At 35.7% G+C, this 57,671-nt stretch carries 53 protein-coding genes (2 of these 53 cut by a window edge); 5 read left to right on the top strand and 48 right to left on the bottom strand.

Features of this window, described 5'->3' with window-relative positions:
- Both JNUCC80_RS02020 and murB read right to left on the bottom strand, forming a co-directional pair.
- Positions 1-953, bottom strand: the 5' portion of a protein-coding gene (locus JNUCC80_RS02020; RefSeq protein ID WP_454143062.1) for an ABC transporter ATP-binding protein. 133 nt of this gene lie to the left of the window's left edge; the window shows 953 of its 1,086 coding nt (coding positions 1-953); the start codon lies at positions 951-953; its stop codon lies beyond the left edge, outside the window.
- A 10-nt stretch (positions 954-963) separates the two neighbouring features.
- Complete coding sequence (gene murB / locus JNUCC80_RS02015) at positions 964-1,863, bottom strand: UDP-N-acetylmuramate dehydrogenase (RefSeq protein WP_454153165.1); 900 nt, start codon at positions 1,861-1,863, stop codon at positions 964-966.
- A gap of 98 nt (positions 1,864-1,961) precedes the next feature.
- Between murB and JNUCC80_RS02010 the strand changes: the two genes are divergently transcribed.
- The gene (locus JNUCC80_RS02010; RefSeq protein ID WP_454153164.1) at positions 1,962-2,495 is read left to right on the top strand and encodes a 3'-5' exonuclease; all 534 of its coding nucleotides are present in this window, start codon (positions 1,962-1,964) and stop codon (positions 2,493-2,495) included.
- Here the strand turns inward: JNUCC80_RS02010 and tsaE are convergent.
- Genes tsaE through JNUCC80_RS01995 form a run of 3 tightly spaced genes read right to left on the bottom strand, consistent with a single transcriptional unit; the run spans position 2,492 to position 4,652 of the window.
- A complete protein-coding gene (gene tsaE, locus JNUCC80_RS02005) occupies positions 2,492-2,971 on the bottom strand; it encodes a tRNA (adenosine(37)-N6)-threonylcarbamoyltransferase complex ATPase subunit type 1 TsaE (protein WP_454153163.1) in 480 nt (159 codons plus the stop codon). The two genes, JNUCC80_RS02010 and tsaE, sit on opposite strands and share 4 nt — an antisense overlap.
- Before the next feature lie 13 nt (positions 2,972-2,984).
- Positions 2,985-3,953, bottom strand: a complete 969-nt coding sequence (gene pta, locus JNUCC80_RS02000; RefSeq protein ID WP_454153162.1) for a phosphate acetyltransferase — start codon at positions 3,951-3,953, stop codon at positions 2,985-2,987.
- Positions 3,954-3,974: 21 nt separating this feature from the next.
- Positions 3,975-4,652 carry a uracil-DNA glycosylase gene (locus JNUCC80_RS01995; protein WP_454153161.1) on the bottom strand — a complete coding sequence of 226 codons (678 nt, stop codon included), beginning with the start codon at positions 4,650-4,652 and terminating at the stop codon, positions 3,975-3,977.
- Between the two features lie 71 nt (positions 4,653-4,723).
- Between JNUCC80_RS01995 and JNUCC80_RS01990 the strand changes: the two genes are divergently transcribed.
- Positions 4,724-5,590 carry a Cof-type HAD-IIB family hydrolase gene (locus JNUCC80_RS01990; protein ID WP_454143074.1) on the top strand — a complete coding sequence of 289 codons (867 nt, stop codon included), beginning with the start codon at positions 4,724-4,726 and terminating at the stop codon, positions 5,588-5,590.
- 45 nt (positions 5,591-5,635) lie between these two features.
- Here the strand turns inward: JNUCC80_RS01990 and JNUCC80_RS01985 are convergent, their stop codons facing one another.
- The 9 genes from JNUCC80_RS01985 to JNUCC80_RS01945 all read right to left on the bottom strand — a co-directional run bounded on the left by JNUCC80_RS01985 (position 5,636) and on the right by JNUCC80_RS01945 (position 15,115).
- A complete protein-coding gene (locus JNUCC80_RS01985) occupies positions 5,636-6,139 on the bottom strand; it encodes a hypothetical protein (RefSeq protein WP_454153160.1) in 504 nt (167 codons plus the stop codon).
- 125 nt (positions 6,140-6,264) lie between these two features.
- Positions 6,265-6,729, bottom strand: coding sequence for an SsrA-binding protein SmpB (smpB, locus tag JNUCC80_RS01980; protein WP_454143078.1), 465 nt, complete (start codon positions 6,727-6,729; stop codon positions 6,265-6,267).
- A gap of 17 nt (positions 6,730-6,746) precedes the next feature.
- Positions 6,747-9,128 carry a ribonuclease R gene (gene rnr / locus JNUCC80_RS01975; RefSeq protein ID WP_454153159.1) on the bottom strand — a complete coding sequence of 794 codons (2,382 nt, stop codon included), beginning with the start codon at positions 9,126-9,128 and terminating at the stop codon, positions 6,747-6,749.
- Positions 9,129-9,200: 72 nt separating this feature from the next.
- Entirely contained in the window at positions 9,201-9,437 is a 237-nt protein-coding gene (gene secG / locus JNUCC80_RS01970) for a preprotein translocase subunit SecG (RefSeq protein ID WP_454143082.1), read from the bottom strand.
- 129 nt (positions 9,438-9,566) lie between these two features.
- Complete coding sequence (gene eno / locus JNUCC80_RS01965; protein ID WP_454143084.1) at positions 9,567-10,859, bottom strand: phosphopyruvate hydratase; 1,293 nt, start codon at positions 10,857-10,859, stop codon at positions 9,567-9,569.
- Positions 10,860-10,935: 76 nt separating this feature from the next.
- Complete coding sequence (gene tpiA, locus JNUCC80_RS01960; RefSeq protein ID WP_056974825.1) at positions 10,936-11,691, bottom strand: triose-phosphate isomerase; 756 nt, start codon at positions 11,689-11,691, stop codon at positions 10,936-10,938.
- A 24-nt stretch (positions 11,692-11,715) separates the two neighbouring features.
- Positions 11,716-12,927: a phosphoglycerate kinase gene (locus tag JNUCC80_RS01955; protein ID WP_454143088.1), complete on the bottom strand. Its 1,212-nt coding sequence runs from the start codon at positions 12,925-12,927 to the stop codon at positions 11,716-11,718.
- Positions 12,928-13,021: 94 nt separating this feature from the next.
- The gene (gene gap, locus JNUCC80_RS01950) at positions 13,022-14,038 is read right to left on the bottom strand and encodes a type I glyceraldehyde-3-phosphate dehydrogenase (RefSeq protein ID WP_454143091.1); all 1,017 of its coding nucleotides are present in this window, start codon (positions 14,036-14,038) and stop codon (positions 13,022-13,024) included.
- A gap of 45 nt (positions 14,039-14,083) precedes the next feature.
- Positions 14,084-15,115, bottom strand: a complete 1,032-nt coding sequence (locus tag JNUCC80_RS01945; RefSeq protein ID WP_454153158.1) for a sugar-binding transcriptional regulator — start codon at positions 15,113-15,115, stop codon at positions 14,084-14,086.
- Positions 15,116-15,505: 390 nt separating this feature from the next.
- Between JNUCC80_RS01945 and JNUCC80_RS01940 the strand changes: the two genes are divergently transcribed.
- A complete protein-coding gene (locus JNUCC80_RS01940) occupies positions 15,506-17,320 on the top strand; it encodes an FAD/NAD(P)-binding protein (RefSeq protein WP_454153157.1) in 1,815 nt (604 codons plus the stop codon).
- 34 nt (positions 17,321-17,354) lie between these two features.
- On the opposite strand, the gene JNUCC80_RS01935 is transcribed toward JNUCC80_RS01940, so the two are convergent.
- Both JNUCC80_RS01935 and JNUCC80_RS01930 read right to left on the bottom strand, forming a co-directional pair.
- On the bottom strand, positions 17,355-18,098 hold the full coding sequence (locus JNUCC80_RS01935) for an amino acid ABC transporter ATP-binding protein (RefSeq protein ID WP_454153028.1): 744 nt from the start codon (positions 18,096-18,098) through the stop codon (positions 17,355-17,357).
- Positions 18,098-19,558 (bottom strand): ABC transporter substrate-binding protein/permease, encoded by a 1,461-nt coding sequence (locus JNUCC80_RS01930; protein WP_454153156.1) that lies wholly within the window; start codon positions 19,556-19,558, stop codon positions 18,098-18,100. The genes JNUCC80_RS01935 and JNUCC80_RS01930 overlap by 1 nt, the downstream gene beginning before the upstream one ends.
- A gap of 213 nt (positions 19,559-19,771) precedes the next feature.
- On the opposite strand from JNUCC80_RS01930, the gene clpP reads away from it, so the two are divergent.
- The gene (clpP, locus tag JNUCC80_RS01925; RefSeq protein WP_454143101.1) at positions 19,772-20,353 is read left to right on the top strand and encodes an ATP-dependent Clp endopeptidase proteolytic subunit ClpP; all 582 of its coding nucleotides are present in this window, start codon (positions 19,772-19,774) and stop codon (positions 20,351-20,353) included.
- A 51-nt stretch (positions 20,354-20,404) separates the two neighbouring features.
- Here clpP and JNUCC80_RS01920 read toward each other — a convergent pair whose 3' ends face one another.
- The 24 genes from JNUCC80_RS01920 to JNUCC80_RS01805 form a co-directional block, all read right to left on the bottom strand.
- Positions 20,405-20,848 carry a MarR family winged helix-turn-helix transcriptional regulator gene (locus JNUCC80_RS01920; protein WP_454153155.1) on the bottom strand — a complete coding sequence of 148 codons (444 nt, stop codon included), beginning with the start codon at positions 20,846-20,848 and terminating at the stop codon, positions 20,405-20,407.
- Positions 20,849-20,867: 19 nt separating this feature from the next.
- On the bottom strand, positions 20,868-21,809 hold the full coding sequence (gene whiA, locus JNUCC80_RS01915) for a DNA-binding protein WhiA (RefSeq protein ID WP_454143105.1): 942 nt from the start codon (positions 21,807-21,809) through the stop codon (positions 20,868-20,870).
- Positions 21,810-21,821: 12 nt separating this feature from the next.
- Entirely contained in the window at positions 21,822-22,787 is a 966-nt protein-coding gene (locus JNUCC80_RS01910; RefSeq protein ID WP_454153154.1) for a gluconeogenesis factor YvcK family protein, read from the bottom strand.
- Positions 22,784-23,668 (bottom strand): RNase adapter RapZ, encoded by an 885-nt coding sequence (gene rapZ, locus JNUCC80_RS01905; RefSeq protein ID WP_454153153.1) that lies wholly within the window; start codon positions 23,666-23,668, stop codon positions 22,784-22,786. The genes JNUCC80_RS01910 and rapZ overlap by 4 nt, the downstream gene beginning before the upstream one ends.
- Positions 23,669-23,740: 72 nt before the next feature.
- Positions 23,741-26,569, bottom strand: a complete 2,829-nt coding sequence (uvrA, locus tag JNUCC80_RS01900; protein ID WP_454153152.1) for an excinuclease ABC subunit UvrA — start codon at positions 26,567-26,569, stop codon at positions 23,741-23,743.
- Positions 26,570-26,575: 6 nt separating this feature from the next.
- Positions 26,576-28,573, bottom strand: a complete 1,998-nt coding sequence (gene uvrB, locus JNUCC80_RS01895; RefSeq protein ID WP_454153151.1) for an excinuclease ABC subunit UvrB — start codon at positions 28,571-28,573, stop codon at positions 26,576-26,578.
- A 110-nt stretch (positions 28,574-28,683) separates the two neighbouring features.
- On the bottom strand, positions 28,684-30,414 hold the full coding sequence (locus tag JNUCC80_RS01890) for a phospho-sugar mutase (RefSeq protein ID WP_454153150.1): 1,731 nt from the start codon (positions 30,412-30,414) through the stop codon (positions 28,684-28,686).
- Between the two features lie 76 nt (positions 30,415-30,490).
- Positions 30,491-31,417: a thioredoxin-disulfide reductase gene (trxB, locus tag JNUCC80_RS01885; protein ID WP_454153149.1), complete on the bottom strand. Its 927-nt coding sequence runs from the start codon at positions 31,415-31,417 to the stop codon at positions 30,491-30,493.
- Positions 31,418-31,488: 71 nt separating this feature from the next.
- Complete coding sequence (locus JNUCC80_RS01880) at positions 31,489-32,499, bottom strand: NAD(P)H-dependent glycerol-3-phosphate dehydrogenase (protein ID WP_454153148.1); 1,011 nt, start codon at positions 32,497-32,499, stop codon at positions 31,489-31,491.
- A 21-nt stretch (positions 32,500-32,520) separates the two neighbouring features.
- Entirely contained in the window at positions 32,521-33,357 is an 837-nt protein-coding gene (gene lgt, locus JNUCC80_RS01875) for a prolipoprotein diacylglyceryl transferase (RefSeq protein ID WP_454153147.1), read from the bottom strand.
- Positions 33,357-34,310: an HPr(Ser) kinase/phosphatase gene (hprK, locus tag JNUCC80_RS01870; protein ID WP_454143123.1), complete on the bottom strand. Its 954-nt coding sequence runs from the start codon at positions 34,308-34,310 to the stop codon at positions 33,357-33,359. Before hprK ends, lgt begins: the two co-directional genes overlap by 1 nt.
- Before the next feature lie 75 nt (positions 34,311-34,385).
- Complete coding sequence (locus JNUCC80_RS01865) at positions 34,386-34,742, bottom strand: phage holin family protein (protein ID WP_454153146.1); 357 nt, start codon at positions 34,740-34,742, stop codon at positions 34,386-34,388.
- Positions 34,735-35,028, bottom strand: a complete 294-nt coding sequence (locus tag JNUCC80_RS01860) for a hypothetical protein (protein WP_454153145.1) — start codon at positions 35,026-35,028, stop codon at positions 34,735-34,737. The genes JNUCC80_RS01865 and JNUCC80_RS01860 overlap by 8 nt, the downstream gene beginning before the upstream one ends.
- Before the next feature lie 11 nt (positions 35,029-35,039).
- Positions 35,040-36,860 carry a glycerophosphoryl diester phosphodiesterase membrane domain-containing protein gene (locus tag JNUCC80_RS01855; protein WP_454153144.1) on the bottom strand — a complete coding sequence of 607 codons (1,821 nt, stop codon included), beginning with the start codon at positions 36,858-36,860 and terminating at the stop codon, positions 35,040-35,042.
- A gap of 45 nt (positions 36,861-36,905) precedes the next feature.
- On the bottom strand, positions 36,906-37,589 hold the full coding sequence (gene phoU, locus JNUCC80_RS01850; protein WP_454143131.1) for a phosphate signaling complex protein PhoU: 684 nt from the start codon (positions 37,587-37,589) through the stop codon (positions 36,906-36,908).
- Between the two features lie 23 nt (positions 37,590-37,612).
- On the bottom strand, positions 37,613-38,371 hold the full coding sequence (gene pstB, locus JNUCC80_RS01845) for a phosphate ABC transporter ATP-binding protein PstB (RefSeq protein ID WP_454143133.1): 759 nt from the start codon (positions 38,369-38,371) through the stop codon (positions 37,613-37,615).
- Between the two features lie 13 nt (positions 38,372-38,384).
- Complete coding sequence (gene pstB / locus JNUCC80_RS01840) at positions 38,385-39,188, bottom strand: phosphate ABC transporter ATP-binding protein PstB (RefSeq protein WP_454153143.1); 804 nt, start codon at positions 39,186-39,188, stop codon at positions 38,385-38,387.
- A 10-nt stretch (positions 39,189-39,198) separates the two neighbouring features.
- Positions 39,199-40,086: a phosphate ABC transporter permease PstA gene (pstA, locus tag JNUCC80_RS01835; RefSeq protein WP_454153142.1), complete on the bottom strand. Its 888-nt coding sequence runs from the start codon at positions 40,084-40,086 to the stop codon at positions 39,199-39,201.
- On the bottom strand, positions 40,086-41,012 hold the full coding sequence (gene pstC, locus JNUCC80_RS01830) for a phosphate ABC transporter permease subunit PstC (RefSeq protein WP_454153141.1): 927 nt from the start codon (positions 41,010-41,012) through the stop codon (positions 40,086-40,088). The genes pstA and pstC overlap by 1 nt, the downstream gene beginning before the upstream one ends.
- Before the next feature lie 12 nt (positions 41,013-41,024).
- A complete protein-coding gene (locus JNUCC80_RS01825) occupies positions 41,025-41,885 on the bottom strand; it encodes a phosphate ABC transporter substrate-binding protein PstS family protein (RefSeq protein ID WP_454153140.1) in 861 nt (286 codons plus the stop codon).
- A gap of 19 nt (positions 41,886-41,904) precedes the next feature.
- A protein-coding gene (gene prfB, locus JNUCC80_RS01820) for a peptide chain release factor 2 (protein ID WP_454153139.1) occupies positions 41,905-43,021 on the bottom strand; the annotation gives its coding sequence in 2 pieces (ribosomal slippage) (positions 41,905-42,948 and positions 42,950-43,021; 1,116 coding nt in all).
- Between the two features lie 56 nt (positions 43,022-43,077).
- Complete coding sequence (gene secA / locus JNUCC80_RS01815) at positions 43,078-45,444, bottom strand: preprotein translocase subunit SecA (RefSeq protein WP_454153138.1); 2,367 nt, start codon at positions 45,442-45,444, stop codon at positions 43,078-43,080.
- Positions 45,445-45,569: 125 nt separating this feature from the next.
- Positions 45,570-46,262 carry a ComF family protein gene (locus JNUCC80_RS01810; protein ID WP_454153137.1) on the bottom strand — a complete coding sequence of 231 codons (693 nt, stop codon included), beginning with the start codon at positions 46,260-46,262 and terminating at the stop codon, positions 45,570-45,572.
- 4 nt (positions 46,263-46,266) lie between these two features.
- Positions 46,267-47,538 (bottom strand): helicase-related protein, encoded by a 1,272-nt coding sequence (locus JNUCC80_RS01805; protein WP_454153136.1) that lies wholly within the window; start codon positions 47,536-47,538, stop codon positions 46,267-46,269.
- 31 nt (positions 47,539-47,569) lie between these two features.
- Here JNUCC80_RS01805 and JNUCC80_RS01800 point away from each other — a divergent pair, with 31 nt between their 5' ends.
- Positions 47,570-48,196: a YigZ family protein gene (locus tag JNUCC80_RS01800; protein ID WP_454153135.1), complete on the top strand. Its 627-nt coding sequence runs from the start codon at positions 47,570-47,572 to the stop codon at positions 48,194-48,196.
- A 17-nt stretch (positions 48,197-48,213) separates the two neighbouring features.
- Here JNUCC80_RS01800 and JNUCC80_RS01795 read toward each other — a convergent pair whose 3' ends face one another.
- The 8 genes from JNUCC80_RS01795 to JNUCC80_RS01760 form a co-directional block, all read right to left on the bottom strand.
- Positions 48,214-49,347, bottom strand: a complete 1,134-nt coding sequence (locus JNUCC80_RS01795; RefSeq protein WP_454153134.1) for a glycosyltransferase family 4 protein — start codon at positions 49,345-49,347, stop codon at positions 48,214-48,216.
- Positions 49,348-49,443: 96 nt separating this feature from the next.
- The gene (gene rny / locus JNUCC80_RS01790; protein WP_454143155.1) at positions 49,444-51,006 is read right to left on the bottom strand and encodes a ribonuclease Y; all 1,563 of its coding nucleotides are present in this window, start codon (positions 51,004-51,006) and stop codon (positions 49,444-49,446) included.
- Positions 51,007-51,117: 111 nt separating this feature from the next.
- Positions 51,118-52,176, bottom strand: a complete 1,059-nt coding sequence (gene recA, locus JNUCC80_RS01785) for a recombinase RecA (protein ID WP_454153133.1) — start codon at positions 52,174-52,176, stop codon at positions 51,118-51,120.
- Between the two features lie 159 nt (positions 52,177-52,335).
- Positions 52,336-52,923 (bottom strand): CDP-diacylglycerol--glycerol-3-phosphate 3-phosphatidyltransferase, encoded by a 588-nt coding sequence (gene pgsA / locus JNUCC80_RS01780; RefSeq protein WP_454143159.1) that lies wholly within the window; start codon positions 52,921-52,923, stop codon positions 52,336-52,338.
- Positions 52,924-52,925: 2 nt separating this feature from the next.
- Complete coding sequence (locus JNUCC80_RS01775; RefSeq protein WP_454143161.1) at positions 52,926-53,801, bottom strand: RodZ domain-containing protein; 876 nt, start codon at positions 53,799-53,801, stop codon at positions 52,926-52,928.
- A gap of 66 nt (positions 53,802-53,867) precedes the next feature.
- On the bottom strand, positions 53,868-55,118 hold the full coding sequence (gene yfmH / locus JNUCC80_RS01770; protein ID WP_454153132.1) for an EF-P 5-aminopentanol modification-associated protein YfmH: 1,251 nt from the start codon (positions 55,116-55,118) through the stop codon (positions 53,868-53,870).
- Positions 55,119-55,133: 15 nt separating this feature from the next.
- On the bottom strand, positions 55,134-56,342 hold the full coding sequence (locus JNUCC80_RS01765; RefSeq protein WP_454153131.1) for a M16 family metallopeptidase: 1,209 nt from the start codon (positions 56,340-56,342) through the stop codon (positions 55,134-55,136).
- A gap of 6 nt (positions 56,343-56,348) precedes the next feature.
- Positions 56,349-57,671, bottom strand: the 3' portion of a protein-coding gene (locus tag JNUCC80_RS01760; RefSeq protein WP_454153130.1) for a DNA translocase FtsK 4TM domain-containing protein. It continues 1,188 nt past the right edge of the window; the window shows 1,323 of its 2,511 coding nt (coding positions 1,189-2,511); its start codon lies beyond the right edge, outside the window — the gene reads right to left on this strand; its stop codon occupies positions 56,349-56,351.

The raw sequence follows: 57,671 nt of genomic DNA, 5'->3' as shown, positions 1-57,671 counted from the left end.
ACCCACTGATTATTATCTTCATCAATAGCATTAACCTCAAAATGATTCCCTAAAAACATCTGTGAACTGATTGTTACGGTTAGCTTACCTTCATCAACAGAAGTAATATCAAGATCTTCTGGTCTCAATACAACATGCACAGGTTCATTTTGTTGCATCCCTGCATCAACACAGTCAAATGTCTTCCCAACAAATTCAACAGAATAATCCGCCTTCATGACACCATCAACAATATTAGATTCTCCAATAAATTCAGCAACAAAGCGATTGATTGGTTCGTCATAAATGTCAGTAGCTGTTCCATTTTGGACTAACTTACCTTCATTCATAATAAAAATTTCATCACTTAAAGCTAACGCCTCCTCCTGATCATGCGTCACAAAAATAAACGTAATGCCCAAATCTTTTTGGAGACGGCGCAACTGATATTGCATATCTTTTCGTAGTTTTTTATCTAAGGCAGATAGTGATTCATCAAGCAATAGCACCTTAGGTTCATTAACAATAGCGCGTGCAATTGCAATACGTTGCTTTTGCCCACCACTTAATTCAGAAATTTCTCGATCAGCATGATTAGGCAGTCTCACTTTTTCTAGCGCATTCGCTACCTTTTGCTTAATTTCGTCTTTGGGACGTTTTTTAAGCTTCAATCCAAAAGCAATATTGTCAAAAACATTTAAATGTGGAAAAAGTGCATAATCTTGAAATACTGTGTTAACTTTACGCTGATTAGCAGGCAAATGTGTAATATCTTGATTATCAAAATATAACGCGCCACTCGTAATATCACTAAATCCTGCAATAATTCGTAAAACTGTTGTTTTACCTGAACCTGAAGGTCCTAAAATCGAATAGAATTTGCCACTTTCAATTTTTAAATTAAGATTGGTTAAAGCTTCAAAACCATCATCATATCGTTTTGAAACATTTTTCATTTCTATAATAGTTGCCATCGCAATCTCCTTACTTGGCTCTTTCACCAATAATTCTAACTTCTGGCACTAACTTAATTTGGTTCTTTTCCCAAATTGTTTTTTGAACTAATTCAATTAAATCAAGATAATCTGTTGCTGTTGCGTGGTTAATATTCACAATAAAACCCGCATGTTTTGTTGAAATCTGTGCGCCTCCAATAATTTTACCCTGAAGTCCCGCTTCAATGATTAATGGCCCTGTAAAATGACCAGCTGGTCTTTTGAAAACACTTCCGCAAGAAGGATACTCCAGGGGTTGTTTACTTGAACGGCGTTCATTGAAATCATCCATCATTGCTCTAATTTTTGATGCTTCATCTTTTTGGAGTTCAAAAGTTGCTTCTAGCACGATATCTTCATTGTCTTGTAGTAGACTATGGCGATATGAAAAATGCAAGTCTGCATTTTGATAAGTCTTGAGTTCACCTTGACGTGTCAAAACAGTTACTGTTTTTAATACATCTTTGATTTCACCACCATAAGCACCTGCGTTCATAAAGACCGCACCTCCAACACTACCTGGAATGCCTGCTGCAAACTCCAGTCCGCTCAGACTATGCTGGTAAGCTGTTTCAGAAGTTTCAATGATTTTTGCACCTGCTTGTGCAGTAACCTGATAATTGTCTACCGTAATTTTATCCATCTTCGTCAAAATAAGGACTAGACCTTTGATGCCACCTTCACGAATGATAAGGTTACTTGCATTACCTATGATTGTGATTGGTAAATTTTCAGTCTTGGCAGCCTGTAATAACTGCTCGATTTGTGTTATATTTTTTGGAAATGCTAAAAATTCAGCTGGACCACCTGTTTTAGTAAATGTAAACTGATCCAGTGAAATGTTTTGATCAATTAAAAAACCTTGTTCTTTTAATTCTTTGATAGTCATACTTCTCACACCTCTTTGCTATTCTTATTCATTTTACCAAAAAAACGACTAGACTAAAATTAAACGTTATTCATATTTATAAAATAAAGGAGTTTTCTATGAACTTTATTGCTTTTGATTTTGAAACCGCTAACCAAAAACGCAACAGCGCCTGCTCGCTTGCGATTGTCATGGTTCGAAATAACCAAATTGTCGATTCTTTCTATTCACTAATTAATCCGCAAGATAAGTTTCACTATCGTAACGTCCAAATCCACAATATTACGGAAGATCAGGTACAAGATGCTCCTACATTTGCTGAAATTTGGCCTTACATCAAACCCCTTTTTGCAGAAAATTTGTTGACTGTAGCACACAATGCCCCTTTTGATAATAGTGTCTTGAAAGCTTGCCTTAAAAAATACAATCTTGAAGTTCCTAATTTTTTATCTTTAGACACGGTCAAAACCAGCCGTACCTTTTTTCCAGAATTACCGAATCATAAACTGAACACTGTTTCAGATTATCTTGAAATTGAACTCAAAGATCATCACAATGCTTTAGCTGACAGCCTGGCATGTGCCAATATTTTAATCAACCAACATCACCAATTTGGCACTCCCCCATTAAAAAAACTAGTTAAACAGGTTTAACCTGCAAAACTAGTTTTTTTTAGTTCTTCAATTAACTGATTATTCTTTTTACCAACTGCTTCTAGTGTAAATTGACGTTTAGTTGACTCAATCTCGTTATCTAATCGTTCAATTTTGATACGTAAATAGTCTTCAGGTAATTGATCTAAAACATTGACTGACCATTCCATTACAATGACTGAGCCTTGATCAAAATAAGATTGTAAATCAATGCTACTCATATCGCCATCTTCCAGACGATACATATCCATATGAAATAACGGTAGTCTACCCTTCAAATATTCGCGCACAATGGTAAACGTTGGGCTTTTGATTGGACGCTTGATTCCTAGTGCACTAGCAATCCCCTTAGTTAAGGTGGTTTTGCCAGCACCTAAGTCGCCATCTAGTAAAATTAGCGTCTTGGGTGTCAAAAGTTCACCCAACTGCTGTCCAAACTTCAATGTTTGTGCTTCATCTTGTGTGACAACTTGCATTATGTTCACCTCTTTAAAGTGATTGTGCAGCAGTTAAAATCGCTGTTTTGTAAACATCTTCTTCATTAGCACCACGGGATAAATCAGAAATTGGTTGGTTAAGGCCTTGCAAGATAGGACCTACTGCTTCATAACCACCCATACGTTGTGCAATTTTGTATCCAATGTTTCCTGATTGTAATTCTGGGAAAACAAAGACATTAACATGTCCAGCAACTTTTGAGCCTTTTGCTTTTGATTGACCTACGGCTGGCACAAAAGCGGCATCAAATTGAAATTCACCATCAATATCTAATTCTGGCGCCATTTCTTGTGCAATTTTGGTTGCACGTTGGACTTTTTGAACTTCTTCACTGTTTGCGGATCCTTTTGTAGAAAAACTTAGCATCCCTACTTTAGGTTCTAGTCCTGCCATTTTAGCTGTTTCAGCTGATAAAACAGCGATCTCTGCTAGTTCTTTATCTGTTGGATTAATACTAATTGCGCTATCTGCAAAAATATATCTTTCATCGCCTTTTTGCATAATAAAAGCACCACTAATACGGCTAATACCAGGTTTTGTTTTAACAATTTGTAAGGCACTACGCACTGTTTCAGCAGTCGAATGAACCGCACCAGAAACCATAATATCTACTTTATTCATGTAGACTAACATTGTCCCAAAATAGCTAACTGTCTTTAGCAATTCTTCAGCTTGTTCGCGTGTTTCCTTGCCTTTGCGACGTTCCAAAAACGCCTCAACCATGTCATCAAACGCCTCATAATTCTGCGGGTCCAAAATTGAAAGACCTTCAAGCGATAATGATAATTCAGCTGCTTTATTTTCAATTTCTGCTTTGTTTCCTAGCAAAACTGGGTTCAACAAATTATCAGCTTTCAAACGAACAGCCGCGCTTAAAATACGTTCATCATTTCCTTCTGGAAAAACAACACTAATATCTTTTCCTGTAATTTTTTCTTTGAATAATTTAAATAAATCCATAATAAATTCTCCTTGGTTTTTTTAAGGGGTTTCGGGAAGTTGCCAATCAATCGGGACTTCTCCGAATTGTTTCAAAGCCTCATTAGTCTGCGAAAATGGTTTTGAACCAAAAAATCCTCGATAAGCAGACAATGGGCTTGGGTGGGGTGATTTAATCATGACATTTTTTGTCGAATCAATCAACTTACTTTTTTTCTGAGCATAAGCTCCCCACAAAATAAAAACCACGTTTCCTCGATCACTTAAGGCTTTAATAGCAGCATCCGTTACTTGTTCCCATCCTTTTCCAGCGTGAGAATTAGGTTGGTGATATTGCACAGTTAACACTGCATTTAACATCAAAACACCTTGATCAGCCCAAGACTTTAAGTAACCATGGTTAACAGGACTAACTCCTAAATCATCGTTTAATTCTTTATAAATATTTTTTAAGGATGGTGGTAGTTTGGAGCCTGGCAATACACTAAAACTTAACCCATGAGCTTGATTAGGATTATGATAGGGATCTTGTCCCAAAATAACAACTTTTGTTTTTTCAAATGGTGTTAACTTAAATCCTTCGTAAATATGATGCATTTCAGGATAAACAGTTTGTTGACTATATTCCGATTTCAAAAATTCTCTCAATTCTTGATAAGATTCCGATTCAAAGCTCGATTTTAAAACTTTGTCCCAATCATTTCCAATAAGTTGTTTCATTATTAAACCTACTTTACTAATTAATATTATTTTATGTTAAAATTTAAGTATAACTTTAGGAGGTGGCTCTTTTGATTAAATTAATTGCGTCCGATATGGATGGCACATTATTGAATGACAAACTTGAATTATCACAAACAAATGCACAAACAATTAAAAAAGCACAAGAAAAAGGCGTTGAATTTATCGTAGCTACAGGACGTAGCTTAACAGAAGCTCGCCCACTAGTTGAAGGTGCTGGCTTGAAAGCAAGCTACATTACCTTAAACGGTGCAATGGTTTTTGACCCTGATGGCAATGTTGCGGTTGAAATTCCACTTGAAAAAGAACGTACACAAGATTTAATGACCTTACTAAATGAACACGGCTTTTATTTTGAACTTGTCACAAACAAAGGCCTTGTTTCAGATAGCCGCGTTGGTCGTATCAAAAACGTTGCTGATTTAATCGTATCATTAAACCCTGGTACTGATTTCAAAACAGGAATCGCACTAGCCTCAGCTCGTGCTGAACTAATGGATATCCTTTACGTTGATGATTATAACAAAATTTTAAACGACGATTCTTTCAAAGTCATGAAAATGGTCGTTTTTGATGAAAATGGTCCAGATGTCTTCAAAGATTTACGTCATACTTTAGAACAAAAAGATGACTTAATCATTACCTCTTCATCACCTAACAATATTGAAATTAACCATAAAGATGCACAAAAAGGAATTGCTCTAGCGCGTTATGCTGAAGAAAAAAACGTTGATATTTCAGACGTTATGGCAATTGGCGATAATTACAACGATGAATCAATGATTCGTACAGCCGGATTACCTGTAGCTATGGAAAATGCAGTTCCAGAAATTAAGGAACTTTCAAAATACATTACAGATACTAACAAAAATAACGGTGTTGCTAAAGCCATTGAGCATTTTATTGACTTAGACTAATGCTAATAAAAAACCTTATCTTATTTACAAGATAAGGTTTTTTTATTAGTTGAATCGTTCAAGAAGACGCAGTGAGAAAATTAAGTCATAAATCACTTTTTCATAGCTAGCATTAAAATCTAAACTCATCCATTGAATAATTCTTGAAGCATTTGACCGTGAAACAAGTTCATACATTCGATTACTCTTTAAGGTTGGTGAATTATGCTTAATTAAAAAATGGACCATTAAGCGATTTAAAGTCTCTAACTGTAAATCAATTGCAATTTTGGTTTTTAATTGCGCAAATAGTAACTTTTCTGCATGCAACAATAGGACTAAATTCTTAAACTTGATATCTAAAGGCTGTGATTGCTTATTAAAAATCATTCTGACTTCTTCAGTAAAAATATGGAGATACGCTTGTTCTAGTCCTCGACTGAAGTAGCGATAAAACGTTGAGCGGTGCACATTCGCTAGTTTACAAATTGATGTCACAGTTATTTTGGGTGATCCTTTTATTAATTCACTCTTGATATGATTACAAATCGTCACCAAATGATTAGCCATATTTTTACCATCCTTAAGTTTTGTCTTATTGTTTAATTATATACGCTAAGGATTAAAAAATACATTTATTTTTCATCAAAATTTTATTTGGGTACTAAAAAAGCCGATTGTCTGGTTACAATCGACTATCTTACTTTCAATAAACGTTGCATATCTCTTTCTTGGTCACGACGACGAATTGTTTCTCGCTTGTCATAGTTTTTCTTACCTCGACCTACTCCAATCAAGACTTTAGCAAATCCACGCTTAAGGTAAACCTTTAAAGGTACAATCGTTAGCCCTTTTTCTTGTTGAATACCTAGCAAATGAGCAATCTGCTTTTTATGCAACAATAATTTTCGATTTCGAGTAGGCTCTTGATTGAACTGATTACCCTCTTTATATTCACTAATATGAACATTTTCTAACCAAGCTTCGCCTCTTCGAATACGAACATAACCGTCTTTAATGTTAACACGGCGATTACGAATTGATTTAATCTCTGTTCCAGTTAAAACCAAACCAGCTTCAACCGTTTCATCAATAAAATAATTATGGTTCGCTTTTCTATTTTGTGCAATTAAGTTATCTGTATTTTGTTGTTTTTTCACGGTTTATCACCCCATGATTATCTAGATTTTTTAGCTCTCTTAAAATCTTGACGATTATTTTGTCCACGTTTATCTGATGATTGACGGTTATCTCGCTGATCATTGCGACGACGTTTGAATGGACGTTTTTTACGACGACCGTTATCTTTGTCGTCTTTTTCACTTTTTGGCATAACCACTTCAGCTTTACCATCAGTACGTTTAACTTGACGCTTTTCTTGTTCAACTTTTTCATCATAAATTTCAAAGTCAATTTGACGTTGTTCAAGATCGGCACGAATTAGGATAACTTTAATAGGCTGTCCAATCTTGAACTGACGGTTAGTCTTTTTACCTACTAATGTTAACTGTTTTTCATCAAATGAATAGAAGTCATCTTTCAAGTTAGTAATATGAATAAGACCTTCTACTGTGTTTTCTAACGCTACAAACATTCCGAAACTTGTAACAGAACTGATGACAGCATCAAAACTATCGCCAACTTTGTCAATCATGTACTCAGTTTTCTTCAAGTCATTAACCGCACGTTCAGCGTCAATTGATTTTCTTTCTTGTTGTGATGAGTGCTCTGCAATAACAGGCAATTCTGATTCAAAGTGTTGTTTTACTTTTTCAGTCGCACCTTTTTCGATGTATTGGTGAATTAGTCGATGCACCATCAAGTCAGGGTAACGACGAATTGGTGAAGTGAAGTGCGTATAGTAAGGTGCAGCTAATCCAAAGTGACCTAGCTGATCTTCACTATAACGAGCCTGTTTCAAACTTCTAAGCATCATTGTTTGAACAACTGGTTCTTCCGGTGTACCTTGTGTTTTGGCTAGAATTTTTTGTAATGTTTTAGGCTCTAAATCATTTGGATCAGCTTTAATATTCAATCCAAAAGCTGAAATAAATTCAAAAAAGTTCGTTACACGTTCACCTTCTGGTGTTTCGTGAACACGGTATAAGAACGGTACATGTTTTTTATTGAAGTGCTCAGCAACGGTTTCATTTGCCATCAACATGAATGACTCAATCATTTTTTCAGCTGTACCACGTTGTCTCAATTGAATATCAACAGCATGGCCGTCTTGGTCGACGATGATTTTAGCTTCATTTTCTTCAAAATCGATTGCACCACGTTGATGACGCTTATTAAATAGCGCATGGTGTAAATCTGACATTTGATGTAGCATTTCTTCAGATTGTTGGTATTTGTCTTCTAATCCTGCCATATTGTTATCTAAAACAGCATTTACATTATTATAAGTCAAACGACCATGTGAACGGATGACACTAGCATAAATATCGTAATCGACACGTTCTCCATCAGGTGTTAGCTCCATATCACAAGATAAAGCCAAACGGTCTTCATCTGGATTCAATGAGCAAATACCATTTGATAGACGGAAAGGTAACATTGGGATAACACGATCAACTAAATAAGTACTGTTACCGCGTTCAAAAGCTTCTTTATCAAGCGGTGAATTTTCAGTAACATAGTGACTAACATCGGCGATATGAACACCTAAGTGATAATTACCGTTGTCTTTTTTCCAAACTACAACAGCATCATCAAAGTCTTTTGAATCATCACCATCAATAGTTACCATTGCTTGGTCACGAATATCACGACGATTTGACATATCATCTTTTTGAATATGATCAGGGATTTTATTTGACTGTTCTAATGATTCTTCTTCAAAATCCGTTTTGATATCGTTGTCATAAACTAACGACATAATATCAACACCTGGATCATTTTTGTTACCAATTGTTAGTAGCGCATTTCCTAACATACGAGTTGGAAACTCTGATGAAGGATAATCTGTAATTTCTACTTTAACCATATCTCCCATTTGAGGATGAATTCCAGTTTTAGAAATATATGCTGAATAAGCACTCAATTTACGATTTTTGCTTTTAACATAGCCATAAAAACCAGTTTTATTAACCATGACATCACTGTATGGCATAAATTCGCCGACCATTGTTTTCAATCCACGCTCAAGAATTTGATTAACCTGGCCTTCTGGTCCTTTATTGTTCCAAGGATTTTCACCCTTGATAATTTTGACTTCAACAGTATCTCCGTCTAATGCAAAATTAGTATTGGGTTTTGCGATAAAAATATCGTCTTCATCTTCATCATCTACTCGAACAAATCCAAATCCTTTATCATTTGCACGAAAGACACCTTCAACCAAACGGTCTTCTTGTACCAGTTGGAATTGACCTAAATCATTTGAAAAAATCTTATTTTCATTCTCCAAGAAAGTTAAAGTTTTAACTAAATCACTAAATTCAACGGCATTACGACCACGTCTTTTTCTACTAATTTGGTCTACTGTATATTTAAAAGTTGGTTTTTGTCTGAATATTTCAAGAATATCAGCAATCATTTGCTCATTTTGAGCCATTAAAACACCTCATTATTTGTTATTATTTTTTGTTAAACTAAATAAAACCTCCCAATAAATAGGAGGCTTTGATTATTTTGTAAGCATAGCTAAGATAATCGCAAGAATAAAGAATAATGCGAGAAGAACAGATGTTAGTCGTTCCATAAACGCTTCAAATCCACGCTTTTTAGTATGTCCACTAAAAAGCTCTCCTGCTCCTCCTGAAAGTGCATTCAATGCATCCTGCTGTTTAGATGGTTGTACCATAACGGCGATAATTGCTAACACCGAAACAATCACCAATAAAACTAAAACAATATTATACAAGATTTTCCCTCCATAACTTAGAGACTTCACACTATTTACTATTACAACTTTAACATATATCTGGTTTTATTGCTACAAAAAAGCAGGCCTGATAACTCAAGCCTGCTTTTTATTAAACTAATAAATTAATTATTTGTTTAGGTTGTAGAAACTGTTGATACCTTTGTATTTTGAAGTATCGCCAAGTTGTTCTTCGATTCTCATCAATTGGTTGTATTTAGCAATACGGTCTGTACGGCTTAATGAACCTGTTTTGATTTGACCAGCGTTTGTAGCAACAACTAGGTCAGCGATTGTTGTATCTTCTGTTTCACCTGAACGGTGAGATACGATAGCTGTGTAACCAGCTTCTTTAGCCATTTCGATAGCGTCAAATGTTTCTGTTAAAGTACCGATTTGGTTAACTTTGATAAGGATTGAGTTTGCAACACCCATTTCGATACCTTTTTCTAGGTATGAAGTGTTTGTTACGAATAAGTCATCCCCAACGATTTGAACTTTCTTAGCTAGACGATCTGTAAGTGTTTTCCAGTCATCCCATTCGTTTTCATCCAATGGATCTTCAATTGAGATAAGTGGGTATTTTTCAACAAGTGATTCAAGCAATGAAGTAAATTCTTCAGCTGTGTATTCTTTGTTGTCAGCAACTGTAACGTATTTACGTTTTTCTGCATCGTAGAATTCTGAAGCAGCAACGTCACATGCGATAGCGATTTGTTCACCAGGTTTGTAGCCAGCACGTTGGATAGCTTCAACAAGGATTTCAAATGGAGCTTCGTTGTTTTCAAGGTTAGGAGCAAATCCACCTTCGTCACCAACAGCTGTGCTGTCGCCACGTTCTTTCAAGATAGCTTGTAGTGAATGGAATGTTTCTGCACCCATACGAACAGCTTCGTGAATGCTTTTAGCACCAACAGGCATAATCATGAATTCTTGGAAGTCAACGTTGTTGTCAGCGTGTTCCCCACCGTTAATAACGTTCATCATAGGTGTTGGCATAACGTATGAGTTTGGTCCACCTAAGTATTCGTAAAGAGGTAAGCCAAGTTCATCAGCAGCAGCGTGAGCAGCAGCTAGTGAAACACCTAAAATAGCGTTAGCACCTAATTTACTTTTTGTTTCTGTACCATCTAGTTCGATCATTGTTTTGTCGATACCGCGTTGGTCAGTAACATCTAAACCAATAACTGCTTTAGCGATTTGTGTATTTACGTTTTCTACAGCTTTCAATACACCTTTACCACCAAAACGTGATTTATCACCATCACGTAATTCTACAGCTTCGTGTTCACCTGTAGAAGCACCTGATGGAACGATTGCGCGACCGAAGCCACCCATTTCTGTGTAAACTTCAACTTCAACAGTTGGGTTTCCACGTGAATCTAAAACTTCGCGACCTAAAATATCAGTAATTACAGACATTTCATTATCTCCTTTAATCTTTATTATACAAGTATATTTTATACTATTTCGATGAATTATTAAACCTTTTGTTTAATTAATCTTGGTAGTTTACTAATGCTAAGAATGATTCTGGATCTAAACTAGCACCACCAACAAGACCACCATCGATATCTGGTTGAGCCATTAATTCTTTGATGCTATCTGGTTTTACAGAACCACCGTATTGTAAACGAACTTTATCAGCAGCTTCGTCACCGAATTCTGCACGAATAGTTTCACGGATTGCGTGAACTGTTTCTTGAGCTTGTTCGCTTGTAGCAGTTTTACCTGTACCGATTGCCCAGATTGGTTCGTAAGCAACAACTAAACTAGCAACTTGATCAGCTGATAGCCCTTTAAGAGCTGCTTTAACTTGGCCACCAACAAATGCATCTGTTTCACCAGCTTCACGTTGTTCTAAAGTTTCACCAACAGCAATGATAGGTGTCATGTTGTTGTTGAAAATAGCGTGAGCTTTTTTGTTTACATCTTCATCTGTTTCGTGGAAGTATTCACGACGTTCTGAGTGTCCGATAACAACGTATGAAATTCCCATTTCTGAAAGAACTTTAGGACTTGTTTCACCTGTGAAAGCACCTGCATCTTCAAAGTATGCATTTTCTGCTGCTGCTTTAAGGTTTGAACCTTTTGCTGCTGCAAGTAATGCTGAAAGGTCTACTGCTGGTGCAGCAATAACTGATTCAACTTTATCTGAAGCAGGTAGTTGATCTTTAACAGCTTCAACAAATTTTGTTGTTTCTTCTGGGTTATTATTTAATTTCCAGTTTCCTGCGATAATTGGTGTACGCATATCTTAAAAACCTCCGAATTGATATTATTTATCAGAAATTGAAGCAATTCCTGGTAATTCTTGTCCTTCTAAGTATTCTAGAGAAGCACCACCACCAGTAGAAATGTGAGTGATTTGGTCAGCAATACCTAATTGAATAGCTGCTGCTGCTGAATCACCACCACCGATGATTGTAGTTGCATCTTTCAATGCACCTAAAGCACGACCTACTTCTAGAGTACCTTCAGCAAAGTTACTCATTTCAAATGCACCCATTGGTCCATTCCAAACAACTGTTCTAGCATTTGCTAGTTTTTCTTTGAATAGTGCAATTGATTTAGGACCAATGTCAAGACCCATTTGGCCATCAGGAATATCTTCCCCAACAACTTCGTGAGCTGCATCATTTGAGAATTCTGCTGCGGCAATGTTATCAACTGGTAATACTAATTTGTCGCCAGCTTTTTCAATTAGTTCTTTTGCAAGGTCTAATTTATCTTCTTCAAATAATGATTTTCCAATGTTGTGACCTTTAGCAGCTAAGAATGTGTAAGCCATTCCACCACCGATTAAAATATGGTCTGATTTTGGAATTAAGTTTTCAATAACACCGATTTTATCTGAAACTTTCGCACCACCTAAGATAGTTACGAATGGGTGAACTGGGTTATCAACAGCTTCACCTAAGAATTTGATTTCTTTTTCCATTAGGAAACCAGCAGCAACTGGTTTACCAGCAGCTTTCATAGCTTCAGAAATACCAACGTTAGATGCGTGAGCACGGTGAGCAGTACCGAAAGCGTCGTTTACGAATACATCACCTAATGATGCCCAGTATTCACCTAATTTAGGATCGTTTTTACTTTCGCGTTTACCAAAATCGTTATCGATATCTTGGAAACGTGTGTTTTCCATTAATAGAACTTGGCCGTCACCTAAATTGTTAACAGCATCTTCTAGTTCTTTACCTTCATTTGTAGGAACAAATGTAACATCTTGTTCAAGTAACTCACTTAAACGTTCTGCAACAGGTTTTAATGTTAAAGCTTTTTTGTCTTCGTCAGATTTAATACGACCTAAGTGAGAAAGTAAGATAACTTTTCCACCATTTTCTAGAACGTATTTAATTGTTGGAAGTGCTGCAACGATACGGTTATCGTTTCCAATAACACCATCTTTAATAGGCACGTTAAAGTCAGCACGAATAAGAACTTTTTTATCTTTTACATTAACATCAGAAATAGTTAATTTAGCCATGATTTACCTCCAAAATTTCTTTAAAAAAGGCGGAAGGAGTTAATCTCCCTCCGCCTTTAACTCCAAACTAGTTATTAAAAGTTGGAATATCTAATTAAAGAGCTGCGAATTTCAATAGAGTACGAACCATTTGACATGTAAATCCGTATTCATTGTCGTACCAAGCAACTGTTTTAACTAGTTGTTTGTCACCAGCAGTTGTAACTTCTGTTTGAGTTGGGTCGAAAACTGAACCAGCAGTTGTACCGATGATATCGCTTGATACTACTGAATCTTCGTTCCAAGCAAAACTTGGGTTGTTTTCTGTGTATTTCTTGATTGCTTCGTTAACTTCGTCAGCAGTAACTTTTTTGTCTAAAATTGTTACTAATTCTGTTAATGAACCATCTACAACTGGTACACGTTGTGCGTGTCCTTGTAATTTACCGTTCACACTAGGAACAACTAAACCGATAGCTTTAGCAGCACCTGTTGAGTGAGGGATTGTGTTTGCAGCAGCAGCACGAGCACCACGAGGGTCTCCACCACGAACTGGACCATCAAGAATCATTTGTGTTGATGTGTATGCGTGAACTGTTGTCATTGTACCAACTTCAAGACCAAATTCTTTGTCTAGAGCGTTAGCCATTGGAGCTAAACAGTTTGTTGTACATGAACCAGCTGATACGATTGTATCTTCTGATGTCAATGTGTCATCGTTAACGTTGTAAACGATTGTTTTTAGATCGCTTCCAGCTGGAGCTGAAACTAATACACGTTTAACACCTGCATCCAAGTGAGCTTGTGATTTTGCTTTTGATGTGTAGAAACCTGTACATTCTAGTACGAAGTCAACACCATCGTTTTTAACCCAAGGAATGTTTTGTGCTTGAGGTTCTGCGTATACGTGGTATTCTTTACCGTCAACCACGATTGCGTTTTCTGTAGCACTAACTTCATGGTTTAATGTACCATGAGTTGAGTCATATTTTAATAAGTGAGCTAATAATGATGGACTTGTTAAGTCATTGATTGCAACAACTTCGATATCGCTTGAGTTTAATTCAAGAATACGACGAAATGCTAAACGACCAATACGTCCAAATCCGTTAATACCAATTTTTACTGTCATAACAGTTCCTCCTTAGGAATTATGTAAAATTATTTTAAAGGGGCATTATTTCCCTTTTAAAATCGAGTTAGCGGCACCCTCGTCAGTAATTAACCATGACTGACTAGGCGCATGTTTCATGTATGCTTCAATAGCTAAGGCCTTACTTTGACCAGCAGCTACAGCAAAAACACGGGGTATTCGATTAAGATCCTCTAATTGCAAACCAATTCTGGGTATCTTATATATCATTTGACTTTGCTGATTGAAGAAGTACCCAAAGCATTCAGCAACGGCTTTCTTTTCTGTCAACATCGATCTTGTCTCAAGACTCAAGCCTCGACGCTTTGCCATTATTTGTGCATCCCCGATGCTGTGAATTACAGCGTCACTATTTGAAATAAAGTCTAGCACATCACCAATATTTTCATCTTTGATTAAAGACTTCATCGCCTCAGAACTAACATTCTCAGGTAAATACAAAGTCCGATAATGTGAATGTGTACTGTTTGCCATCATTTGGCAAACGGTATTACTTTGAATTTCAACTGACTCCCCTAATCCACCTCGACCAGGAACAAATAGCAGGTCTCGATGTCGGTTCAGAGTTGGTGAGAGCTGTGAAGCTACACTAGACATTGTCACACCACCGAAAACAGTAATGATATTATGCCCAAGTGGTAACAACAACTTTAATGCATCATTAAGTGCATCACCTAATGATTTTGAAAGGTGTGGCTGAACATCGGTATTACCCGGAACAATCACCGCACGAGCGATTTGTAAATGTGCAGCTAAGTCAGATTCTATCTGACTTACGTTATATACTTTAGCAATTACTGGTGCTAATTGTTCTAACGTTTGCTCACCTTTCTCAGTTAAAGTCATCCCTCGACGGCCAATATCTATCAGTCCAACTTGTTTAAGATATTCTGTTTCAGTACGCATACTTCTTTCAGAAAGCCCAAGTTTAACTGCTAAAGACCGCCTTCCAACTGGAGAAAGCCATGAAATTTGTTGTAAAATTTCATATCGCTGTCGAATGACCTTTAAGAAATCCGGAGCGATATTCTCAATCCACGATAAATTATTTAACATGAACGGCACTCCTTTTGGGTCTCAAAACGTCCCTTAGATGTCGTTGAGTGACCCATTAATTTCAAAAAATTAAGAAGTAGCTTTTTTGCTATCTCCTTCATTCGACAAGTAGAGTATACCAACTATAAAAATTCTTTTCAAGTGAAAAGTTTATTTTTTAATTTGTTGGCTATTTATAATTTTATTGTTATAATTCTCGTTGTGTCGCACCTTTAGTGTAATGGATCGCACGCAAGATTCCGGTTCTTGAAATCTGGGTTCAACTCCCAGGAGGTGCATCATTCTTAAACCGCCAAGCATTCTTATTGAGTGCTTGGCGGTTTTTTATTAGTTTAAAAATGTTAAAATATAGGTAATCATTATATAGTGAATAAGAAAGTAGGTTTAATTATGAAAATTGCAATTGTTGGGGCTGGTCCTCGGGGAATTTCGACACTTGATCAAATCAACTTGAATAGTGAACAGCTAAGTCATGAATCATTAGACGTTATCGTCTTTGATTCTTTTGATATAGGGGGTAGTGTTTGGATAGCTGACCAAAATCATCTTTTAATTATGAATACCCCGTGTGGTCAGGCAACTTTATTTAGCCAAAACACATCAGAGTCTCCTAGTTTTTTTGACTGGATTAAATCACCACGTAGTTCTTTAGCTATTAAAGATTCACAACTGACACCTAGTCAAAAAGAAGCACTTTTAACCGAAGCTGAAATGTTGTCTGTCACTGATTATGCTTCAAGAAGTTTATTCGGTATCTATGCTAAATGGGCTTTTAAAAAGCTAGTTGATACCCTTACACAAAAGAATATTTCTATTAATTTTATTAATCAAGAAGTTACAAGTGTTACCGTTACTTCTTCTAATTTGTTTGAAGTTCAGACTTCAAGTTTTACAGATTCTTTTTCAGCAGTATTTATGGCAACTGGATTTCCACTAAATACACTTACAAAATCCGAAGATAGGTTAATTGACTTTGCTGCTAACCATAATCTTACTTATATTCCAGCTAAAAATCCTAGTTTAACTAACCTTGAAACAATTAAGCCACAAGAAAAAGTAATTTTACGTGGTTTAGGATTAACCTTTTATGATTACGTGACACTCTTAACTCAAGGTCGAGGCGGCCACTTCTCAATAGATGACAAAGGTCGATACCATTATCACAAAAGCGGTCAAGAACCACTTATGTATGGCTTTTCAAGACGTGGTTACCCTTCTCATGCTAAAGGAAACTATGAAAAAAGTTTAACTGGGACAATGACACCAAAATTTTTAACACGCTCCTATCTCAAAACACTTAACCCTTCTAGCTTGTCCTATCAAACATTTCTTAAATTGATGGTAAAGGATTTAGCCTATGTGTACTACACAAAAAGTCTACCTAATCTAAGTCAAAAAGAAATTTTCAATCAATTATCTAACGGCCATCTTGATGACAATATCAAAAAACAATTTTTACCTCACCGTCTCTTTAATTTTGATAAGTTAATCCAACCCGAAGCAGAAATCAAACCTAGTGATTTAGACGACTTCACCTCTACTATCGGAAACTTTTTGTTTCACGATGCAACAGAAGCTTTACGAGGTAATCAAACTAGTCCACTGGCAACAACACTTGAAATGATTCGTGATCTTAGAAAGAGTATTCGTTTTATTATCGAAAATGATTTATTTGATCCATCAGATTACGTCAACCAATTCTTGGGTAGCTTCAAGTCACTGAATAACTTTTTAGCTGCTGGTCCTGCTGTGACACGTTTATTAGAGCTAGAAGCACTTGTCAGGGCTAATATTGTCCATTTCATTGCACCACCTGTTGAATTTAAACCTTTTGATAACCAATTTATGATTAAAAATCACTGGCACAATATCAAAGCGACAACATTAATCGAAAGCCGTTTACCTAAAGAATCTGTTATCACTGCACATGACCCTGTTTACAAGGAACTGTTGAACACCACAATCAAACCACATAAACTCAACAACGACGACGACTTGCAGACAGGTGCTATTGCCGTCGATCGTAAAACTAATCAAGTTATCAACCATGAAGATAAATTGGTTAAAAACTTATTCATTTGGGGACTACCAACCGAAGGTCTTCATTTCCAAACGACAACGGTTGCTCAAGTTACTCCTGACAACTTCTTTATTAACGAAAGCCAGGCCATGTTCAACGCATTCTTAAAAAACATTAACAATTAAAAAAAGCTACCGCGATATCGCGGTAGCTTTTTGATTATAGCACTTTTGATAAAAAGTCTTGTGTTCGTTTGTGTTGTGGATGATCAAAGATTTGTTCAGGTGTTCCCTGTTCAATAATGTGTCCTTGATCAAAGAATAGCACGTGATCTGCCACTTCTTTAGCAAATCCCATTTCGTGAGTAACCACAAGCATGGTCATTCCTTCTTTAGCCACGTCTTTCATAACACCTAAAACATCGCCAACCATTTCAGGATCTAACGCACTTGTTGGTTCATCAAAAAGCATCACATCTGGGTTCATTACAAGTGAACGCGCAATTGCGACACGTTGCTTTTGTCCACCTGATAGTGAGTCAACTTTGACTTCTGCTTTGTCACTTAGACCCACACGTTTAAGATATTGACGCGCTTTCTTTTCAGCTTCTTCTTGACTCATTAAGCCTAGTTCTCTTGGTGCTAAAGTTAAGTTATCTAGAACATTTAAATTATTAAATAAGTTAAAGTGTTGAAACACCATGCCGATTTTTTCACGGACTTTATTGATGTCAGTTTCTTTACTGTTCAAGTCATGACCATCAATATTAATGTTTCCGCCTGTTGGTTCCTCTAAATGGTTTAGCATTCTCAAGAAAGTACTTTTACCTGATCCAGAAGGTCCAATAATAACCACAACTTGGTTACGTTTAACGTCTAAATCAACGCCTTTAATTACGTGATTGTCGCCATAACTTTTTTGTAAGTCACGAACTTTAATAATGTTTTCGGTTTTTTTAGCCATTATTTGTTCAACCTTCTTTCTACATATTTAGAAGCCCATGTTAATAAGGTAATGATTACTAAGTAAATCAGTGCGATAATTGCCCAAACTTTGAATCCTTCAAGATTTCTAGCAATGATAATCTTACCTGTTTGTGTTAGTTCAACTAATCCGATGATTGATAAGATTGATGTATCTTTCAATGTGATAATGAATTGGTTGATAAATGATGGAATAATTAACTTAATTCCTTGTGGTAGCACAACTCGTCTCATGGCTTTACCAAATGGCAATCCAAGTGAACGCGCTGCTTCCATTTGTCCTTTATCAACAGACTTAATCCCACCTGCAATGAAGGCCGCTGTATAAGCCCCTTCATTGAACATTAAGGTGATAATTCCGGCAACAACAGCTGGAATTTTTACCCCTGTTAAGCTTGGGATACCTGTATAAATGAACAATGCCAGTACTAGTAATGGCAATCCACGGAAAATGTAAATAACTGTCGTTGAAATGCCATTTAAGATTTTACTTGGAACAACGCCCATTAATCCGAAGACAATTCCAAAAATAGTTGCAAAGAAAATGGCCATAATCGTCAATGCCATTGTTTCTTTTAGTCCATCTAATAATGCAGTACCGTTAACTTTTAGCAACCCTCCAAAAGTACTTTCACTTTCTTTTTGTTGCTTTTGTAATTCTAAAGCGTCTTTTCCTAAGTAACGTGACACGATTTGATCGTATTCGCCACTCTGCTTAATTTTTTCAAGACCTTTATTGAAGGCTTCCAGTAATTCTTGATTTTGACCTTTTTTAACTGAAAAACCATACTGACCTGTTGTGTTAGCTTCTGAAGATACCTTTAAAGCTGTCCCTTGGTTAATAGCATAGGTAATAACCGGCATATCTTCAAACAAACCAGCAGAATTACCAGTCAAAACATCTTGATACATGGAATTAGTGTCATCAAATGTTACAACTGTAAAGTCATATTTTTTAGCTTGTTCAATACCATAGTTAGCAGCGGCTGTCCCTGTTTTAACTGCGACTCTTTTACCTCTAGCATCTTCCATGGACTTGATTGAATCATTATTTTGTGCCGTTACAAAAACTGCCCCTGTGTTGAAATATGGTGTTCCAAAGTCCATTTTCTTCTCACGGTCAGCAGTAATTGTTGTCCCAGCAATCACACCATCTACTTGACCTGTATCAAGTGCTTGAACTGCAGCACTAAAGCCCAGTGGTAAAATCTTAACCTCAAAATTTTCAGCCTTAGCAACTGCTTTTATTATATCAATATCGATTCCTATGTACTCTGTATTGCTTGAATTAGCAAACTCAAAAGGTGGATACGTTACATCAGTCCCAATCTGGTAAACTTTTTTTTCTTCAGCTTTGACAGTCTCTTGATGACTGGTCATAAAAATACCACTCACTAAGAGTGCAAAGCTCATCACAACTAGCATAATTTTGCTTTTCATTGTAAACCCTCTCACACAAATAATGTTTTATTATAATACTTAATATAAATTTAAGATATCATATTTTAGTATAAAAACGCCAGTTTAATTTAGAATACAGCTGGTTTTAGCTTAGTAAATTTAGTCATTGCATATTGACCTTATTCTTATTTTATGATTAAATTAGCACAGTACTTAAAAGAGTGCTAATTACTAAAAGGAGGCACTTAAAATATGCTTATACCAACAGTTATTGAACAAACTTCTCGTGGTGAACGTTCTTACGATATCTATTCTCGTTTACTTAAAGATCGTATCATCATGCTATCTGGAGAAGTTAATGACCAAATGGCTAATTCAATTATTTCACAATTACTTTTCTTGGATGCCCAAGATTCTGAAAAAGATATCTCAATCTACATTAACTCACCTGGTGGGGTTATCACTTCTGGATTAGCTATTTTAGATACAATGAACTTCATTAAAGCTGATGTTCAAACAATTGCAACAGGTATGGCTGCGTCAATGGCCAGTGTCCTACTTGCAGGTGGAACAAAAGGTAAACGTTTTGCTTTACCTAACTCAACAGTTTTAATTCACCAACCTCTTGGTGGTGCTCAAGGACAAGCAACTGAAATTGAAATTGCTGCTGAAGAAATCCTAAAAACACGTAAAAAAATGAACAAAATTTTAGCTGATGCAACTGGACAAGATATTGAAACTATTCAAAAAGATACTGAACGTGATCATTATCTAACTGCACCAGAAGCAAAAGAATACGGTTTGATTGACGAAATCATGACTAACAAACGTTAATGATAATTCAATCAATAAAAAACACGCCTCATAAAATTGAGGCGTGTTTTTTTATATTTCAAAACTGATTTTTGATAGTTTTGAACCTAATTGTGTCATCGTTTCTCTCAATGATTGATATTGTTCTGGTGTTAAGTCTAATTTACTCAAACAAAAGTTGAGATGATCATACAACTCTTGACGCTTTTTAAGAGCTGAAGGTGTTGGCTTCAACACTAATCGACGTTCATCTTCTGAAGAATGACGACGCTTAACCCAATCAAGCTTTTCAAGCCTTCTTAATAAAGGTGTTAGCGTTCCACTATCAAGGCCTACATTTTCACCCAGCTCTTTTACAGACATTGATTCATGCTCGTATAAAGCAAGCATTACAATGTATTGTGCATACGTCAAATTAAAAGGCTCTAGTGCTTTTGAGTAAAATCTCTTAAAAAATTTATCTGCTTGATAAATCGAAAAGCATAGCTGCTCTCCTAGAATAATTTCATTATCCATAACCGATTCTCCAATTTATTTATTCTGTTCTAATCTTGTCTGCAATATCATTTAGCTTTTTAAATCTATGATTGATTCCAGATTTTGAAATTGGACCATCTGGAATTTTTGCAGCTAGTTCTTTTAGTGACATTTCTTGATTTTTTAATCTAAATGAAGCTAAAACTTGTAGTTTTTCTGGTAACATATCTAATCCATAAGTCTGCTCGATTAAACTGATATTTTCAACTTGTCTGGCCGCAGCATTTGCTGTTTTCTTCAAGTTAGCAGTATCACAATTCACTAAGCGATTAACCGAATTTCTCATGTCTCGCATAATTCTTAAATCTTCAAAAGCTAGCATCGCACTTGTTGCGCCTGTAATATTTAAAAATTCAGCAATCTGTTCTGCACCTTTTAGATAGGTGATGTAACCACTTCGCCTTTGCGTAGTCTTAGCATTTAAACTAAATTTATTCATAATTTTGGCGATTGCTTCATTGTGATTACGATGATTTGAGTAAATTTCCAAGTGATATCGACTAGTTTCAGGATTGTTAATACTGCCACCTGTCAAAAATGCCCCTCTTAAATAACAAATGCTATCTTGCTGGCTGTCAATAACACGTTGTGGAATCGTTGTACTAATATCAAAAGAATTAGGCTTCATGATTTTTAAGTCATCTAATATTTCTGACACTTTTTCTTTAATTCTAACAACGTACTGGTTATTCTTTTTGAGTTTCATTTTTCTTGAAACAATAATTTCAGGTTCAATATTATATACTTTTTTCATCAAGGAAAATAAGCGTCGAGCTGTGGCTGGATGTTCAGTTATAACATTAAGTTGTAGCCTTTTATGACCAATTGAAATTGAACCGCTCATTCTGATGAATGCGGCTAGTTCAGATTTGGCATGCTCATCGTTAACTTCTAGTGACGCAAGCTCTTTTTTAACTTGGCTTGCATAAGATGCTACCATGCGCTTCTCCTTCTATAATAAATCTAATATTGCGTTTCTTACTTTTACCCCATCATGGTAAATATTTTTATTTTTGATATCCAAAAAATCGCCTGAGATAACTTTGACGCCATTATTTAATAAGGCTTCTTCATCATGCTCAACAGGTTTGAGGTATCCTTTAGGTGAATTTTGGTGGACTATTTTTTGAGGGATTTGGCGGTTATTAACTAAAACAGTATCAACCGTGCGCGTTTTAAGATGACGGTTGATAATTTCAAGATGGTTATAATCAGTCAAGCACTCCGTTTCGCCTTCTTGAGTCATAATGTTGCAGATATAGGTAATATCAGCTTGCGTTTGTGCTAAGGCTTGACGCACGTTAGGAATGACAACATTAGGTAGAATGCTAGTAAAGAGGCTTCCCGGTCCTAAAATAACCAAATCAGCCTGTTCAATCGCATCAATAACTTCAGTTACTGCTTTGGGTACTTCATCTTTACGGGCTGGATCAGTTACCCAAACTGACTTTATTTGTTTATCAAAAGTCACAATATGACTTTCCCCGCTTTCAACTGTACCATCTTCAAATTCAGCATTTAAAATCAAGGGACTATTTGAAACCGGATAAACGTTGCCATCTATCTTCATTAGCTTTGATAAATACTGAATAGATTCAAACATATCATTTGTCATCTCTGAAAGTGCAGCTATAATCAAATTCCCTAATGCGTGACCTGAAAAAAAGTCATCTTGGCTCTTAAAACGATACTGAAATAAATCTAGCTGATCTTTTGGTAATGTTGAAAGAGATACCATAACATTTCGAATATCACCAGGTGGGACGACATTAATATAATCTCGAATAATGCCGGAAGACCCACCATCATCTGAAACTGTCACCACTGCTGTTAATTCAATATCTGAATCTTTTAATGAGTTCAAAATTACTGATAGCCCTGTTCCGCCGCCAATAACGACAACTTTTTTTGAGCTCATAATTGTTCTCCTTGATAACGCCAAATTTCTCGATGCGTAATATCCGTTGGATAGTCTTTCATTAGTTCCTTACCGAGCTTTTCCGCTAATGCAACTGATCGATGTTGCCCACCAGTACAACCAATAGCAATCGTCAAATTAGTTTTACCTTCTTTAATATAGCCAGGAATAATTGTGATTAATAATTCCCACAGTTTGTCATAAAAATCTGTGGTCATTTTTTGTGTCAAAACATATTCTGCAACCGGTTTTTGTAGCCCCGTTAACGGTTTCATTTCTGGAATATAGTATGGATTAGGTAAAAATCGAACATCAAAAACTAAATCAGCGTCAATTGGCAACCCATATTTAAAACCAAAGCTCATAACTTCAATGTGAAAGATATCAGATAAATCTTCCCCCTTAGTCTGCTCAATTAGTCGCTGTCTTAACTGTTTGGGCTTAATGTTTGACGTATCAATTATTAAATCAGCATGCTGCATAACTGGCATTAGCAGCTGACGTTCTTTGTTAATCCCGTCTAAAAGACGACCTGACATTGCTAAAGGATGGCTACGTCTGGTTTGATTATATCGCTTAACCAAAACTTCATTTGAAGCGTTGAGATAAATAATTTTTGACTGAACTTCTTCTTTAGTTTCAAGAATAGAAACCGCATCAAGTAGTTCGTTATCCAAATCTCTTGATCTCAAATCAATCACAACAGCAACTTTGTCAATATGGCCTGATTCAAACATCAAATTCCAAAATTTGCGCAAAAGCTTTGGCGGCAAATTATCAACGACAAAGTACCCCATATCTTCAAAGCTTTGAATAGCAACAGTTTTACCTGCACCAGACATTCCTGTAATGATGACCAACTGTTTTTTATTATTAACCATGGCGACCCCTCCTAAATAGACCCAAATATTATAACACACCCGGGTGTTTCTTTTGAAGCAACTAATTAATAATTAGTTTTGATTGAGATATTTTTTTAAATAATAACCTGTATAACTTTCAGCATTTTGAGCAACTTCTTCTGGTGTCCCCAGTGCAACGATTGTTCCGCCACCTTCTCCACCTTCGGGACCTAAGTCGACTAATTGATCCGCATTTTTTATCACATCTAAATTATGTTCAATTACCAAGACCGTGTTTCCTTGATCTACCAAACGCTGTAATACCGTAAGCAAACGATTAATATCATCAGTATGCAACCCTGTTGTCGGTTCATCTAAAATATAAAGATTTTTCCCACTTGATTTTTTGTACAACTCTGAAGCGAGTTTCATCCGTTGGGCTTCACCACCTGAAAGTGTCGTAGCCGATTGACCTAATTTAACATAACCTAAACCAACATCTTCAATGGTTTGGAGTTTGCGTTTAATTTTTGGAATATTATCAAAAAATTCAAGAGATTCTTTAATCGTCATCTCTAACACTTCAGAAATATTTTTATCCTTGTACTTCACTTCTAGTGTTTCAGAATTATAACGCGTCCCATGACAAACTTCACAAGGTACATACACATCTGGTAAGAAGTTCATTTCAATTCTGATAATCCCATCACCACGACAATTCTCACATCTTCCGCCTTTTACATTGAATGAAAAACGGCCTTTTTGATAACCACGAAGTTTAGCTTCGTTTGTCTTAGCAAATAAATCACGAATATCATCAAAAACACTTGTGTAAGTTGCTGGATTACTTCTAGGGGTACGACCGATTGGGCTTTGATCAATATTAATTAGCTTTTCAATGTTGTCATATCCTGTAATTTCTTTGAATTTACCTGGCTTTTCGTGATTATTATTCAATTTTTGAGCTAAAGCACGCTTCAACACAGTGTTAACCAGAGTTGATTTTCCTGATCCTGATACACCTGTAACAGCTGTAAATGTTCCTAATTTAAAATCAACGTTTACATCTTTTAAGTTATTTTCACTAGCGCCTTTTACACTAATTATTTCACCATTTCCAAGACGACGTTCCTTTGGTATGTCAATTCGTTTCTTACCAGATAAATATTGTCCAGTTAATGACGCTGGGTTCTTTTCAACTTCCTTAGGGGTTCCTGCAGCCGTTACATAACCACCGTCAATTCCTGCAGCTGGTCCCATGTCAATGAGATAATCCGCTGCATTCATTGTGTCTTCATCATGTTCTACAACAATCAATGTATTCCCTAAATCTCGCATTTGTTTAAGGGATTCAATCAAACGATCATTATCTCTTTGATGTAATCCAATTGAAGGTTCATCCAAAATATATAAGACACCTGATAGATTAGAACCAATTTGAGTGGCTAAACGAATACGTTGTGCCTCCCCACCTGAAAGCGTTCCTGCTGAACGAGATAAAGTAAGATAATCCAATCCTACATTAATTAAAAAGTCTAGGCGATCTTTAACCTCTTTCAAAATAGGCTTGGCGATTGTCATTTCCTTTTCAGGCAATGTCACATGATTAAAAAAGTCAAAAGTATTAAAGATTGAATAATCAGAAACTTCAGCAATATTTTTGCCATCGATTTTCACACTTAAAGCTTGGCGGTTTAATCGAGATCCGTGACAAGTTTGACAGGTTAATTCTGTCATGTATTTTCTCATTTGTTCGCGTGTGAATTCACTATTTGTCTCATGATAACGGCGCTTGATATTAGTCATGACACCTTCAAAAACTGTTTCAACATCTTTAACACGGCCAAAATCACTTTCATAATGAAAATGAAAAGGCTTATCAGCCCCATTCAAGACTAAGTCTTGTTGTCTCTTTGTGAGCTTTTTAAAAGGTTTGTCCATTGAAATTTCAAATTGTTCAGCAAACTGGCGTAACATTTCAGGGTAATAGTTTGAACTGATTGGATTCCAAGGTTCGATAGCACCCTCGGCTAATGTTTTTGTATCATCAGGAACAACTAAATCGTAGTCTACTTCAAGTTTTGATCCTAACCCATCGCAGTCTTCACAAGCACCAAAAGGTGCATTGAATGAAAACAGACGAGGCTCTAATTCACCTACAGTAAAACCACAGATTGGACACGCATTATGCTCTGAAAAAATTAACATTTCTTTGCCAATTACATCAATATTGACATAGCCTTCAGACATCTTTAGTGCTGTTTCAATTGAGTCAAATAATCGTGAACGCACACCGTCTTTAACGACAATACGGTCAACGATAATACTAATATCATGTTTTTTATTTTTATCTAAATCTAGCTCCAAAGCATCAGCAATATCATATTGCTCACCATCAACTAACAAACGTACATAACCTTGTTTTTGAATATGCTCAAAAGCTTTTTTATGTTGTCCCTTTTTTTGTTTAACAATGGGTGCAACCACCTGTAGTTTTGTACGCTCTGGTAATTCAAGCACTTGATCCGTAATTTGATCAACAGATTGACTGGTGATTTTAGTGCCATCGTTAGGACAAATCGGTTCTCCTGCACGAGCCCACAATAATCTTAAATAGTCATTAATTTCAGTTACAGTCCCAACCGTCGATCGTGGGTTTTTTGACGTTGTTTTTTGGTCAATTGAAATGGCAGGACTTAACCCATCAATTGAATCAACATCCGGCTTATCCATTTGTCCTAAAAACTGTCTAGCATAACTGGATAATGATTCAACGTAACGACGTTGACCTTCGGCATAAAGTGTATTAAAAGCTAATGAACTTTTACCAGAACCCGATAACCCAGTCACAACAACTAATTGATTTTTAGGTATTGTTAGATCAATATTTTTTAAATTATGTTCACGTGCGCCATGAATAATGATTTTGTCATTTAACATTTAATCTCATTCTCCTTGTAATTCTAAAATTGCATCCCTCAAATTAGCAGCTGTTTCAAAATCAAGTTTTTGAGCAGCACCTTCCATTTGTGTAGTCAAATCGCCGATTAATGCCTGTTTTTGATCTTTAGTCATTTCAGAAAAGTCAAAATCAGTTAATTTCTTGTCATCAGATTTATCACTTGATTTCTCGTTAACTGAAATAACATCGCGAATTGGTTTGATAATGGTCTTAGGGGTAATATGATGTTTTTCGTTGTAAGCTTCTTGAATTTCACGACGACGGTGTGTTTCAACTATCGCAATTTTCATTGATTTGGTTATCTTATCAGCATACATAATCACTTCACCATTTTGGTTACGTGCAGCACGACCAATCGTTTGAATCAATGGGCGTTCAGATCTTAAAAATCCTTCTTTATCTGCATCCAAAATAGCTACTAGAGAAACTTCTGGTACGTCTAGTCCTTCTCTAAGCAAGTTAATTCCGATTAAGACATCGAATTCACCTTTTCTTAAATCATGAATAATTTGTGTGCGTTCAAGTGACTTAATTTCACTATGCAGATATTTCACACGAATCCCTAAATCCTTCAGATAATCTGTTAAGTCTTCGGACATTTTCTTCGTTAACGTTGTAATGAAGACACGTTCATCTTTTTCAACACGTTGGTTAATTTCACTTACTAAATCATCGATTTGTCCCATAATTGGACGAACCTGAACAATAGGGTCAAGCAATCCAGTAGGTCGAATAACTTGTTCAACAATATCATGTGTTCGATTCAGTTCATAATCTCCCGGTGTTGCTGAAACATATAATATTTGATTAACATGGTCTTCAAATTCTTCTAGTGTTAATGGTCGATTATCCAAAGCACTCGGCAATCTAAAACCGTGGTCAATTAACATTTGCTTACGTGCGCGGTCACCATTATGCATCCCTCTAATTTGAGGCATCGTTACATGTGATTCATCAACCATAATCAAGAAATCATCTGGAAAGAAATCAAGCAATGTATAAGGTGGTTCCCCTTCTGCACGGCCTTCCATATGACGAGAATAGTTTTCAATCCCGTTGGTATACCCCATCTCTTTCATCATTTCAATGTCGTAATGCGTACGCTGTTCCAGACGTTGCGCTTCGAGTAACTTATTATCATTTTTTAATTCAGTCAAACGGTCATTTAGTTCTTTTTCAATACGCGCAATGGCTTTTTCCATTTGCTCATCATTAGTTGTAAAGTGAGTCGCTGGGAAAAGTGTCACTATTTTCTTTTCAGCTATTTTTTCGCCTGTTAATGCGTCCACTTCTACAATACGATCAATTTCATCTCCGAAAAATTCAACACGGTAAATATTTTGTGTGAATCCCGCTGGAAAAATTTCAACGACGTCTCCACGAACACGAAAACGACCACGTTGAAAGTCATAGTCATTTCTATCATATTGATTCTCTACTAACAGACGTAGCAAATCATTACGTTCCATTTCTGCGCCGGTTGAAAGTGAAATAATATGTTTAGCGTACTCTTTTGGATCACCTAGCCCAAAGATACTCGACACACTAGCTACAATAACCGTGTCATTTCGTTGTAATAGTGCACTAGTTGCCGCATGGCGTAATTGATCAATTTCATCATTAATGGCAGAATCTTTTTCAATGTACGTATCTGATGAGGGCACATACGCTTCTGGCTGATAATAGTCATAGTAAGAAACAAAATATTCCACCGCATTTTCTGGGAAGAATTCTTTGAACTCACTGTACAACTGGCCTGCCAAAGTTTTGTTATGTGACAAAATCAGCGTGGGCTTATTAACTTGTTCAATAATATTAGCCATTGTGAACGTTTTACCCGTTCCTGTTGCCCCTTGCAAAATCTGTTCTTTCTTGTGGTCTTTGAAACCTTTGACCAATTTTTCAATAGCTTGGCCTTGATCACCGGCCGGTTGATAATCTGATTTTAATTTAAATTTATTTTGAGTAATTTCAGGAGTCATCTTGCACCCATCCCTTCAGCTATATAAAAAAGTTGGATAATAATATCCAACTTTCACAGTAATTATAGTTTAGCACTTGCCAGTCATTATGACTATTTCAAAAGTCTGACTTATTGTGTCATGAGCTCAAAAAAAGCCTTTTGATAATTTTCTATTTTTGTGTCCGCTTCTTGCTGACTGGCTGTCTCAACACCAATGTATAATTTGATTTTTGGTTCAGTTCCAGAAGGTCTCAAAGCAAGCCAAGTACCATCTTCAAGATAGTATTTCAAAACATCCGCTTTTGGATACTCAGTAAAGTCTTTAGATTGACCTGATTGATGACTAACTTGACTTAAATAATCTTCTATTTTGACAACAGTTGTGCCATCCAAATCAGTTAACAAGTGACTGCGAAGCTTTTGCATTAACTGTTTCATCTTTGCAGCACCATCTAGTCCTTCAAATTCAAATGAATAGGTCTTTTCAACAAAGTAACCATATTTTTGATAAATATCTTGCATGGCATCATACAATGTTTTGTTTTTAGCTTTATAAAACGCAGCAGTTTCAGCCAATATTAAAGCTGCTTGCATGGCATCTTTATCGCGAACAAAGTCTTTAAGTAAGTACCCGTAGCTTTCTTCAAACCCAAATAGGAAGTGTCCTGACTGTGTTTCGTTTAGTCGTTCAATTTCTTCACCAATATATTTGAATCCAGTTAACACATCACAACAACTCACTTGATAGTCAGCCGCAATTTTTGCAGGCAATTCACTTGAAACAATACTTTTAACAATTTCACTATTAGGCGCTAATTGTCCTAACTGATGACGAGATTCCAAAATATATTGTGTGACGATTGCCGCAATTTGGTTACCTGTTAGCACTTCAAATTTTTGGTCTGAGTTTCTAACAGCAACACCTAGTCTGTCAGCATCTGGATCAGTTGCAATAATCAAATCAGCTGCCACTTCATCCGCTTGTTTTTTCGCTAAATCAAAAGTCTCCATGAATTCTGGATTAGGGGTTTTGACTGTTGAAAAGCCAGGATCTAAAATAGCTTGTTTAGCAACAACGTAAACTTGTTTAAAGTGATTCATTTCAAAAACTTGACGGTACAACATTTTACCTGTCCCGTGAAGAGGTGTATAAACAATTTTCAAGTCTTTTCCTTGTTCTTTGTTTAACTCTTCATCAATTGAAACAGTCTTCAATTTTTCCAAGTAAGCTTGATCAACATCTTCACCAATGTAAGTTAGCAACCCATCTGCTTCTAGTTCGACAATTGGCGCTGTTTTGACGTTAAAAATGTCGGTAATTTTTGCCATTTCATCGATAACAATTTGAACATGCTTAGGTGGCATTTGGCCACCATCTTCACCGTAAATCTTGTAACCGTTATATTCTTTAGAATTGTGGCTAGCCGTAATCATAATTCCAGCATAAGCATTCAGATGACGAATCGCAAAAGATAACTCAGGTGTTGGTCTTAACGCATCAAATAAATAAACGGGAATTTGGTGGTTTCCTAAAATTTGGGCACAATGTGCCGCAAATTCTGCAGAGTGTAGACGTGAATCATAACTAATAACCACACCACGTTTTTTGTTTTCGATAGACAACTGATCCATCAAACGTGCTAAAGCTTCTGTTGTTTGACCAACCGTCAGTAAGTTTAGACGATTAGATCCAGGTCCCATAATGGCACGCATTCCTGCAGTCCCAAATTCTAAATTAGTACTGAAGGCTTCTTTTGCCTGTTCATGATTTATTTGTATTTTATCTAATTCTTGTTTCAAGTAATCAGGTAATTTTGCCTGATTGTCTTGCCAAATTGCAATGTTTTCTTGCCAGTTCATTAAAACAACTCCTCTTAAAAACCATTATACCTGGAATTGTCACAAAAAAAAGCCTTAAACAAGGCTTTTAAAAATCTTAATGTTTGAGTTCTTGGATATAGTCGTAAACTTGTTGACCTGCATTACCACCATCACCAACAGCTGTCGTAATTTGACGTAGTGCTTTTTCACGTACATCACCAACAGCAAAGATGCCAGGAACCTTTGTCTTCATAAGTTCGTCAGTTTGAATCCAACCGTTTTCATTTAAAATTCCTAAATCTTTAAATGGTTCTGTGATTGGGTAAATACCAACATAAATGAAGACACCTGAAGCTTCGACTTTTTTCTGTTCACCAGTGTTTTTATCTTTGTAGGTTACACTCGTTACTTTTTGGCCATCGCCATCGATTGTTTCAACTTGTGCATCCCAAATGAAGTTCATTTTATCGTTCTTAAAAGCACGTTCTTGTAAAATTTGTTGGGCTTTTAATTCTGAACGACGGTGAATTAAAGTGACAGACTTAGCTAATTGAGTCAAGTAAATACCTTCTTCAACGGCTGAGTCTCCACCACCGACAACAACAACATCTTTATCTCTAAAGAATGCACCATCACAAACGGCACAGTATGAAACACCCATACCTGAATACTCTTCTTCACCCGGTACGCCTAAATGTTTGTGTTGTGCACCTGTTGCAATAACAACACTTAAAGTTTCAATATCGCCATCGTCAGTATGAATCACTTTATGATCACCATGGTCAGTAATTCCTGATACATTACCGTAGCCATACTCTGCACCAAATTTGATAGCAGAAGCATACATTTTTTCACTTAACTCAGGGCCCTTAACATTTTCAAACCCTGGGTAATTTTCAACATCAGCTGTATTATTCATTTGACCACCATAAATACCACGATCTAAAATCAAAACTGATAAATTAGAACGAGAAGCGTATAACGCGGCGGTCAATCCACCAGGACCAGCACCAATTACAACAACATCATATTTTTTTGTCATAGTATCTCCTCACTTACTAAAAATAAGTATATAGAGATTATATACTATCTCAACTTATTTTGCAAAATCTATTATTGAAATTCACGTTTTAATGGACGGTGCATCATATTTGTGATTTCATCTTCGACTTTAGTTTGTTCGTATAATACACGATAAACTGCTTCTGAAATTGGTAAATCTAAGTCTAATTCTTCAGCTAGTTCATGAACAGCTTGAGCTGTTTTGACACCTTCAACAACCATTCCCATGTTGTTGACAACATCATCTAAGTTTTGACCTTCAGCTAATTGTTTACCTGCACGCCAGTTTCTTGAATTAGAACTAGAAGCAGTCACAATTAAATCACCAATTCCTGAAAGGCCATAAAAAGTTTCTTTTTGACCGCCTAAAGCTTCACCAACTAAAGCTAGTTCACGGATACCACGTGTAATTAAAGCAGCTAAAGCGTTAATTTCATACCCCTTACCTGCAATCATTCCAGCAGCTAGGGCTAGAACGTTTTTGATAGCACCACCAACTTCAACACCAATAGGGTCAGAATTTGTGTAAAGGCGAACATAGTCACGCGTAAACATTTTTTGAACCGTTTTTGCATTTTCCTCATTATACGAAGCAACAGAAAGTGTTGTTAAATCTTTTTGAGAAGCATTTTCAGCATGACTTGGACCTGAAACTACAACTAAGTCATGGACTACTTCTTTATCAAATTCTTGTTCTAAGATTTGAGATACAATACGTTTTGTCCCGGGTTCAATTCCCTTGGTTGCACTCATCAAAATAGGATTTTTAGCAGTAGGTAATAGCGGCTTCAATTGTTTTGACACGCTTGCAATTGCTGCTGTTGGAATAACAAACAAAATACCTGAAGCATCTTTAACAGCCTCAGCCAAGTCTGTTGTTGCTTTAATTGGCTTACTAAATTTAAAGCCTTCTAAATATCGACCATTAGTTTGTGATTCATTAATTTCACGAGCAACACTTTCTTCAATACCATAAAGACAAACGTCATAATCGTTTTCAGCTAAGATATTAGCTAATGTGCTTCCCCATGATCCTGATCCTAACACGGTAATTTTTTTCATAATGGATAATACCCCTTTTCACTAACGTTTATAAGGAAACTTAAAACCACTGCCATCAATATACTGCTTAGGTTTTACAATTTTTCTACGATAAATCATAATCGCAATTACAGCAACAAATAAAACAATGGATAATGCTTGAGATACACGAATGCTGCCTAGCATCAAACTATCAGTTCGCATACCTTCTACAAAGAATCTTACAACTGAGTACCACAGTACATAAGATAAAGCGACTTCACCTTGTTTAAATATTCTTTTATGTCTTAATACTAGAATTAGTACTAATCCAATCAAGTTAAAGAAAGATTCATACAAGAATGTGGGTTGGCGATAAGCCCCATCAATAAACATTTGTTGAATGATAAAGTCTGGTAAATGTAGTCCCTTCAAAAAATCAAGTGAAGTGACAGCACCGTAGGCTTCTTGATTCATAAAGTTTCCCCAACGTCCCATGATTTGCGCCAACATCACACCTGGTGTAATGATATCTAACAATAACCATGTTGGAAGATGTCGATAATATGTATAAACGATTAATGTTATTAGTCCAGCGATTAACCCACCGTAAATTGCAATTCCACCTTGCCAAATCATAAATATTTTAGCAGGTTCGTGCGCATACTCAGACCACTGAAAAATAACATAGTACAATCGTGCACCAATAAAACCAATTGGTAAAATAAAGAATAATAAATCGATGATGTCATCAGGCATAATTTGACGTTTTTTGGCTTCGTTTGTTGCCATCAGTACAGCCACAATCACACCTGTCATGATAATAATACCATACCAACGCACACTAAATGGGCCTAAATTGAAGGCAACCGGAGATAATGATTGTAAAAAGTTGATCATTAGTTTGCATCTCCTTGATTATCTTGCTTGTTTTTTTCGATTAGTTCTGTTAATTGATTTTCAAATACTTTAGTTGCGTCAAATCCAAGATTCTTAGCTCTAAAGTTCATTGCCGCAACTTCGATAATAATTGATAGATTGCGTCCAACTTTGACTGGGATTGTCATTTTAGGAACGTCTACATCAAAAATTGTTTGATAATCATCTGCTGAACCTAAGCGATCATAAGATGCTTTTGGATCCCAATTTTCAAGATTAATAATTAAAGATACCGGTGTAGACTGTCTAACAGCACCCACACCAAACAAGTTCATGACATCAACAATTCCAATGCCTCTAATTTCAAGCAAGTGTTTCAAAATTGAAGGCGCTTCACCCACGATAGTCTTTTCATCTTGTTGGAAAACATCAACACGATCATCGGCAATTAGACGGTGACCTCTTTGAACCAATTCGAGAGCTGTTTCACTTTTACCAATTCCAGAATTACCTGTTAGTAAAATACCTGTTCCATAAATTTCTACTAGAACACCGTGAATACTTTGACGTTCAGCTAATTTATAATCTAAGTAATCAGTAATCACACTGGATAAACGTGTTGTTGGTAATTTAGAAATTAGTACTGGCATTTGATTTTTTTCAGCAGCTTCCACTAATTCTTTTGGTGGTGTTAAATCTCTTGAAATCAAAAATACCGGTGTGCTTTTAGTACACATTTTAGTAAAAACAGTCATTCTTTCATCAGGTGTTAACTGATTAGCAAATGAAATTTCAGTCATTCCAAACAACTGAATACGTTCATGTGGATAGTAGTCAAAGTAACCTGTCAATTCAAGTCCTGGTCTTGATATATCACTAACATAAACGCGCTTACTGTCTAAATATTCTTCTCCAACTAGCACTGTCAGATCATTGTCTTTGGCAAAGTCTTTCATACTAACGTAATTCAACATAGCGAACCCTCGTCTTTCCTATACTCTATAGCTTTATTTTATCATTCTATTACTGATTTTTCGAAATATCTCACTTTATTTCAAATTGTTTTGAAAAAAGTTTGCAACAACACGTTGAACAATCGTAATGACAATTGCACAAATAATGGTTGACCAAAAACTTGATATGACAATAGCTCCACCTGAAAGTGAGATGGCAATCGCAAGCGTTATACCATTAACGACTAGTGCAAAAAGCCCTAGCGTTAAGAACGTTAATGGTAGTGCAAAAAATTGCAATAAAGGGGTCAATGTCATACTCAAAACAGTCAAAATCACACCCACAACGATAGCTGCCAATAGGTTGTCTACATAAACCATTTTAGGAAACATTCCAGCTAACGCAATTAAGACAATCGCATTAATCAAAGAACGACCGATAAATTTAGTCATGAGAATCCCCCTTTGTTTCTTCAGTTACATTTTCAGCGTGTTTGCGTTTTGAATTTGATTTGTAATAACTATGATAACGATTATTTTTAAAATAATTTTTATTAAATTTAGTTGTTCCTTTGCGACGATTATGGGCAACATAAATCCACATTCCAATCGCAAATATAATAAATAATGGCAAAATAAATTTAAATAGGACAGTTAAAATCAATCCTAGCATCATAAAGAAAATAACCACTAACATAACTAAAAATAAAATTCCTAATACGATTAGAAAAACTGACATTTTGTTCTCCTTTAGTTTACTAAATAATTTTTCAATCCATTTATTTCACTAATATATATTACTAATTTTTGTGTGATAGAAGTAGCGTTTCTCAATTCATTAACGTTTTCTTTAACTTCTTTCAAGTTATCAGTTATTAACCCGTCCACTCGATACAACATCATTAAATGAATCGATTCTATATCATTGATATCCCAAGCATAGACGTTCTTACGGCCTTGATGAGCTTTTAAAACTAAATAACGATTTAATGTTGAAGACTCCATACTGTAACCATTTACATCTAATGTGGGGGTAAATATATTGTAGGTCGTAATGTAATTCACATCAAATTCTGAGTTGATTTTTTTCAATTCGGTTACTACCTTAGCTGATAGCGAGTGAATTTTGTGCTGGTGAAGTAAGACATTTTTTTGGTACTTTTGATTAAATTGATTAACGACTTCTGTGGGATTATCTCCCTTATCTGTTTTAATTTCAATTAATAGCTTTTGATGATGGTCATTTGCTGTTTGTAAGTAATCATCAAAACTAGCTAGGGGTGCACTTTGACCGTTTTCTGAAACAGTTAATTGTTTTAACTGTTCTAGCGTCAAGTCATGAACATGCGCATTCTTGCCAGTCAATGCTGATAAATTATTATCATGCATCACCACAAACTGTCGATCTTTTGTCATATGAATATCCATTTCAACGTAATCTGGATTTTCTGAAATAACATGCAGTAAAGCTGGAATTGTATTTTGAACACCGTTGTTTTGATCTAATCCCCTATGCGAAATAATTGTAACATTATTGAATCCGGGATTTTTGAGGTAGCCATAATTAGAATAAGTTACTCGTATCGCAATTAATAGAATCGATAAGCCAATAAATAGTCGATAAATTCTTTTTTGTTTTTTTATTTCTGAGTAATCAATCTGGTAGTTAATATTTTTGGCAACAATCTGCTCTTTTTCTTCATACAACTGAAGCAGCACAATCATAACCGATGCAGTTGACAGTGTTGTCGTAATCACTTGTGTCAATTGGATTAGCACAAGAATAACCTGCCCTGATACAAAAGCGTATTGTGGTAACATTTGCTCTATTAAAAATGAAAGCGTTACCCATAGACCCATTAAAACAAGATTAATCAAAGCAAAAATTCCTGCTGGTATCAAAATTCGAAGTAAAATCTTCCAAAAACTGCGCTTAGTTGATTTTAGGCAGTTCTTAATTAACTTTTTAGGGCGGCGCCAATTAAATGACATTATGGGTAATAATAAAATGAACCGAACTTCTATATAAATTAATACCGCGGTTAATGCGATAAGAACAACCGATACGATTGGATTTTGCGTAATAAATACCATTACAAATTGCGGAATCTTAACTTTACTTAACAACGGTGATGAGAAGATAAAGTCCGAAAATGGAATAATAACTAATGCATAGAATATGAAAAATGGAATTGTCTTCATATTTAAGCTACGCAAACTATTTTTCACATCTTTGAATAAATTATCTAAATTGATTTGGTTCAAATGAACAATCTGACGAATACCATTTAGCAAAATTGAAAATTGTAAAAAAACAATAAATAAAATTGCCAACAGTAACAGTAACATCGTAATAATAAATAATAAATCATGTGAAATAATAGCCAAAATATTATCATATGCGATGTATTCCACTTCAAATAACTTAGCTAAAAAACTCGTTGTAGCATTTGTAAAAGGCACAATAAGTCCTAATAAAATAATATCAACAACAATATAGAGCAATACAATAATCGAAAAGTTCTTTCTTAATTCTTTTAATGTCTCTTTTACTGACTCAATAATCGACATTTTTATCCCCCCTAAACAAAAAAGCCGACATTAAATGTCAGCTTTTTAGTTATCTTGGCTATCATGTTTAACATGATTATTTAATTCAATTAATTTACCTGTTTTTAGGTAAACAACCCACTCACAAATATTAGTTGCATAATCACCAATACGCTCTAGGTAACTTGTTACTAGCATGTAGTAAGTATTACCTAAAATTGTATCAGGATCTTTTTTCATTTCACTAATAATATGAGCATTAATTTTTTTAGCTTGTTTATCAATTGAAATATCTTGTTTTGAAATTTCACGAGCCCATTGATCGTCTTGAACGCGGTAAGCTTCTAAAGCATCAATTACAAGTTGGATAACTAAATCAGCCGTGTGTGCAATTTCGTCTTCGATGCCATATACACGTGCTTCACCTTTAACTTTAATTGTTGCTTTGGCAATACTTACAGCATGGTCTGCCATACGTTCAAGGTCAGAGCTAGCTTTCATAATTGTTACAATGTTTCGTAAATCAGTTGTAACAGGTTGTTGCAACGCAATCATTTCAAATGATTTCTTTTCCAAATCAACTTCAATACCGTTGATACTTGGATCAGTATCAATCACGTATTGTGCTTGTTGTTTATCATGATCAATGAATGATTTGACTGCACGGCCAATATTTTCACTGACTAATCGACCCATGCGACCAAAATTATCATGCAATTCATGTAATTCTTTTTCAAAATTTGATCTCACAATATTTCTCCTCCCTTATTGTATTAACCAAATCTACCAGAAATGTAATCATCTGTTTCTTTTTCAGACGGTGTCATAAAAATGTGTTTTGTCTTATTATATTCTACCAAATTACCATCTAAAAAGAACCCTGTTTTATCAGAAATTCTGGATGCTTGTCCCATGTTGTGAGTCACGATAACAATTGTATACTCATCTTTCAATGATAATAACATATTTTCGATTTTCCCACTTGAAATAGGATCCAATGCACTGGTTGGTTCGTCTAATAAAATCACTTCGGGGTGAACGGCTAAAACACGTGCAATACAAACTCTTTGTTGTTGTCCACCTGATAATGATAGCGCACTCTCATGCAACTTATCTTTAACATCATCCCACACAGCTGCAGCTTTTAGACTGTCTTCTACAATTTGATCAATTTCTTCTTTGGTATGTTTTTTTTCTAATTTTAATCCATAAGCAACGTTTTCATAAACAGAAAATGGAAAAGGATTAGGTTGTTGGAACACCATACCTACACGTTTTCTCAAGTCAACTTTATTGGTTGTAGGTGCATAAATATTTTTACCGTCAATATTCACAGACCCAGTGATTGTCACATCATCTTGTAAATCATTCATTCGATTGAGTGAGCGAAGTAAAGTTGATTTACCACTACCACTAGGGCCAATTAACGCTGTGATTTCATTTGGATAAAAATCCATCGAAATCCCTTTAAGAACTTCCTTTTTTCCATAAAACAGATGTACATCTTGAGTTGAAATAATTGGTTTTGTCATTTGCTTTACCTACCTATCCAAAGTGTCCTGATACATAATCTTCAGTTAATTTTACTTTTGGTCTAGTAAAAATCTTACGTGTTTCATCATATTCGATTGCATCGCCTAAATGGAAAAATGCTGTACGATCACTAATTCTTGCAGCTTGTTGCATATTGTGAGTCACAATAACAATAGTGTAGTGCTTTTTAAGTTCCATTAGTGTTTCTTCAACTTTCGAAGCTGAAATAGGATCTAATGCACTAGCTGGTTCATCTAGCAATAGAATATCTGGCTTCATTGCGATTGCACGTGCAATACATAGTCTTTGCTGTTGTCCACCTGATAATGCTAAAGCACTTTTATGAAGATCATCTTTAACTTGGTCCCACAAAGCTGCTTGTTTCAATGACGTTTCAACTATTTCATCTAATTTTTTCTTATTGCGTAAACCATGACGCTTTAATGCAAAAGTAATGTTATCATAAATAGATTTTGAAAATGGATTAGGTCTTTGGAATACCATTCCAATATGCTTATGCATTTCATAAACATCAATGTTATCACGGTTAATATCTAACCCACGATAATTAATTTCACCTGTTACCGAAGTATTCGCGATATTGTCATGCATACGGTTCAAAGCTCTTAAATAAGTTGACTTTCCTGAACCTGACGCCCCAATTAAGGCAGTGATCTTATAACGTTCAAACTGTAAATCTACACCGTGAATCGCTTCATGATCACCATAACTGACACGTAAGTCTTTTGTAGAAAGTGCAATTTCATGCTTATTTTCATCTAGCTTTTGAATGTTTTTTGTTAATCTTTCTGCCATGAGCGTCTCCTTATTTAGCACCTGTTAAGCGTTTGTACAACCTTTTACCCCAGCTTCTTGCAATTAAGTTAAAAATTAAAACTGCTAGAATCAAGATAGCTGAAGAAGCTGTTGATACGGCATTCAAATCAGGGATAATCCCTTCACCATTGATTTTCCAAATATGAACAGCTAATGTTTCAGCTGGTCTAAATGGGTTCAGTGGACTATTAATATATAGCGGGTTCCAATTTGAGAAGTTTAGTGCAGGGGAACTTTGACCTGCTGTATAAATTAAAGCGGCCGCTTCACCAAATACACGTCCAGCTCCCAAAATAATACCTGTAATCAAACTAGGTAATGCTTCAGGAATAATAACGCGCGTAACTGTTTCCCAGCGAGATAGTCCTAATGCATATCCTGCTTCACGTTGAGTAAAGTGGATAGATTGAAGTGATTCTTCTACATTACGTGTTAATAATGGTAGGTTAAATAGTGTTAGTGCTAAAGCACCTGAGATGATTGAAAATCCAATCTTAAATTGAATAACGAATACTAAAAATCCAAACAACCCTACAACAACTGAAGGTAGTGAACTTAAGATTTCGATAGCTGTTCTAACAAAGTCAGTCAATTTATTTTTAGGTGCATATTCTGAAAGAAAAATTCCAGCTAAAATAGATAATGGAATTGAAATCACCATTGAAAGAACCAATAAGTATACTGAGTTAAATAACTGGGCAGCAATCCCACCACCTGCTTCGAAAACTTTTGAAGGAGATACAATAAATGACCAGCTAACATGAGGTAGCCCACTAACTAAAATATAAGCTAGTAAAGCAACCAGAATTAACACAATAATTCCTGCCATTGCATAAATGACACCTGTTGCTATTTTGTCGACACGTTTTGGACTCATTATTTACTGTTTCCTCCTTTGTTACCAATCCATCTAATCACTAAGTTAAAGATTAAGGACATCATCAATAAGATTAAAGCAAGTGACCAAAGAGCGTTATTACTCAAAGTTCCCATTACTGAGTTACCCATTCCCATTGTCAACACACTGGTTAATGTTGAAGCAGGTGTTGTCAAACTGTTAGGAACTGTGAAGGCATTACCAATAACCATTTGAACCGCTAAAGCTTCACCAAATGCACGAGCCATACCGAACACGATTGCGGTTAAAATACCTGGCATTGCTGAACGTAAAATGACTTTATAAATTGTTTGCCATCTAGTTGCAGCTAAAGCATAAGACGCTTCACGATAGTGTCTAGGAACTGAACGTAACGCATCAACAGTCATTGAGGTCACTGTTGGCAAAATCATAACAAAAAGAACGAAAGTCCCCGCTAAAATACCAAATCCAGTTCCACCAAAAACTGATCGAACGAATGGCACAATAACTGATAATCCAATAAATCCGTATACAACAGATGGAATACCAACTAATAATTCAACAACTGGTTGTAAGATACTGGCCCCTTTTTTACCAGCAACTTCTGTCATGAAGATAGCAGCAGCAATCGCAAATGGTGTTGCAATTACAGCAGCTAAAATTGTTACTAAAAATGAGCCCAAAATCATAGGTAAAGCTCCAACAAGCGGCTTACCGTCAGCTCCTTTTGAACCTGGATTCCATGTATCACCTGTTAAGAAGTCCCAAAAATTAACACCGTTTTGAGTGAAAGTTGAGATTCCTTTTGAAGCTACAAAGTAAAAAATTGCTGCAACAACAGCCACAATAATGGCAATTGCTAAAAATGATATTGTTTTCCCAAAAGTCTCACGTCTTGCGGCCTTGGACTTTTTCAGCATACTCTCTCTAATTGGATCGTTCATAAATCACACCTCTTATTCAATTGACTTAATTTGACCATCTAGCGTTTTTTCAACTTTCATATCTTTAATTGCGATATAACCCATCTTATTAACGATGTTATCTTGAACATCATCAGATAGTATAAAGTTTAAAAACTCATGAACACGTTCTTTTTCCATATCTTTTCGGATATACATATGTTCATATGCCCAAATTTTCCAACTATTGTCAATAACTGTATCATGACTCAAGACAACACCATCAACTGCTGGTGTCTTAACTGTGTCATTAATATAACTGTATGATGAATAACTAATTGCTCCCGGTGTTGTGGCTACAATTTGACGAACCATCCCACTAGAATCTTGCTCTTGAGCTTTAACAGCTTTTTCACCATTCTTGAAGATTGCACTTTCAAATACAACACGTGTTCCACTACCTTGAGCTCTATTAATTACAGTAATTGGCAAGTCATCGCCACCAATTTCTTTCCAGTTCGTAATCTTACCTGAAAAAATGTCGCTCAATTGTTGTGTTGTTAAATTAGAAACCTTTAAATCTGGATTGACAATTGGGGTAATCCCAACAACAGCCACACGATGATCAACTAATTGTGAAGCATCAATCCCTGACTTTTCCTCAGCGTATAAATCGGAGTTTCCAATATCAACGGCTCCAGCTTGAACTTGCGCAAGTCCAGTACCAGTTCCGCCTCCTTGAACATTAACATATAAATCTTGATGAATTTTTGAAAAGCTTTCACCTGCAGATTCAACTAACGGTTGTAGCGCAGAAGAACCAACGACGTTCATTACTTCACCTTTAATTTGGCAACCTGTTGCCATTAGCATTGTTGCTAGTAGTGTTAACAGTCCTAATATTTTTTTCTTCATACCTAATCTCCTGAGAGTTTTAATTATTGTCTTGATGGCTTAAATGCCATTGTAAATAAGCATACATAAATGAATCAAGATTCCCGAGCATAACACTTTGACCATTTCCCACTTCATGTTGAGTACGATGATCTTTGACCATCGTGTAAGGATGAAAGACATATGATCTAATCTGTGAGCCCCAACCAATTTCCAACTGTTCACCTTTGATTGCTGCTTTTTCTTGCTCTTGCTTTTCTTTTTCTAATTGGAAAAGCTTCGCTTTAAGCATTTTCATAGCTGTTTCTTTATTTTGCAATTGCGACCTTTGGGCTTGTGAACTTGTCACAATACCTGTTGGTAAATGCGTAATTCGAACAGCAGATGACGTTTTATTAATATGTTGGCCACCCGCACCGCTAGCACGGAAAACATCAATTCGCAAGTCATCGTCATTAACCTCAATGTCGATTGAATGATCAATATCGGGCATAACTTCAACAGAAGCAAAAGAGGTGTGGCGACGATTTGCTGAGTCGAACGGTGATATTCGCACCAACCGATGGACCCCATGTTCCGATTTTAACATACCATAAGCATTTTCACCTTTAATTAAAAGACTAACACTTTTAATACCAGCTTCTTCTCCTGGCTGATAATCGTTAAACTCTACAGAAAAATGATGTTTATCTGCCCACTTTTGGTACATTCGCAACAGCATAGAACCCCAGTCTTGAGACTCTGTCCCACCTGCACCTGGATGAATTTCAAGTAGTGCATTTTTTGAATCATATTCATCAGAAAGAAGTAAGCTCAATTCATAATCTTGCATTTTTTCTTTTAATGACTCAAGCGAAGTTTCAAGTTCAGCTTTCAGCTCTTCATCATCTGTTTCTTGTACGAGCTCAAACGATACTTTTGCATCATCTAGCTCCTGAATTAATGATAACAAATTATCATGTTTTTTCTTCATTAAATTTGTTTCATCAATCACTTTTTGTGCTTTTTGATGATTATTCCAAAAATCATTTTGACTCATTTGATGCTCGTTTAGAGCAATCGACTCAGCTAGACTATCTAAGTCAAAGAGACCCCCTAAATTGGGTTACTTTTTGGTCAAGTTCGGATAGTATTCTGACAATTTCATTATTTTCCACAGGTCACTTTTCCTCTCCATCAAAAAGCAGGTCGTATGTAACGGCCTGCCTATTTATTAACGACGCATGTTTTGACGAATTTCTGCTTTCATAAACAATCTTGTAACATCGTATTCGATATTTCCAATCATTTCTTCAAACATTTTGAATCCTTCTTCTTGATACTCAACCAATGGGTTAAGTTGACCATAACCACGTAGTCCAATTGATTGACGTAATTGTTCCATTGCATCAATATGGTCTGTCCAGCGATCGTCTACTACACGCAAGATAACCACTTTTTCAAATTCTAAGAATTGTTGTGGATCTGGTAAATCTTGTGCTTTTTGATCATAACTAGCATCAGCTAATTCTTGTAAACGGCTTTTAACCGCTTCAGCATCTTTTAATTCACTAAAATCAATATGACTTACTGCCTCTTCAGATCCAAGTGAATTGATAGCGAAGTCTTTAAGTGCATCCACATTCCAATCACTAACATTTCCTTGCGCATACAAGGTAACTTGTTGTTCGATTGTTCTATAAACCATCGGCATTAGAATTGGTTTTAGGTCAATTCGTTCTTCGATAACTTGCATTCTTTGTTTGTAGATAACTTCACGTTGTTCACGTAAAACATCATCGTATTGCAAGGTTTGTTTACGTGTATCGTAGTTATTACCTTCAACACGCTTTTGGGCAACCTCAACTTGACGAGTTAACAAGCGACTTTCAATCACTTTGTCTTCATCATCTCCTGAAATGCGATCCAAGAATGCTTTTACACGTTCAGAACCAAAACGTTTCATCAAGTCATCTTCAAATGACAAGTAAAAACGAGTTTCACCAGGGTCACCTTGACGTCCTGCACGTCCACGCAGTTGATTATCGATACGACGTGATTCGTGTCGTTCAGTACCAATAACGGCTAAACCGCCGACTTCTTTCACACCAGGTCCTAATTTGATATCAGTACCACGTCCGGCCATGTTTGTCGCAATTGTTACTGCACCACGTTGACCAGCGTTTGTAATAATTTCAGCTTCTCTAAAGTGATTTTTAGCATTTAAAACAGCGTGTGGAATATTTTCTTTATTCAACATTCTTGATAATAGTTCTGAAGATTCAACCGCCACTGTTCCGACTAAAACAGGTTGACCTTTTTGGTGGCGCGCTTTGATATCTTTTACAACAGCTGAGAACTTGCTTTCTAGTGTTGGATAAAGCAAGTCAGGTAAGTCATTTCTTTGAACTTCACGGTTAGTAGGAATTGTAATAACTTGCATGTTATAAATTTCTCTAAACTCTTCTTGTTCAGTCTTAGCTGTCCCTGTCATCCCTGATAGTTTAGCGTACATTCTAAACAAGTTTTGGTAAGTAATGTTCGCCATTGTTTTAGATTCGTTTTCGATTTTAACGTTTTCTTTAGCTTCAATAGCTTGGTGAAGACCATCAGAATAACGACGACCTTCCATTACACGACCAGTAAATTGATCAACAATCATAACTTTACCGTCATCTACCACATAATCAATATCGTGTAACATTGTGTAGTTGGCTCTTAATGCTTGATCAATGTGGTGGTTTAATACTGTATTTTCAATATCATATAAGTTATTTAAGTGGAAAGTTTCTTCCGCTTTACGAATACCATCTTCAGTCAAACTAATCGTCTTAGTTGGCCAGTCGATAGTGTAATCGTCTTCTTCTTTAAGAGTTTTAACGAATTTATCAGCACGAACATAATTTACTGTCGCATTTTCAACAGGCCCAGAAATAATCAATGGCGTTCTTGCTTCATCAATCAAGACAGAGTCAACCTCATCAACAACAGCAAAGTTTAATGGGCGTTGCACGCGTTGTTCTTTATAAACAACCATGTTATCACGCAAGTAATCAAACCCTAGTTCACTGTTTGTTGAATAAGTGATATCTGCATTGTAAGCTTCACGCTTTTCATCTGAAGACATTTGATTTAGGTTCAACCCAACAGTTAGGCCTAACCACTTATAAAGTTCTCCCATTTCTGTTGCATCACGAGAAGATAGGTATTCATTAACCGTTACAACGTGAACCCCTTTTCCACTCAATGCGTTTAGGTATACTGGCATTGTCGCTGTCAGCGTTTTACCCTCACCAGTTCTCATTTCTGAAATATTACCTTCATGTAAGGAAATACCCCCCATAATTTGAACGTGGTATGGATAAAGACCTAAAACACGTTTAGCAGCTTCACGAACTGTCGCAAAAGCTTCAGGCAAAATATCATCTAATGTTTTACCTGATTCTAAGCGTTGCTTTAATTCTGGTGTTTTTTGTTGTAATTCTTCATCAGATAAAGCTTCAAACTCTTTACCAAGAGCGTCAACTTGATCTGCTATCTTACTAATACGTTTGACTTCATGATTGTCATTTTCAATCCAACGTTTTAAAATATTTGCCATATATAAATTCCCTCAATTATGTTTTGATAATTAGTATTTCTAACTCTTCCGATAATATTTTATCATTTATAGTCAAAAAATTAAATTGTATAACCATTAAATTGTAGCAATTTTAGTGAATAAATTCACCTAGCAATACTCAAACTATCAATTTGTCCCTTAAATCCCGTTTTTCGGATAGCATCTCTTGCGTGATATAGTGTTCGTCCAGTTGTATAAATATCATCAAGTAATAAGATTTTAGTTGTCTCATCAAAATCGAAATTATCACACACAAACATTTGTTGCGTCTTCAATCGTGCTCGTCTGTTTTTCTCACCTTGTGCTTGATAGTTACTATCGTTTATATACTTTAAAAGTGGGGTTAACGAATAAATTTTTGAAAATATCAATGCAATGTGATCAAATTGCCGTTCTTTAAAATGCTGACTACTGGTAGGAAGGCTGACATAATAATCATAACTTTTGGGGATAGCTATTCTTTTTATTAAAGCAACAAAAACTTCGCTTATTGATGCATCGTAAGAACGCTTATAACGCTTAATTACAGTTTTAAATGCTTGATTGTACCGATAACAAGCAACATTTTTTAGGGAATCATTTGGATACAATTTTTGCCATTTTTGACAATCTCCACACTGATTTTTCTTTTGTTCCAGTGGTTTTTGACACATTTTGCAGGTTATTTCAAAGTCACAAATTGCCTCAAAATGAACCAAGCATCCCTCACAAATCTGTGCTTGATTACGCTGAATTACTAACTGATACAGATTAATCTCCATAATTGGCTTTTTGCAAATCAAACACATTACTCCCATTTATTCATCCTCTTAATTTGTTTAATACACTTTTTGATAGCCCCTGTATAATGATGATAAAAAAGTGTACTTCTCCATCAGGAAAATCCTTTTTTCTCCCAGCTCTTCCTGCTATTTGAACAAGTGATGACGTTTTAAAAATAGCATCATCAGCGTTTAAAACGACTACTTGCACATTCTCAAAAGTTACGCCTCTTTCTAAAATAGTGGTCGTTAATAACAACTCAATCTCACCTGCTCTAAACCGTGAAATTTTTTGATGACGTTCTGAATCGACTGAGCTAACCGTTTCAATTACTAGATTAGGATAAACCCGGTTAAGTCTGGCTTTCAAATCTGGTAGGTTTGCTATTTTGTCTACAAATATCAAAATAGGTTTCTTGCCTTTTATAAATTGCTTTAGTAGTTTCTTTAACCTAAAATCGAGCCTAAATCGGCCAATAGCCTCTTTTTGCCAGAGCAGGTGACACTTTGGAACTGGCAACTTATGACCATGATATCGTTTATTCAATAACAAATAATTTAACTCACCCTTTTTAACTTGTTTGAGCAGTAATTGACTTGGTGTTGCTGTTAGCAATATCTTTTGACCAGTTGGCTTCAGTGCCTGATCTAACGCATTATGCAAAATAACTGAGGTGTCAAAGGGAAAGGCATCCACTTCGTCGATTACAATTAAATCAAAAGCCTCAAAAAATTTCATCAATTGATGTGTCGTACAAATAACTAATTGATAGTTAAATAGTGGTGGATGAGCATTTCCATGATACTTACCAATCTGAGTTTTTGAAAAAGCAACTGACATCCTATTGAATAATTCATCTACAACATCTACCCGTGGGCAACATATTGCCACTCGCATCCCTTCTTTCAAAGCAAAAGCCACTGATTCAAATAACATTTCAGTTTTACCTGCGCCTGTGACGGCATGAACTAGTGTGTCTTGCTTTCCTTTTAGGTTACAAGCCAATTGCTGTGAAATCTTTTGTTGTTCTTTAGTCAAACTCCCGCCCCATGTTAAAATAGAACCAGTTACTTTTTCAAAGTCAACACTAGGGACCCTTAGTAAAAAATCGGTCTCAAAAACGGCTCTTAATTCAACACAAGCCGTACATTGTCTGACTTGCGTAGGTAGTGTATAAAACTGACTTTGACCGCATCTCAAACATTTGTCATTAGAGATTGCTGGCACAAGTTGTCCCCATCGACTAGCTTTTTCTTTTTGAAACCCTTTTATTAAAAATTGACGCCCACTTATTTTATCTTGTTTAATCATATTAATAATTACGCTATTAAGGAGTGATTTCATGAATTATTATACAATTAAAGCAGAAGCTGAATCTGAAATCGTTATCAAAAAGAGTCGCTTTATTGCAAGCTTCAAACGCGCTTTCGACGAAGAAGATGCCAAAGCATTTATCGACCAAATCACAAAAAGACACCGCAGTGCTACTCACAACTGCAGTGCTTATATTATCGGTGAAAACAATGAGCACCAACGTGCTCACGATGATGGCGAACCTTCAGGAACTGCCGGTGTTCCAATGCTTGAAGCTTTGAAAATGATGAATCTACAAAATGTTGTAGTCGTTGTTACCCGTTATTTTGGCGGAATTAAACTGGGAGCCGGCGGTTTAATCCGCGCTTATAGCAATGCTGTTTCTAAAGGAGCAGAAGAAATCGGGGTTGTTCATCGTGTTCTTCAACCCGAATTGCTATTCCACGTTGACTATCCAAATCTAGGAAAGATTGACTATTTCTTAGAACAAAACGAAATTGTCTTAGCCAAAAAAGAATTCGGTAGTGATATCTTAATTGGTATTTTCCTGGATGAAGTTGATATTGAGCCCACAAAAGAAAAAATTATTCAAATTCTAAATGGACATGTCGAATTTGAGATAGGTGAAGCGCGTTACAACGAATTGCCCGCATAAAAAATAAGCCCTAATTATTAGGACTTATTTTTTTTATCTACTTTGTGATCCATTTTTGAAACCACTTTTTCATTATGATTATTTTTTTGAATTTTTCGTCTAATAAAAGATAACAATGGTTTGCGATTAGGTCCCATTAGTCCAATTGATTCTACAAAAATTTCTAATGCAAACGCTACTGCAATTAGTAAGAACCATACGCCTTGTGCGGGTGATAAAACAAATAACATTGCACAAAACGCAAAAATTAATGAAATTCCATAAATGGCCAAGACTGTTTGTCTATGTGTGAAGCCCATTTGCATCAGTTGATGGTGTAAATGGTGCTTATCTGCTTGTGAAATCGGTTTTTTGTTCAAAACACGTCTAAGCATGGCATAAATTGTATCTGTAATTGGAACACCTAAAATAACAATCGGTACGATTGATGAAATTAGCGTAACATTTTTTAAGCCTTTCAAAGATAATACTGAAATCATAAACCCTAAGAACAACGCACCCGTATCTCCCAAAAAGATTTTGGCTGGATGAAAATTGTAAGGTAAGAAGCCAATCAAAGCGGCAACTAATACGAATGCCATCAACGAAACATAAGAGTCTGTGTTTACTAGGAAAAAGAATCCAATAACACCCATAGTCAATAAACTTATCATTGAAACACCAGCAGCCAATCCATCTAATCCATCAATCAAGTTGACTGCATTAGTAAACGCTAAAATCCAAAAAATAGTAATTGGAAAACTTAGCCAGCCTAAATTAATTAGGCCAAAAAATGGTAGATAAAAATGAACCATTTTAATGCCAGCTAACAGATAAATGATTACCGCGGCCAGAATCATCCCCATCATTTTGTAACGGGGTTTTAATTCCCTAATATCATCCACAATCCCAGTTAAAATAATCACAGAAGCTGCTAAAAAGATTCCAAATAATTCATGTGTTGGAAATTGGTTTCGTAACAACACAAAAGTTGAAATTGAAAAGGTTATAAATAGACTTAGACCACCAATTGTGGGCATAGGCTTTTTGTTAACACGACGCGCGTTAGGATTATCAACTGCCCCCAACACAAATGCTAGTCGTCTTACAAACGGGGTTATAAAGGCTGAAATTATAACCGTTAAAAACAAATTGACTATAATGTTATACATGATTTTTTGCTCCAATAACTAATTTATCTATTACAAATTATACAAGTGACCCACTTTAAATACAATTTAAAAAGCGAAGATACTAATATCTTCGCTTTATTTTGCATAGTCAATAGCTCTTTTTTCTCGAATAACCGTTACTTTAATGTTACCTGGATACTCAAGTTGATCTTCAATTGTTTGACGAATTTCATGTGATAAGATGACAATTTCATCATCTGAAACTTCTTCTGGCGATACCATAACTCGAATTTCTCGCCCAGCTTGAATCGCAAAGGTCTGCTTAACGCCGTCAAAGTTGTTAGCTATAGCTTCTAGTTTTTCAAGCCTTCTAACATAATTTTCAAGTGATTCAGATCTTGCTCCTGGTCGAGCTGAAGAAATAGTATCAGCAGCTTGCACGAGTAATGCAATGAAAGAAGTTGGTTCTACATCACCATGGTGAGAAGCAATGGTGTTAATAACAACTTTAGGTTCATGATACTTAGTTGTCAATTCAACCCCTATCTCAACATGTGACCCCTCCAATTCGTGATCAATAGCTTTACCTATATCGTGTAATAATCCTGCTCTTTTAGCTAGTTGTTCGTCTAGATCGAGTTCAGCGGCAAGGTTACCGGCAAGTTGAGCCACTTCAATAGAGTGATTCAATACGTTTTGTCCATAACTTGTTCGGTAATTTAAACGTCCGACAATTTTGATTAAATCAGGATGCATATTATGAATACCCAATTCAATTAATGCATGTTCACCTGCTTGATAGATATCGTCGTTCACGTCTTTACGTGACTTATCGACAATCTCTTCAATACGTGCAGGATGAATACGACCATCTTCAATTAACTTTTCAAGTGATCGTTTTGCAATTTCGCGTCTAATTGGGTCGAATCCACTTAACACAACCACTTCTGGGGTATCATCAATAATAAGGTCTATCCCTGTTAGTGCTTCAAAACTACGAATGTTACGGCCTTCACGGCCTATTATACGCCCTTTCATTTCATCATTAGGTAAATTAACTACGGAAACAGTCGTTTCAGCAACTGTCTCAGCAGCACCCTTTTGAATGGCTTGAACTAAAAGATTCTTAGCGTGTTTATCAACAGAATTATCGATTTGTTCTTGATTCTGTTGAATTAAGTTCGCACGTTCATGTCTTAGTTCATCAGAAAGTTTAGTCAAAATCAGTTCTTCAGCATCTTCTTTAGACAATTGTGCAATTTGGTGCAACTTGTCTTCTTGCTGAGCCACTAACTCGTCAGCGTTTTGCTTTCGTTGTGTCACTTCAGCTTTCAAAGCATCTACTTGCTGTTCATTTTGACGAATTTGCTTTTCTCTTTGGTCTAAAGAAATATCTTTTCGGTCAATGGTATCTTCACGAGCAGCTAGGCGATTTTCTTGCTTTGAAATAGTGTCACGTCTTTGCTTTAACTCATCTTCAATTTGATTTCTGTAGTTGTATGCTTCTTTTTGAGCTTGCAGAAGTGTTTCTTTTTTTAAAGTTTCTGCATTTCGTTTAGCATCATTCACAATTGAACTTGCTTCATCTCTTGCAGAGTTCACTTTAATAGCATAAGCTCTTTTTTGAAGTCCGTATCCTACTAGTAAACCAATAAACAATGTCGCAATAGCTAGGATTATCGCTATAATAATATCCATTATAAATCCCCTATCACTTTATCTAAATTAATACACTATTTAATAGTAATTGTCATAACAACTAATGTCAATAAATAAAAGCGATGAGCACTTGCGCCCATCGCTTTTTATTTATTTCTTATCTTCTGTTTTTGTAACATTTGTTTCATCTGTTGTTTCTTCTTCAGATTTTTGAGCTTCTTCTAAGCCATAAGCTTGCCTTACTTTGTGCTTAATTTCTTCGTACATTTGTGGATTATCTTCAAGATATTGCTTAGCATTTTCTCTACCTTGACCTATTCGTTCAGTTCCGTATGAATACCAAGCACCTGCTTTTTTGATGATATCTTTTTCAGCAGCCATATCAACCAGTTCCCCGCTTTGAGAAACTCCTTGACCATACATAATATCCACTTCAGCTATTCTGAATGGTGGGGCTACTTTATTTTTTACCACTTTAATTTTAGTACGGTTTCCTCGAACTTCTGTACCGTTTTTGATTTGTTCTGCACGTCTAACTTCTAGTCTAACAGTGGAATAAAATTTCAATGCTCGACCACCAGGTGTTGTTTCAGGATTACCAAACATAACACCAACTTTTTCACGAATTTGGTTAATAAATAAAGCGATTGTTTTAGTTTTGTTGATTTGGCCTGAAAGCTTTCTTAAAGCTTGAGACATCAAACGGGCTTGCAATCCAACGTGAGAGTCACCCATTTCACCATCGATTTCAGCTCTTGGTACTAGCGCTGCAACAGAGTCAACAACGACAATATCAACAGCACCACTTGAAACAAGTGCATCAGCAATTTCAAGTCCTTGTTCTCCTGTATCAGGTTGTGATAACAATAGCTCATCAATATTAACACCTAAGTTAGTCGCGTACGCTGGATCCATCGCATTTTCAGCATCAATATAAGCAGCTGTGCCACCATTGCGTTGAACTTCAGCAACGGCATGTAGCGCTACTGTTGTCTTACCAGAACTTTCTGGTCCATAGATTTCAACAATACGGCCTCTTGGAAAACCACCTACACCTAACGCTGTATCTAAAGCAATAGATCCAGATGACACTGTAGAAATACGCGTATCAGCCTTTTCGCCCATTCGCATAATAGCGCCTTTACCATAGTTTTTTTCAATTTTTTTAAGCGCCATATCCAAAGCGGCTTTTCTTTCGTCTTTTACCAAATTTGTCCCTCCTTCATCTCAATTATCGAGATGACTATCGTAGATATATAGTTTAATTGTTCTCTTCTAAAATTGCAAGCAAAACAGAACAAATGTTCTACTTTGTTAACCTTTTATTTAATTACGTCAACTAATAAAAATAACGCTCTGAAAAGAACGTTATTTTTTGAATGAATCTGCAAAAATTTGTCTATTTTGATAAAAATAATCAATACCTGACCAAACAGTGAAAACTAAACAAATCCATAGTAGTAACTCACCTATTGGTAAATGAATAACTGTAAACGGTACATTATTCAACAATAAGAATATAATTGCTGTCATCTGTGAAAATGTCTTAATTTTACCCAAAATAGCCGCTGACAGAACAGCACCATTTTCCTCAACAATTAATAATCGAAGTCCTGTCACAGCTAATTCACGACAAACAATAATTGCAATCATCCATGCAGGTGCTTTGTCAATCGCAATAAGTAAAACAAACGCGGTAATGACTAGCATTTTATCAGCTAAAGGATCTGCAAATTTACCAAAGTTTGTCACTAAGTTATTTTTTCTAGCAATGTAGCCATCTAAAAAGTCTGTAAATGATGCCACAATAAAAATTATCGCTGCAACCAGTTGGAATATTGGAAGCGATGTTCCCAAGATTGCAATAGTATCAGTCCAAAAGCCGCCTACTAATACTAAAATAAAAACAGGAATCAAAATAATTCTAAAAACAGTTAATTGATTAGGCAAATTCATAATTAGCCCTCAAAGTTAACTGTCAATTGGCGAGTCATGCCCAATTGATCAGCATTTTCTAAAGGTACTTCTTGATTGTTTAGAAGCAGTTGCGTTGTACCAATGTTTCCACTATTAATGGTCATTGTTGTGGCATTTTGTGGTAATGAAACAACTTGTGATTGGTTAGCAGATAATGTTCCTTGCCAAACCATTGATCCGTTAACTGTTACACCCAACCAAACCGCTTGACCTTTACTTTTTAGAACTAAGTTATGTGCAGCTTCAGTTAACTTAGATGCAGTATATTGATTTGTACCTGTCAACTTAATGCTGTAAGCACTTGATGCACTTGAGCTTGAAGCAACAGATGATTCAGAAGAACTTGACTGACTTTCGCTTGAACTACTACTTTGACTTTCACTTGACTCAGATTGTGAACGACTTGTCATAATCACTTGATTGTCGTTGTTATTAGATGAAGCTGGTTTTGCAAAAACACGACTAAAAATGAAAACAATCAATGCTAACACAATAATGATAGCTAGCGTCGTAATAATATGGGGTAAGTAATTTTTCCAAATTCCTTTTTTATTATTAGTTGTGCGCTTTACTTCATCGCTTTTATTATCAATAGAGTTTTCTACATATGTATCTGGATTTGTTTTTGGTAAGTCGTTTTCAACACTTGCAAAAAACTCTTTTGAATCGTATCCCAAAGCTTGAATATATTGCTTAATAAAAGCTCTAACATAAAATTCACCAGGTAATTGGTCGAATTCTCCTTGTTCAATATTAATTAAATAACGTTTTTGTATCTTAGTACGTGCCTGTATATCATCAATAGATAACCCCTTTTCAACACGTAAATCATGCAGTCTTTGACCTATTTCATTCATATCCAACATTCCATCTTTCTAAAACTTTGTAGCTAATTATACCATATATTAAAACTGTGGTTTAGTCTATTTGTCAACATTATTTTGATTAAATAAAATAGCCGTTTGAGAAGTTGATTTATTTTTAATTTCATCAATTAGGTCAATGCAATCTTCAAAGTCGATTTCTTGAATGTCCGTGTAATATTGATAATAGTCTTCTTGATCAAAAATACTTTCAATAAATTCAATCCCATAACTTTCAAAATCATCTAATTGACGGATTTCTTGTCCAAATAATTTACGCTTTTGCTTTTCAAAATCATCTTGATTAATTGTAGCGTGATAAAAAGCCTCTGTAATCGCTTCAACTGCTTCTTCAGGTTTTTCAGATGAGCCACTAATAACAGCAAAATCACCTTGGCGATTGAAATTTATATCAAAGTCGATTTCACCATTAATTAAATCTTGGTTTTGCAACTCTTGATAAAGTTGACCACTTAGCCCAAATAAGTTCTCCATTAAGATTTGCATAACAATATATAATTGCGGTCTTTTTACTGCAAAGTCAGTTTCACTAAACTTAATTCCTATTGAAAACTTGGGAGATTCCACTTTACCCTCGATTTTAATTAACTGAGAATCACTTTGGGCATCTTTATTCTTTACTTCAGATATTACTGTTGGATGGTTATTAATCTCCAATACCTGTGCTTCAATTTCAGTTATTAGCTGTTCAAAGTCCAAATCGCCAACAACAACTAGCTTCATATTCTGAGCAGAATAATAGTTATTGTATGCCGCTGTCAATGTGTCTGAAGTAATGGTTTCAAGGGAATCTTCTGTCCCGACAACTTCTTGACTCAAGGGTTCTTCACCATACATAAGGTGCATGAGTTGATTATTCAATTGCCAATCAGGCATATCTTGATACATTTTTAACTCTTGCATAATAATTTCGCGTTCAGTATCAACATTCTTTTCTGTAAAGTATGGATTAGCAACTAATTCGATTAGTGTTTTGATATTTTCATACGTGTGATGTGTAAAATTCGCAAAGTACATCGTTTCATTATAAGAGGTAAAGGCATTAGAAGATGCTTCATACTGCTCAAATTTATCAGTAATATCACCATATGGTTTTGCAAAAAGTTGGTGTTCTAAAAAATGAGCCGTTCCTGCAGGTAATGTAAAATCATGTGGTTGGTCAGCACCACCATAATTGATCATCACACCTGCAAACTTTTGCATAAAGCCCTTTTTTTCAATATAAAAAAGATCAAATCCATTTGCAAAAGTATGTTGATGTACTTGCTCATGATATTGGTTAGTTTGCATAATAGCTCCTTTCAACTATTTAATTAAAACTTTCATTGGTCTCGTTAACTGTTTGGCAAAATCAACAATTTGTTGTTTAGTAACAGCATTAACTTGCTCAGCAAAATCTGATTTTTCAATTTGTCTTAATTGAGAAATTAATTCTGATTGCACCTTAAACTGGGGCATTTCTTCTAAAATAAGTCGATGACTAATTAGTTGTTGTTTTGCCGTTTGTAATAATTCGCCTTGCCATTGGTTATCGCTTATTTTTTTAACTTGAGCCTCAATTATTTTTGAAGCTTCGCTAACAGAATCAGAAATTAAACTGGTTTGAATCATGACTAAGTTGTTATAGAAGTAGTAATCACTGAAAACCGAGTAAACCAGCCCTGCTTTTTGTCTAACTTCTTGGAATAATAACGAATACTCATCTCCACCCAAAATTTGAGAAAAAACCAGTCCTAGAATTGGCGTTTGATAATCTAATTGGGTTTGATAACCATAGACCAATTGAGCTTGATTGTAGCCGTAATCAAATTCAAGCTCACAATCAACTTGACCTACTTTTGTTTTTAAGTCTTTTTGCCCAAAGTTTTCGCCTTCTAACTGATCAAAAGCTGTACTTTGCAAAATGGTTGTCATTTTTTCAGGATGCTTGGCATATGCAATAACCGTTGCAGGCGCTTTAATTAATTTTTGATAATAATTTTTCAAATCATCAACGGTTAATCGATCAACTAATTCTAAGTCACCAAATATTGGGTTTTGAAAATCTGGATAGGCTTGATAAAATTCTTTAAAAAACAATTGATAGGCTTTATTTGAAGCCACTTCACTGAAAGATTCATAATCGTGTTTAACTTGTTTTTTTGCTAGCTCCAACTGATGCTCAGGTGCATTACTAAAATTAGGTCTGAAAATCATCTCTTCAAAAAATTGTACAATTGTCTCGTAATTATAGTGTTCATCTGCTACCAAATCAGGTTCGATAAAATTGCCCTCTGCTCGCACAACAATGGTATTGCCATAGATTTGAGGTCTAGTCTCAAACTTTGCCGCATATAAATAATCGGCATGTGCTTCTAATTTTTGTTGATTATTATATTTTTGTGTACCTAATTGTTGGTAATTACTTAAAAGTGTTAAGTAAGATAAATTTTTCTTTGTTAGTGGTAACTTAAAAAAACAGCCAATACTGACTGTTTTAAAATTATCATTTTTTAGTATTTTTGCAGTTGTCATATTATACTACTCGCCTTCTGTTTCATTTTGATTCGTTTCTATTTCATAGACTTTTCGAGGTTTACTACCCTCATAAGGGCCAACAACGCCTCTGTCTTCCATCTCGTCAATTAATCTGGCTGCGCGATTGTACCCAATTCTGAATCTTCTTTGTAGCATCGAAACACTTGCTGAACGTTGTTTTTGGACTAAGGCAACTGCTTCATCATAATACTCATCTTCAGGTGGTTCATCACTATCGTGGTCACCATTGCCTGAAGTATTCGGTAGCATTTTTTCGTCATATTCAACTTCTTTTTGTTTCGCCACAAAGTCAACAACGCGTTCAACTTCCTCAACTGAAATGAATGAGGCTTGAATTCGGGTTGGTTTATTCGATCCAATTGGAACAAATAGCATGTCACCATGTCCGAGTAGTTTCTCAGCACCTTGGCTATCCAAAATAGTACGAGAATCAATCCCACTCGATACCGCAAACGCAATCCTTGATGGTACGTTAGCCTTAATTAAACCAGTAATAACATCTACAGATGGACGTTGGGTTGCAATAATCATATGAATACCAGCAGCACGCGCCATCTGTGCTAATCGAACAATTGCAGATTCAACTTCATTGCCGGCTACCATCATCAAGTCAGATAACTCATCAATAATGACAACAATATATGGTAATTTTGTCATAACTGGATTATCAGTATCTTCATTGTTTTGCTCAACTTTGTGATTATATTCCGTCATGTTTCGAACACCTGAAGCAGCAAACAATTCATAACGACGTTCCATTTCTTTTACTGCTTTCTTCAAGGCATTAGCCGCTTTTTTAGCATCAGTCACTACTGGAATCATCAAGTGTGCAATACCATTATAAACGGACAATTCAACCATCTTAGGATCAATCAAAATCAGCTTTAATTCATCCGGTGTTGTTTTCATTAATAGGCTAGTGATAATAGCGTTAATTGAAACTGATTTCCCACTACCAGTTGATCCGGCAATCAATAAGTGAGGCATTTTAGTTAAATCAGCAGAGATAATCTCACCCGTAACATCTTTCCCTAAAGGAACAGATAACGGCTTTTGTCTATCTTCAGCATCTTGTTTTTCAATACTTTCTCTAAAGTAAACTGGCAATGTTTGCTTATTCGGAACCTCAATACCAACATAAGGTTTACCTGGAATCGGTGCTTCAATTCGAATATCTTTAGCAGCTAAGGCCAAAGCCAAGTCATCAGCTAAGTTAACAATTTTGCTAACTTTAACCCCTATATCAGGTTGTACTTCATATTTGGTAACTGAAGGGCCTAAGTCTGCTTTTTTGACTTCAACTTT

The sequence above is a fragment of the Holzapfeliella sp. JNUCC 80 genome, assembly GCF_053667655.1.
Note: the sequence above shows the minus strand (reverse complement) of the source record. Positions and strands in the feature narration are given on the sequence as shown.

Bases quoted from the DNA above. Each gene is read 5' to 3' on its own strand.
- murB (WP_454153165.1), bottom strand. From the start codon at position 1,863: ATGACTATCAAAGAATTAAAAGAACAAGGTTTTTTAATTGATCAAAAC.
- JNUCC80_RS02010 (WP_454153164.1), top strand. From the start codon at position 1,962: ATGAACTTTATTGCTTTTGATTTTGAAACCGCTAACCAAAAACGCAAC.
- tsaE (WP_454153163.1), bottom strand. From the start codon at position 2,971: ATGCAAGTTGTCACACAAGATGAAGCACAAACATTGAAGTTTGGACAG.
- pta (WP_454153162.1), bottom strand. From the start codon at position 3,953: ATGGATTTATTTAAATTATTCAAAGAAAAAATTACAGGAAAAGATATT.
- JNUCC80_RS01995 (WP_454153161.1), bottom strand. From the start codon at position 4,652: ATGAAACAACTTATTGGAAATGATTGGGACAAAGTTTTAAAATCGAGC.
- JNUCC80_RS01985 (WP_454153160.1), bottom strand. From the start codon at position 6,139: ATGGCTAATCATTTGGTGACGATTTGTAATCATATCAAGAGTGAATTA.
- rnr (WP_454153159.1), bottom strand. From the start codon at position 9,128: ATGGCTCAAAATGAGCAAATGATTGCTGATATTCTTGAAATATTCAGA.
- eno (WP_454143084.1), bottom strand. From the start codon at position 10,859: ATGTCTGTAATTACTGATATTTTAGGTCGCGAAGTTTTAGATTCACGT.
- tpiA (WP_056974825.1), bottom strand. From the start codon at position 11,691: ATGCGTACACCAATTATCGCAGGAAACTGGAAATTAAATAATAACCCA.
- JNUCC80_RS01955 (WP_454143088.1), bottom strand. From the start codon at position 12,927: ATGGCTAAATTAACTATTTCTGATGTTAATGTAAAAGATAAAAAAGTT.
- gap (WP_454143091.1), bottom strand. From the start codon at position 14,038: ATGACAGTAAAAATTGGTATTAACGGATTTGGACGTATTGGTCGTTTA.
- JNUCC80_RS01945 (WP_454153158.1), bottom strand. From the start codon at position 15,115: ATGTTAAATAATTTATCGTGGATTGAGAATATCGCTCCGGATTTCTTA.
- JNUCC80_RS01940 (WP_454153157.1), top strand. From the start codon at position 15,506: ATGAAAATTGCAATTGTTGGGGCTGGTCCTCGGGGAATTTCGACACTT.
- JNUCC80_RS01935 (WP_454153028.1), bottom strand. From the start codon at position 18,098: ATGGCTAAAAAAACCGAAAACATTATTAAAGTTCGTGACTTACAAAAA.
- JNUCC80_RS01930 (WP_454153156.1), bottom strand. From the start codon at position 19,558: ATGAAAAGCAAAATTATGCTAGTTGTGATGAGCTTTGCACTCTTAGTG.
- clpP (WP_454143101.1), top strand. From the start codon at position 19,772: ATGCTTATACCAACAGTTATTGAACAAACTTCTCGTGGTGAACGTTCT.
- JNUCC80_RS01920 (WP_454153155.1), bottom strand. From the start codon at position 20,848: ATGGATAATGAAATTATTCTAGGAGAGCAGCTATGCTTTTCGATTTAT.
- whiA (WP_454143105.1), bottom strand. From the start codon at position 21,809: ATGGTAGCATCTTATGCAAGCCAAGTTAAAAAAGAGCTTGCGTCACTA.
- JNUCC80_RS01910 (WP_454153154.1), bottom strand. From the start codon at position 22,787: ATGAGCTCAAAAAAAGTTGTCGTTATTGGCGGCGGAACAGGGCTATCA.
- rapZ (WP_454153153.1), bottom strand. From the start codon at position 23,668: ATGGTTAATAATAAAAAACAGTTGGTCATCATTACAGGAATGTCTGGT.
- uvrA (WP_454153152.1), bottom strand. From the start codon at position 26,569: ATGTTAAATGACAAAATCATTATTCATGGCGCACGTGAACATAATTTA.
- uvrB (WP_454153151.1), bottom strand. From the start codon at position 28,573: ATGACTCCTGAAATTACTCAAAATAAATTTAAATTAAAATCAGATTAT.
- JNUCC80_RS01890 (WP_454153150.1), bottom strand. From the start codon at position 30,414: ATGAACTGGCAAGAAAACATTGCAATTTGGCAAGACAATCAGGCAAAA.
- trxB (WP_454153149.1), bottom strand. From the start codon at position 31,417: ATGACAAAAAAATATGATGTTGTTGTAATTGGTGCTGGTCCTGGTGGA.
- JNUCC80_RS01880 (WP_454153148.1), bottom strand. From the start codon at position 32,499: ATGAAAAAAATTACCGTGTTAGGATCAGGATCATGGGGAAGCACATTA.
- lgt (WP_454153147.1), bottom strand. From the start codon at position 33,357: ATGATCAACTTTTTACAATCATTATCTCCGGTTGCCTTCAATTTAGGC.
- hprK (WP_454143123.1), bottom strand. From the start codon at position 34,310: ATGTTGAATTACGTTAGTATGAAAGACTTTGCCAAAGACAATGATCTG.
- JNUCC80_RS01865 (WP_454153146.1), bottom strand. From the start codon at position 34,742: ATGACTAAATTTATCGGTCGTTCTTTGATTAATGCGATTGTCTTAATT.
- JNUCC80_RS01860 (WP_454153145.1), bottom strand. From the start codon at position 35,028: ATGTCAGTTTTTCTAATCGTATTAGGAATTTTATTTTTAGTTATGTTA.
- JNUCC80_RS01855 (WP_454153144.1), bottom strand. From the start codon at position 36,860: ATGTCGATTATTGAGTCAGTAAAAGAGACATTAAAAGAATTAAGAAAG.
- pstB (WP_454143133.1), bottom strand. From the start codon at position 38,371: ATGACAAAACCAATTATTTCAACTCAAGATGTACATCTGTTTTATGGA.
- pstB (WP_454153143.1), bottom strand. From the start codon at position 39,188: ATGGCAGAAAGATTAACAAAAAACATTCAAAAGCTAGATGAAAATAAG.
- pstA (WP_454153142.1), bottom strand. From the start codon at position 40,086: ATGAGTCCAAAACGTGTCGACAAAATAGCAACAGGTGTCATTTATGCA.
- pstC (WP_454153141.1), bottom strand. From the start codon at position 41,012: ATGAACGATCCAATTAGAGAGAGTATGCTGAAAAAGTCCAAGGCCGCA.
- JNUCC80_RS01825 (WP_454153140.1), bottom strand. From the start codon at position 41,885: ATGAAGAAAAAAATATTAGGACTGTTAACACTACTAGCAACAATGCTA.
- secA (WP_454153138.1), bottom strand. From the start codon at position 45,444: ATGGCAAATATTTTAAAACGTTGGATTGAAAATGACAATCATGAAGTC.
- JNUCC80_RS01810 (WP_454153137.1), bottom strand. From the start codon at position 46,262: ATGGGAGTAATGTGTTTGATTTGCAAAAAGCCAATTATGGAGATTAAT.
- JNUCC80_RS01805 (WP_454153136.1), bottom strand. From the start codon at position 47,538: ATGATTAAACAAGATAAAATAAGTGGGCGTCAATTTTTAATAAAAGGG.
- JNUCC80_RS01800 (WP_454153135.1), top strand. From the start codon at position 47,570: ATGAATTATTATACAATTAAAGCAGAAGCTGAATCTGAAATCGTTATC.
- JNUCC80_RS01795 (WP_454153134.1), bottom strand. From the start codon at position 49,347: ATGTATAACATTATAGTCAATTTGTTTTTAACGGTTATAATTTCAGCC.
- rny (WP_454143155.1), bottom strand. From the start codon at position 51,006: ATGGATATTATTATAGCGATAATCCTAGCTATTGCGACATTGTTTATT.
- pgsA (WP_454143159.1), bottom strand. From the start codon at position 52,923: ATGAATTTGCCTAATCAATTAACTGTTTTTAGAATTATTTTGATTCCT.
- JNUCC80_RS01775 (WP_454143161.1), bottom strand. From the start codon at position 53,801: ATGAATGAAATAGGTCAAAGACTGCATGATTTACGTGTTGAAAAGGGG.
- yfmH (WP_454153132.1), bottom strand. From the start codon at position 55,118: ATGCAAACTAACCAATATCATGAGCAAGTACATCAACATACTTTTGCA.
- JNUCC80_RS01765 (WP_454153131.1), bottom strand. From the start codon at position 56,342: ATGACAACTGCAAAAATACTAAAAAATGATAATTTTAAAACAGTCAGT.